The sequence below is a fragment of the Calothrix sp. FACHB-168 genome, assembly GCF_963889195.1.
Taxonomy (GTDB): Bacteria; Cyanobacteriota; Cyanobacteriia; order Cyanobacteriales; family Nostocaceae; genus Aulosira; species Aulosira anomala_A.
Genome location: NZ_CAWPNJ010000042.1, coordinates 1 through 57,671 on the forward strand (window position 1 = coordinate 1; position 57,671 = coordinate 57,671).

At 41.6% G+C, this 57,671-nt stretch carries 51 protein-coding genes and 1 pseudogene (1 of these 52 running past the window's edge); 30 read left to right on the forward strand and 22 right to left on the reverse strand.

Features of this window, described 5'->3' with window-relative positions; genetic code table 11:
* Positions 1 to 256: 256 nt before the first annotated feature.
* The 5 genes from AACW45_RS24585 to AACW45_RS24605 all read left to right on the forward strand — a co-directional run bounded on the left by AACW45_RS24585 (position 257) and on the right by AACW45_RS24605 (position 5,038).
* On the forward strand, positions 257 to 1,960 hold the full coding sequence (locus AACW45_RS24585; RefSeq protein ID WP_190635266.1) for a potassium channel family protein: 1,704 nt from the start codon (positions 257 to 259) through the stop codon (positions 1,958 to 1,960).
* Between the two features lie 276 nt (positions 1,961 to 2,236).
* Positions 2,237 to 2,365 (forward strand): hypothetical protein, encoded by a 129-nt coding sequence (locus AACW45_RS24590; RefSeq protein ID WP_277880428.1) that lies wholly within the window; start codon positions 2,237 to 2,239, stop codon positions 2,363 to 2,365.
* Positions 2,366 to 2,417: 52 nt separating this feature from the next.
* Positions 2,418 to 2,915, forward strand: a complete 498-nt coding sequence (locus AACW45_RS24595) for an LptA/OstA family protein (RefSeq protein ID WP_190635268.1) — start codon at positions 2,418 to 2,420, stop codon at positions 2,913 to 2,915.
* 26 nt (positions 2,916 to 2,941) lie between these two features.
* Positions 2,942 to 3,670 (forward strand): LPS export ABC transporter ATP-binding protein, encoded by a 729-nt coding sequence (gene lptB, locus AACW45_RS24600; protein ID WP_190635271.1) that lies wholly within the window; start codon positions 2,942 to 2,944, stop codon positions 3,668 to 3,670.
* Between the two features lie 252 nt (positions 3,671 to 3,922).
* Positions 3,923 to 5,038, forward strand: a complete 1,116-nt coding sequence (locus AACW45_RS24605) for an LptF/LptG family permease (RefSeq protein WP_190635379.1) — start codon at positions 3,923 to 3,925, stop codon at positions 5,036 to 5,038.
* Between the two features lie 117 nt (positions 5,039 to 5,155).
* Here AACW45_RS24605 and AACW45_RS24610 read toward each other — a convergent pair whose 3' ends face one another.
* A complete protein-coding gene (locus AACW45_RS24610) occupies positions 5,156 to 5,773 on the reverse strand; it encodes a CP12 domain-containing protein (RefSeq protein ID WP_190635274.1) in 618 nt (205 codons plus the stop codon).
* A 407-nt stretch (positions 5,774 to 6,180) separates the two neighbouring features.
* On the opposite strand from AACW45_RS24610, the gene AACW45_RS24615 reads away from it, so the two are divergent.
* Positions 6,181 to 7,362 carry a hypothetical protein gene (locus AACW45_RS24615; protein WP_190635276.1) on the forward strand — a complete coding sequence of 394 codons (1,182 nt, stop codon included), beginning with the start codon at positions 6,181 to 6,183 and terminating at the stop codon, positions 7,360 to 7,362.
* Between the two features lie 217 nt (positions 7,363 to 7,579).
* Here the strand turns inward: AACW45_RS24615 and AACW45_RS24620 are convergent, their stop codons facing one another.
* On the reverse strand, positions 7,580 to 8,056 hold the full coding sequence (locus AACW45_RS24620) for a Uma2 family endonuclease (protein ID WP_096642507.1): 477 nt from the start codon (positions 8,054 to 8,056) through the stop codon (positions 7,580 to 7,582).
* 46 nt (positions 8,057 to 8,102) lie between these two features.
* Between AACW45_RS24620 and AACW45_RS24625 the strand changes: the two genes are divergently transcribed.
* Positions 8,103 to 8,228, forward strand: coding sequence for a hypothetical protein (locus AACW45_RS24625; protein WP_277880429.1), 126 nt, complete (start codon positions 8,103 to 8,105; stop codon positions 8,226 to 8,228).
* Here AACW45_RS24625 and AACW45_RS24630 read toward each other — a convergent pair.
* Positions 8,180 to 8,437: pseudogene (locus AACW45_RS24630) on the reverse strand (sensor histidine kinase); the annotation flags it as partial. The gene AACW45_RS24625 and the pseudogene AACW45_RS24630 sit on opposite strands and share 49 nt — an antisense overlap.
* Before the next feature lie 292 nt (positions 8,438 to 8,729).
* The gene (locus AACW45_RS24635) at positions 8,730 to 9,818 is read right to left on the reverse strand and encodes a RuBisCO accumulation factor 1 (protein ID WP_190635278.1); all 1,089 of its coding nucleotides are present in this window, start codon (positions 9,816 to 9,818) and stop codon (positions 8,730 to 8,732) included.
* Positions 9,819 to 10,174: 356 nt separating this feature from the next.
* On the opposite strand from AACW45_RS24635, the gene AACW45_RS24640 reads away from it, so the two are divergent.
* The 4 genes from AACW45_RS24640 to AACW45_RS24655 all read left to right on the forward strand — a co-directional run bounded on the left by AACW45_RS24640 (position 10,175) and on the right by AACW45_RS24655 (position 14,490).
* Positions 10,175 to 11,119: a response regulator gene (locus tag AACW45_RS24640; RefSeq protein WP_190635281.1), complete on the forward strand. Its 945-nt coding sequence runs from the start codon at positions 10,175 to 10,177 to the stop codon at positions 11,117 to 11,119.
* Between the two features lie 247 nt (positions 11,120 to 11,366).
* Positions 11,367 to 12,059, forward strand: a complete 693-nt coding sequence (ubiE, locus tag AACW45_RS24645) for a bifunctional demethylmenaquinone methyltransferase/2-methoxy-6-polyprenyl-1,4-benzoquinol methylase UbiE (protein WP_190635283.1) — start codon at positions 11,367 to 11,369, stop codon at positions 12,057 to 12,059.
* 28 nt (positions 12,060 to 12,087) lie between these two features.
* Entirely contained in the window at positions 12,088 to 13,323 is a 1,236-nt protein-coding gene (locus AACW45_RS24650) for a DUF445 family protein (RefSeq protein ID WP_190635285.1), read from the forward strand.
* A 258-nt stretch (positions 13,324 to 13,581) separates the two neighbouring features.
* Positions 13,582 to 14,490, forward strand: a complete 909-nt coding sequence (locus tag AACW45_RS24655) for a pirin family protein (protein ID WP_190635288.1) — start codon at positions 13,582 to 13,584, stop codon at positions 14,488 to 14,490.
* 34 nt (positions 14,491 to 14,524) lie between these two features.
* On the opposite strand, the gene AACW45_RS24660 is transcribed toward AACW45_RS24655, so the two are convergent.
* The 6 genes from AACW45_RS24660 to topA form a co-directional block, all read right to left on the reverse strand.
* Positions 14,525 to 15,100 carry a Uma2 family endonuclease gene (locus tag AACW45_RS24660; protein WP_190635382.1) on the reverse strand — a complete coding sequence of 192 codons (576 nt, stop codon included), beginning with the start codon at positions 15,098 to 15,100 and terminating at the stop codon, positions 14,525 to 14,527.
* 60 nt (positions 15,101 to 15,160) lie between these two features.
* A complete protein-coding gene (locus AACW45_RS24665) occupies positions 15,161 to 17,854 on the reverse strand; it encodes an HD family phosphohydrolase (RefSeq protein ID WP_190635290.1) in 2,694 nt (897 codons plus the stop codon).
* Between the two features lie 265 nt (positions 17,855 to 18,119).
* A complete protein-coding gene (locus tag AACW45_RS24670; RefSeq protein ID WP_190635293.1) occupies positions 18,120 to 19,136 on the reverse strand; it encodes an ADP-ribosylglycohydrolase family protein in 1,017 nt (338 codons plus the stop codon).
* Between the two features lie 207 nt (positions 19,137 to 19,343).
* Positions 19,344 to 19,805: a type II 3-dehydroquinate dehydratase gene (gene aroQ / locus AACW45_RS24675; protein WP_190635295.1), complete on the reverse strand. Its 462-nt coding sequence runs from the start codon at positions 19,803 to 19,805 to the stop codon at positions 19,344 to 19,346.
* Between the two features lie 10 nt (positions 19,806 to 19,815).
* Positions 19,816 to 19,953 (reverse strand): hypothetical protein, encoded by a 138-nt coding sequence (locus tag AACW45_RS24680; protein ID WP_015140586.1) that lies wholly within the window; start codon positions 19,951 to 19,953, stop codon positions 19,816 to 19,818.
* Positions 19,954 to 20,355: 402 nt separating this feature from the next.
* Positions 20,356 to 23,034 carry a type I DNA topoisomerase gene (gene topA, locus AACW45_RS24685; protein WP_190635297.1) on the reverse strand — a complete coding sequence of 893 codons (2,679 nt, stop codon included), beginning with the start codon at positions 23,032 to 23,034 and terminating at the stop codon, positions 20,356 to 20,358.
* Positions 23,035 to 23,501: 467 nt separating this feature from the next.
* On the opposite strand from topA, the gene AACW45_RS24690 reads away from it, so the two are divergent.
* The 4 genes from AACW45_RS24690 (at position 23,502) to AACW45_RS24705 (ending at position 27,563) form a co-directional block, all read left to right on the forward strand.
* The gene (locus tag AACW45_RS24690; RefSeq protein WP_190635300.1) at positions 23,502 to 23,795 is read left to right on the forward strand and encodes a hypothetical protein; all 294 of its coding nucleotides are present in this window, start codon (positions 23,502 to 23,504) and stop codon (positions 23,793 to 23,795) included.
* Entirely contained in the window at positions 23,782 to 25,023 is a 1,242-nt protein-coding gene (locus AACW45_RS24695) for a DUF6745 domain-containing protein (protein WP_190635302.1), read from the forward strand. The genes AACW45_RS24690 and AACW45_RS24695 overlap by 14 nt, the downstream gene beginning before the upstream one ends.
* A 370-nt stretch (positions 25,024 to 25,393) precedes the next feature.
* Positions 25,394 to 25,705: an RNA recognition motif domain-containing protein gene (locus AACW45_RS24700; protein ID WP_096642494.1), complete on the forward strand. Its 312-nt coding sequence runs from the start codon at positions 25,394 to 25,396 to the stop codon at positions 25,703 to 25,705.
* A gap of 295 nt (positions 25,706 to 26,000) precedes the next feature.
* Complete coding sequence (locus AACW45_RS24705) at positions 26,001 to 27,563, forward strand: NAD(P)H-quinone oxidoreductase subunit N (protein ID WP_190635304.1); 1,563 nt, start codon at positions 26,001 to 26,003, stop codon at positions 27,561 to 27,563.
* 42 nt (positions 27,564 to 27,605) lie between these two features.
* On the opposite strand, the gene AACW45_RS24710 is transcribed toward AACW45_RS24705, so the two are convergent.
* The gene (locus AACW45_RS24710; RefSeq protein ID WP_190635307.1) at positions 27,606 to 28,895 is read right to left on the reverse strand and encodes a sensor histidine kinase; all 1,290 of its coding nucleotides are present in this window, start codon (positions 28,893 to 28,895) and stop codon (positions 27,606 to 27,608) included.
* Positions 28,896 to 29,180: 285 nt separating this feature from the next.
* On the opposite strand from AACW45_RS24710, the gene AACW45_RS24715 reads away from it, so the two are divergent.
* A complete protein-coding gene (locus AACW45_RS24715) occupies positions 29,181 to 29,627 on the forward strand; it encodes a hypothetical protein (RefSeq protein WP_190635309.1) in 447 nt (148 codons plus the stop codon).
* Positions 29,628 to 29,725: 98 nt separating this feature from the next.
* Here AACW45_RS24715 and AACW45_RS24720 read toward each other — a convergent pair whose 3' ends face one another.
* The 3 genes from AACW45_RS24720 to AACW45_RS24730 are packed head-to-tail and all read right to left on the reverse strand — an operon-like array spanning position 29,726 to position 31,340.
* Positions 29,726 to 30,934 (reverse strand): NupC/NupG family nucleoside CNT transporter, encoded by a 1,209-nt coding sequence (locus AACW45_RS24720; protein ID WP_190635384.1) that lies wholly within the window; start codon positions 30,932 to 30,934, stop codon positions 29,726 to 29,728.
* 35 nt (positions 30,935 to 30,969) lie between these two features.
* Positions 30,970 to 31,101 (reverse strand): hypothetical protein, encoded by a 132-nt coding sequence (locus AACW45_RS24725; RefSeq protein ID WP_277880431.1) that lies wholly within the window; start codon positions 31,099 to 31,101, stop codon positions 30,970 to 30,972.
* 11 nt (positions 31,102 to 31,112) lie between these two features.
* Positions 31,113 to 31,340: a hypothetical protein gene (locus AACW45_RS24730; protein ID WP_190635311.1), complete on the reverse strand. Its 228-nt coding sequence runs from the start codon at positions 31,338 to 31,340 to the stop codon at positions 31,113 to 31,115.
* A 514-nt stretch (positions 31,341 to 31,854) separates the two neighbouring features.
* On the opposite strand from AACW45_RS24730, the gene AACW45_RS24735 reads away from it, so the two are divergent.
* From AACW45_RS24735 to AACW45_RS24760, 6 genes are all read left to right on the forward strand, one after another.
* A complete protein-coding gene (locus tag AACW45_RS24735) occupies positions 31,855 to 33,159 on the forward strand; it encodes an acetyl ornithine aminotransferase family protein (RefSeq protein WP_190635313.1) in 1,305 nt (434 codons plus the stop codon).
* Between the two features lie 72 nt (positions 33,160 to 33,231).
* Complete coding sequence (locus AACW45_RS24740; protein WP_199331222.1) at positions 33,232 to 34,152, forward strand: DUF1338 domain-containing protein; 921 nt, start codon at positions 33,232 to 33,234, stop codon at positions 34,150 to 34,152.
* A gap of 296 nt (positions 34,153 to 34,448) precedes the next feature.
* A complete protein-coding gene (locus AACW45_RS24745) occupies positions 34,449 to 34,646 on the forward strand; it encodes a hypothetical protein (protein WP_190635315.1) in 198 nt (65 codons plus the stop codon).
* Positions 34,647 to 34,914: 268 nt separating this feature from the next.
* Positions 34,915 to 35,139 (forward strand): ribbon-helix-helix domain-containing protein, encoded by a 225-nt coding sequence (locus AACW45_RS24750; RefSeq protein ID WP_190635317.1) that lies wholly within the window; start codon positions 34,915 to 34,917, stop codon positions 35,137 to 35,139.
* A complete protein-coding gene (locus AACW45_RS24755; RefSeq protein ID WP_199331223.1) occupies positions 35,126 to 35,524 on the forward strand; it encodes a type II toxin-antitoxin system PemK/MazF family toxin in 399 nt (132 codons plus the stop codon). The genes AACW45_RS24750 and AACW45_RS24755 overlap by 14 nt, the downstream gene beginning before the upstream one ends.
* A gap of 740 nt (positions 35,525 to 36,264) precedes the next feature.
* Complete coding sequence (locus tag AACW45_RS24760) at positions 36,265 to 37,812, forward strand: radical SAM protein (protein ID WP_190635319.1); 1,548 nt, start codon at positions 36,265 to 36,267, stop codon at positions 37,810 to 37,812.
* Between the two features lie 100 nt (positions 37,813 to 37,912).
* Here the strand turns inward: AACW45_RS24760 and AACW45_RS24765 are convergent, their stop codons facing one another.
* Both AACW45_RS24765 and AACW45_RS24770 read right to left on the reverse strand, forming a co-directional pair.
* Positions 37,913 to 38,782 (reverse strand): hypothetical protein, encoded by an 870-nt coding sequence (locus AACW45_RS24765; RefSeq protein WP_190635320.1) that lies wholly within the window; start codon positions 38,780 to 38,782, stop codon positions 37,913 to 37,915.
* A gap of 48 nt (positions 38,783 to 38,830) precedes the next feature.
* Positions 38,831 to 39,325, reverse strand: a complete 495-nt coding sequence (locus tag AACW45_RS24770) for an Lrp/AsnC family transcriptional regulator (RefSeq protein ID WP_313933801.1) — start codon at positions 39,323 to 39,325, stop codon at positions 38,831 to 38,833.
* Positions 39,326 to 39,965: 640 nt separating this feature from the next.
* Between AACW45_RS24770 and hppD the strand changes: the two genes are divergently transcribed.
* From hppD to AACW45_RS24790, 4 genes are all read left to right on the forward strand, one after another.
* Entirely contained in the window at positions 39,966 to 41,069 is a 1,104-nt protein-coding gene (gene hppD, locus AACW45_RS24775) for a 4-hydroxyphenylpyruvate dioxygenase (RefSeq protein WP_190635322.1), read from the forward strand.
* Positions 41,070 to 41,152: 83 nt separating this feature from the next.
* Positions 41,153 to 42,334, forward strand: coding sequence for a homogentisate 1,2-dioxygenase (locus tag AACW45_RS24780; RefSeq protein ID WP_190635324.1), 1,182 nt, complete (start codon positions 41,153 to 41,155; stop codon positions 42,332 to 42,334).
* Positions 42,335 to 42,761: 427 nt separating this feature from the next.
* Positions 42,762 to 43,682 carry a hypothetical protein gene (locus AACW45_RS24785; protein ID WP_190635326.1) on the forward strand — a complete coding sequence of 307 codons (921 nt, stop codon included), beginning with the start codon at positions 42,762 to 42,764 and terminating at the stop codon, positions 43,680 to 43,682.
* A gap of 70 nt (positions 43,683 to 43,752) precedes the next feature.
* Positions 43,753 to 45,780, forward strand: a complete 2,028-nt coding sequence (locus AACW45_RS24790) for an AMP-binding protein (protein WP_190635328.1) — start codon at positions 43,753 to 43,755, stop codon at positions 45,778 to 45,780.
* 73 nt (positions 45,781 to 45,853) lie between these two features.
* Here AACW45_RS24790 and AACW45_RS24795 read toward each other — a convergent pair whose 3' ends face one another.
* Both AACW45_RS24795 and AACW45_RS24800 read right to left on the reverse strand, forming a co-directional pair.
* On the reverse strand, positions 45,854 to 47,689 hold the full coding sequence (locus tag AACW45_RS24795) for a peptidoglycan D,D-transpeptidase FtsI family protein (protein ID WP_190635330.1): 1,836 nt from the start codon (positions 47,687 to 47,689) through the stop codon (positions 45,854 to 45,856).
* A 123-nt stretch (positions 47,690 to 47,812) separates the two neighbouring features.
* Entirely contained in the window at positions 47,813 to 48,502 is a 690-nt protein-coding gene (locus AACW45_RS24800; protein ID WP_190635332.1) for a hypothetical protein, read from the reverse strand.
* An 889-nt stretch (positions 48,503 to 49,391) separates the two neighbouring features.
* Between AACW45_RS24800 and AACW45_RS24805 the strand changes: the two genes are divergently transcribed.
* The 3 genes from AACW45_RS24805 to glgB all read left to right on the forward strand — a co-directional run bounded on the left by AACW45_RS24805 (position 49,392) and on the right by glgB (position 52,998).
* Positions 49,392 to 49,604 (forward strand): hypothetical protein, encoded by a 213-nt coding sequence (locus AACW45_RS24805; protein ID WP_190635334.1) that lies wholly within the window; start codon positions 49,392 to 49,394, stop codon positions 49,602 to 49,604.
* Between the two features lie 312 nt (positions 49,605 to 49,916).
* A complete protein-coding gene (locus AACW45_RS24810; protein WP_190635392.1) occupies positions 49,917 to 50,231 on the forward strand; it encodes a hypothetical protein in 315 nt (104 codons plus the stop codon).
* Positions 50,232 to 50,709: 478 nt separating this feature from the next.
* A complete protein-coding gene (gene glgB, locus AACW45_RS24815) occupies positions 50,710 to 52,998 on the forward strand; it encodes a 1,4-alpha-glucan branching enzyme (RefSeq protein WP_190635336.1) in 2,289 nt (762 codons plus the stop codon).
* 191 nt (positions 52,999 to 53,189) lie between these two features.
* Here glgB and AACW45_RS24820 read toward each other — a convergent pair whose 3' ends face one another.
* Positions 53,190 to 53,645: a cupin domain-containing protein gene (locus tag AACW45_RS24820; protein WP_190635339.1), complete on the reverse strand. Its 456-nt coding sequence runs from the start codon at positions 53,643 to 53,645 to the stop codon at positions 53,190 to 53,192.
* Between the two features lie 29 nt (positions 53,646 to 53,674).
* Entirely contained in the window at positions 53,675 to 54,454 is a 780-nt protein-coding gene (locus AACW45_RS24825) for a cysteine hydrolase family protein (protein ID WP_190635341.1), read from the reverse strand.
* 293 nt (positions 54,455 to 54,747) lie between these two features.
* Here AACW45_RS24825 and AACW45_RS24830 point away from each other — a divergent pair, with 293 nt between their 5' ends.
* Positions 54,748 to 56,151 (forward strand): amidohydrolase, encoded by a 1,404-nt coding sequence (locus AACW45_RS24830; RefSeq protein ID WP_190635343.1) that lies wholly within the window; start codon positions 54,748 to 54,750, stop codon positions 56,149 to 56,151.
* A 283-nt stretch (positions 56,152 to 56,434) separates the two neighbouring features.
* On the opposite strand, the gene AACW45_RS24835 is transcribed toward AACW45_RS24830, so the two are convergent.
* Positions 56,435 to 57,286 carry an alpha/beta fold hydrolase gene (locus AACW45_RS24835; protein ID WP_190635346.1) on the reverse strand — a complete coding sequence of 284 codons (852 nt, stop codon included), beginning with the start codon at positions 57,284 to 57,286 and terminating at the stop codon, positions 56,435 to 56,437.
* Between the two features lie 103 nt (positions 57,287 to 57,389).
* Positions 57,390 to 57,671, reverse strand: the final stretch of a protein-coding gene (locus AACW45_RS24840; RefSeq protein ID WP_190635348.1) for an NAD(P)/FAD-dependent oxidoreductase. It continues 813 nt past the right edge of the window; only the last 282 of its 1,095 coding nucleotides appear in the window; its start codon lies beyond the right edge, outside the window; its stop codon occupies positions 57,390 to 57,392.

Genomic DNA, 57,671 nt, shown 5'->3' on the forward strand with positions numbered 1-57,671 from the left:
TGATAATCTAGAGTAGTGCGAGCATCTTGCTCGCTGACAAACGCGAGCAAGATGCTCGCACTACAATGGTATGCTCATTTCCGCCTACCTGTACTAGTTTTATGGACAACATCATTAATTTTGACTTTTAACTTTTGACTTTTGACTTTTGAATTGATTACCGTGTTGTCAGTTACAGTTCTCAGGCAAAGAAATAGGCAACAATATTAATTAATATTTCCGAATGCAGCCCCTTATTCCATAATGCTGCGATTTCATGAAACCTCGTATTATTGTTTGTGGCTTAGGACGTACAGGATATAAAGTCTTTCGACTGTTAAGACAGCAAGGTGCATTTGTTGTGGGGATTCATCACAAACCAATCCCTGGTGAATCCGCTCCAGATGTAATTATTGGCGATTTACATACAGCTGCTACCCTGACAGCAGCAGGAATTGAGCAAGCACATACATTAGTGATTGCGAGTTCCGATGATGCGCGGAATTTAGCAATTATGTTGCAAGCGCGGGTGTTAAATCCGCACATTCGCATTATTAATCGCTTTTATAATACAAGTTTGGCGGAACGTCTGGATCAGACTTTGCCAAATCACTTGAGTATGAGTGTAGTGGGTTTAGCTGCACCTGTGTTTACCTTTGCTGCATTAGGTAATCAAGCAATCGGTCAAATTAAGTTATTTCAACAAACTTGGCCGATTCAAGAAGAATATATAGATGAAAACCATCCTTGGCTGGGACATAAACTCAGCGAATTATGGGAAGAGCGATCGCGGATGCTGATTTATTATTTACCTGTTAAAGGTAAAATGAATTTGGTATCTGCCTTACTGTCAGAACAAAAATTAAAAGTAGGCGATCGCATTATTGTTGGTATCCAACCCCGCGTGCGTTCTACTCGCAAATCATGGGTAAGAAAATTGCTAAAAGTTTGTACTAGCTTGAAGCAATTTCAAAAACACGCCCAATCAGTATTAGTGATGGCGGCGGTGCTATTAGTAGTTATTTTACTCGCCTCACTTACCTATGTTTCTGCTAGTTTAAATATCTCCTTTGTTGATGCTTTATACTTTGCTGTTGGTATGATTACCGGAGCCGGTGGCAATGATAAAGTAATCGAATTTGCTCCCAACAGTATCAAACTTTTCACCGTCGTCATGATGCTAGTTGGTGCAGGGGTGATTGGTATCTGGTACGCCATGCTTACCGATTTTGTCCTGGGAAATCGCTTCAAACAATTTTGGGATGCAGCCCGAATACCCCAGCGTCATCATTATATAGTTTGCGGTTTAAGCGGCATTGGCGTGAGAATTGTCCAAGAACTCCATGCTAGCGGACATGAGGTGGTAGTAATTGAGACAGATAGTAACAATAGATTTGTCAACACTGCTCGCGGACTGGGTATACCTGTAATTCAAGGTGACGCGAGTTTCCGCGCCATTCTCGAAGCGAGTAATATTAATAATGCTGCCGCAGTACTAGCTGTGACTAGTAACGATGCGATTAACTTAGAAATTGCCCTGAAAGCCAAGGGATTATCGCCTAGCATTCCCGTAATTGTCCATTATGCCGATCCTGATTTTGCAGGTATGGCACAACAAGTATTTGATTTCGACGCCGTACTCAGCCCCGCAGAATTAGCCGCCCCAGCTTTCGCCGCCGCCGCCCTAGGCGGACGCATCCTGGGTAATGGCATCACCGCAGATAGTCTTTGGGTAGCCTTTGCAACCATGATTACCCAAGTACATCCTTTTTGCGGCGAAATCGTCAAAGATGTTGCTATGTCAGCAGACTTTGTCCCCTTGTATGTGGAAACCACACACAAAACCCTGCATGGTTGGGAATTATTAGATACTCAACTGAGTCCAGGAGATATATTATATTTGACCATGCCAGCAAATCGGTTATATCAATTATGGCGCGACGAGCGATCGCAAGTCATGGTGACAGGGACTAGGGATTAGGGCATGGGGCATGGGGCATGGGGCATGGGCGTGTTTTCAAAGTCGCCGTCACCCTAAAAGAATGCAGCTAACTCTACCAAGTCCCTCTGCACAGACCACGAGAGGTGAGGCTTTTGAGCTTATATAATTTGTGAATATAGCCTCAGCCTCAAGCCTGAAAGCTTGAGGGGTTTGCAAACATGCCCTAGCTCCTAGCTCTGATTTTCAAGTTAGCCCCTCATTGGAAAATATCCACAACCAAATATAAAAATCTATCTTACCAATGCCCAATGCCCAATGCCCAATGCCCATTTTCCGGCTAGTCCCCAATCCGAACTTACGCGAAACCTTAAAGTCAGAGTCAGCGTCTATCAACTGAGTATTTATCTGAAATTAGTCCCGATGGGATTTTTTCCCTTTGGATGAAGTTGTTGAGATAATTATAAATACAAGTTGAAATTCTAAATTGTAAATTGTTATGCTGCCCTTCTATCAATTACCTAGAGCACCAATCCGTCGCTTGGCTTTAAGCTTAGTTTTACCCGCTACACTTTTGGGTGCAATGGTGATTCCTCCCCAAATGCAAACCGTGACTGCACAAACGGCTGAGGGAAATCGCCCTTTAACAATTCGTTCTGATGTTCAAGAATATGATGCCAAAAGCCAAGTGGTAACTGCTCGCGGGAATGTGCAAATGTTATATCCGGCGCGACAAATTCAAGCCACAGCCACACAAGCGCAATATTTCAGCAAGGAACGCCGGATTGATTTCAGTGGTAATGTCTATATTTTACAACAGGGTGGCAATAGTATTCGGGCGGAGAGAGTAACTTATCTGATTGATGAAGGACGATTTGTGGCTTTGCCTCAATCTAACCGTCAAGTCGAGTCTATTTATATGGTACAGGACTCGGAAGTAGGGGGACAATCTGCTAGACCTGCTCCCAAAACACCAGATCTCAAACGTTCTAATTAGGATTTACAGACAAAGGGCATCTAAATGTGAAAATTATTTTGGAGAATATCCACAAATCTTACGGTAAACGACAGATTGTCAATCGCGTTAACCTTTCTGTAGCTCAAGGAGAAGTTGTTGGTTTATTAGGGCCGAATGGCGCAGGTAAAACGACAACTTTTTATATTGCCACAGGTTTAGAAAAACCGAATCAGGGCAAAGTATGGCTAGATAATGTCGATATTACGGCAATGCCAATGCATAAGCGAGCTAGGTTAGGCATTGGCTATCTGGCGCAGGAAGCAAGCGTATTTCGCCAGCTTTCAGTCCGCGATAACATATTGTTAGTACTAGAGCAAACCAATGTACCACATTGGGAATGGTCAGGGCGAATCAACAATTTACTGCGGGAGTTTCGTTTGGAAAAGGTAGCTAACAGTAAAGGAGTTCAACTGTCTGGTGGCGAACGTCGCCGTACAGAATTAGCTAGAGCTTTAGCCTCTGGTAGGGAAGGGCCAAAATTTTTGCTGTTGGATGAACCATTTGCTGGCGTCGATCCGATCGCAGTTTCGGAAATTCAACAAATTGTAGCGCGACTTCGCGATCGCGGTATGGGTATCTTAATAACAGATCACAATGTGCGTGAAACTTTGGCAATTACCGATCGCGCTTATATCATGCGTGAAGGGCAAATTCTTGCTTTTGGTAATGCCAACGAACTTTATAATAACCCACTCGTGCGCCAATATTATTTAGGCGATAATTTCCAAGTTTGAAACTGTATTAATTAAATGAATTAAAAATTAATTAATTAGGCATATTCCTGGAAATTGTTGAGTTTTTATGCTTACGTTTAATCCAGAAGGTTAATTTTTTTTCAGCGCCTGGGATTTTGGTTTCACGCCTTGTATTTAATATAAATCTTTGGCTGTGTCTGGGTTCTAAATATTTAATGTATAAACTGGCGTATGATTTCAAAAAAGCTCACATCTTTTTACACCATCAATTCGCTGATGCCTTTTACGATCATGGATCGCTATCTCACCAGCGAATTGCTACCACCGTTTTTATTTGGGGTGGGAGCTTTTTCATCAATTGGGGTAACAATTGATGCTGTATTTGATTTAGTCAGAAAAATCGTAGAATCTGGGCTACCCATAGATATTGCATTGCAAGTTTTTGTTTTAAAACTTCCAACTTTCATTGTTTTAGCCTTTCCCATGTCCACTTTATTAGCTACCTTGATGACTTACAGTCGTCTTTCTAGCGAAAGTGAACTGATCGCCCTTAGAGGTTGTGGGGTAAGTGTTTATCGCATGGTAATGACTGCTGTGATGTTAAGTTTAGTCGTTACCGGGTTAACATTTGTATTCAACGAACACATAGCACCAGCAGCAAGTTATCAAGCAAATACAACTTTAAACAACGCCTTAAAGTCAGACAAGCCAATTTTAAAACAACAAAATATTTTCTACCCAGAATATCGAGATATTAAAGCAAAAGATGGAACGACCAATAGAATATTGACACGCCTGTTTTACGCTGACCAATTTGATGGTAAGCGTATGACAGGTTTGACAATTATCGATCGCTCTGAACAAAACCTCAATCAAATTGTTGTAGCAGAATCAGGGCAATGGAACGCATCACAAAACGTTTGGGATTTTTATAACGGTACTATCTATTTAGTTGCTCCCGATCGCTCTTATCGCAATATTCTGCGATTTGAACACCAACAACTACGCCTTCCCCGTACAGCACTCAGTTTGGCAGAAAAAAGCCGCGACTACGGCGAGATGAACATTTCCGAAGCCATAGAACAACTAGCTGTAGAACGACTAGGAGGCGATCGCCAAAAAATCCGTAAACTCGAAGTCCGAATTCAACAAAAAATCGCCTTACCCTTTGTCTGTGTAGTTTTTGGCTTAGTTGGCGCAGCAATGGGAACCATACCCCAGCGTACTGGACGCGGTACCAGCTTTGGTATCAGCGTCATTGTCATTTTCTCTTACTACTTCCTCAGCTTTATCACTGGAGCCTTAGCCCAAGCCAATATTCTCTCACCCTTTATGGGCGCTTGGCTACCCAACTTTCTCGGTTTGGGTACAGGGCTATTTTTATTATTCCGAGTTGCGCAGAGGTAAATTGGGCATTGGGCATTGGGCATTGGGCATTGGGCATTGGGCATTGGGCATTGGGCATTGGGCAGAGACGCGATTAATCGCGTCTCTACAATCAATATGCTCCCTAGCCTCTAGCTCCTAACTATATTGCCGACATTCCGGGGCTGCTGGGTTGTCTTTACAGTATTTTTGAAAGGAAAGCTTGGCTGATTCCATACTTTCGGCTTTTTGATGGGCTGCTTCTGCTTGGAGTTCTTCTACTTCATCCCAAGCGGAGGCGCAGGCTTTGGAATAGGCTCCTTGTTTGGTACAAATAGCACGAGCTGATGCGATCGCTTTTTGAATTCTTTCTTCTAGCACTAGGCTTGTAGGAGCTTCAACAAAGTCACTTTTTGTCAAAATATCGGTAATAGAAACAATCCCTAACAGCTTACCTTTAATCACAGGTGCCCTACGAATACCAGTATTAGCAAATAACCGCGCTACATATTCCACACCCAACTCAGGATTAACGACAATGCAAGGCTTGCTCATGATTTCGTAAATCCGTATTTGCTTGGGGTCTTTACCGTAAGCTGTTACTTTATAGACAATATCTGTTTCTGTGACTATGCCATAGGCATCATGCTCGTGACGACGATCCACAACCAAAGCACGCAATCCTTTCTCCTTCATTAGTCCCACCGCTTCAGCAACTGTTGCTGAACCACGGATGGTGACTACATTTTTGGTCATGATATCTTCAGCTTTCATCATTGCCGGAGTCTCCTGGTAAATAGTACTATGCAATGCGAGAACAAGGCTGGCAATGCCTTTATCGTCATATCGAACAGAGCAACGCACATTTGAGTAACTAGAAAATAGCTACAACCATAAACTTAGACCAGGTTTTAATTTCTGATCATATCTAAAGTAACCATCGCGGATAAACAGCTATCTCATTCCATCAGGAAAACCTTATTGAATAAACTAAATCGGGAAAAGTAAATTTTTTACAAATAATTATTTATCGCCCATGACTCATGAAGATTGAGCAGTTAGGATGAAATCAAACAGAAAATTTATTTGCTATCTTTTCTCACAATTCACGCTTAAGCAATATCTATTATCGGAAATTACCTAAATTATTACCGCCTCTCAGTAAATTCTCCATAGCTAAACTTATGTCAAATCAACATTATCCCCCTGCATACTTACGTTACCTGAAAGCCAGACTCTTGAATTTAGGAAGGCCGAGTTTTTGGGTAACAGCAATTTTGTTATCTGTATTTGGGTTGGTTGGTTGGGAATATCTCTCCGATCCAGAGATATTGACACAAAAGCCAAATCCTGCTGTTGATGTCTCCAAGGTAGGTGAATCTTCACTTTCAACTGAAGATAGAGCTGCGATCGCTGATGTTGATAATTTTCCCGCCTTGACTCAAGACTTAGGACGAGTCACTGTAGTAGCACCATTAATTCTCCCGGAAGAGAATCGCAACAATCAAAACAACCAAAACTTATTTGATGATGTTATTGGTAAAAAACCTGCTGTTAGCAATGTTTCTCAATCTGATGCTAACAGGGAAATTTTTGATACCAAATCAACTTTGACAGAAAATAACCCCTTTGTTGTCCAAGCAGATAATTTATTGCGCTCTGGTTATAGTCATAGTCCATTATCAGGCGCTAAATCTTTCACTAATTCTGCAAAAGAAATTGACACAAATACATCAGCTAATAGCTCAGGATTAGCATTAGCAAACCAAGCTAAAATTAATCGCGATTCTGTAAATATCAGCCCATTAGCAGATGCTATTAATAAATCACAGTATCAAAATAATTCTAATTTTCCAGTTTCTCAAACTGTAAATATTATGGGGAGTAATTTAGAAGCTGGTGTAAAATTAACAAATCAAAATTCAACTAACCAGACAAATATTATGGGTAATGCGGCATACAATGCAGTAAATAACGAAGCCCAGTTACCATCACCTAATAGCTTACCTATTCAAACTTTACCCAATAACAATAACTTAAATCCGGGAACAATTTATAATCAACCAACTGCAACCAACCTCAGCCAAAATTCTTATGCCAACTTTAATAATAGTCAGCGATTAATCAATGGAACGCCAACAACTACAGCAGTAACACCAGCTGTTACCTCTGCTGCAAGCAACAATATTTCGCCCTATTCTCCGCCAAGTTCTATACCAGGTGTTGTCAATACTGCAAATCCCATAATGTATGGTAACTATGGCGTACAACAACCTACTCAATTACCCCAGTCGCGAATTTCTCTACCTCGCCCAACACCAGGGCCTTATGGTGGCGTTCAGATTAATGGTTACACCTATCCTTAGTGATAATATGGTATAAATCGGCTGTTACGCATTTAGGTTGTCAAAAGTCCAAAGTCCAAAGTCCAAAGTCAAAGGCTGACTTGGACTTTTGACGATATTCGATCTAGAGGTATAAAAGCTGATGTAGTTACTGTGCGATCGCAAATCATTAAGTAATGAGAATATAATTTCTTCTTATCAAGGTAATTTTTACCCATGATGATGACTTTTGAATTAATTAGCGTTTAATTTGCTTAGGAAACGTTGGGACTAATAAAGATTGTTCTAATTCACCTTGTTCATTATAGAATTTCATTTCACCTTGTTCATTACATATCCATACTTCTATAGCTTTAGCTTCTAAATATAATTTTTGTTTAAATTCCATTTCTTCCAAACTGTTACCACTTGATTTAACTTCTATACAAATTTCTGGTGCAATTGAGGCTGACACTTCATCTTCAATTTGAGTAAATCGTTCCTCAGAACACCAAACAACGTCAGCAACTTTCACCCCATCTGATGTGTCTATAGCACATTCTGGCATCACTTCTCCTGTATCTACTAAAGATTCTAATAAACGTTGGATTCTCCCTTGGTAAAAAGAATGTTTGATTTTTACGGGACTCATAACAATTTGACCCCATTTATTTAATTCGATTTTGAAGGGTAAATCCTGTAAATTTTTATTGACACAAACTTCTTCCCATTTCATAATTAATATCTGCTGCGAGCAAAAGCAAGATTGATTTAATTTTAACGTGAGTTCGACAGCGATCGCGCTTTCATCCACAACCAAAAAAGAGCGATCGCCATTAAATCTATCCGTGATGAATTACTATTCTGCTGCTTTAGCTTTCACTAGCGCTTTTTTAGCTGTCTCTTGATGAATTGGTAATTCAACGACAAATTCCGTACCCGTACCAACTTCAGATTGACAGTAGATTTTGCCATGATGTTTATCTGTGACAATCTGATAGCTAATAGAAAGTCCTAACCCGGTACCTTTACCAACAACTTTGGTGGTAAAAAATGGATCGAACAGGCGAGATTTTACTTTTTCATCTATACCAAGTCCGTTGTCAATTATGCGAATAGATCATCAGGAAAATTAAATCTGTTGGATTTACCCAATTAAGAACTTCATTGTCATAATTTCTGTTAATTACGCGATTTTAATGCCAAAAATATAATTTTTATCATTATTTTGATATTTTAATATCTTAATATCTTGCTGTAATACCTAAACTGCACTTTAATTGATGCGCCGCAAAAAATTACCCCACTAATAAAATCGGGGGTAACTGTTGCTATCTCTATGACTCAATACAGTTATAGAGATATAGTGAAACTAGCAAATTAAAGCATTATTCCGGTAAATTAATTCTTTATTCGTCAATTTGCCAAGAATCTTTGGTAAATTCTTCATCCAGGATTTTCTTAGGACGCAAGATGATAATTACTTTGCCTAGTAAGGGGATTTCAGCAGCAGTGTCAAACCATTGAATATCAAGTTCGCCAGAGTTATCGACAATAAAGTAGCTAGAAGCATCCCATTGACGTTGGGCGCGATCTACAATTACCAAAAATTTTTCTAATTTAGTCTGTTGGGTTTGGTTGGGTAGGCGATCGCTATTCGCGACAATTACTACTGGATCTTCTGCACTTAAAAGCACTTGCCAACCTGGTAATGGTACCCAAGCTTGCTCCCCTGTAAATTTAACCATACGGAATGGTTCAATTTCGCTGACGAAAGGCACAGCTTTTAAAGCATCTGGTGTTAATGGTAACTCCCCAGCTACGGGAACAATCCGGGGTAATTCGTCTTCCGATTCCAGGCGGTAAAAGGGTAAGAGTGGTGCTGGGCGTTTTGGCGCGACTGAAAAATCTGTCAGTAATTGTTCTATTTGTTTCCTGGCTGTTTGCGTATGGGCGAAGCGTAACCCTTTAGCAATTAAGCGCGATCGCTCTTGTAAATCTGAGTTTTGCTTGGCGAGTTTCCATGCATGATATGCTACAGCATCTCCCGGATGGTCAGAAAATCCTTCCGGCAAAGTCCGGAACCGGGAATACTCTTTAATCGCTTTGGCGATTTCTCGCGCCTCATCCATGTCTAGTTTGTGCTGAAAAGTCAAATCCGCCGCCGCCGCTCGTTCTTCGTGGGTGAGCAAGCGTAACTCATATAAAATATCACTGCCGCGTGTAGCGTAATGCGATCGCGTCGCCTCTGACGCGCCACCTGTTTCTAAAGAACTGTAAACTTGAGAACCAACAACCACCTGATTTTGTTGAATCGGCTCAAATCCAGTAGCTTCAAAAATATCTTGAGGATTATAACCAGTTTTTTGTAAATGAGCGATCGCTTGACCCCATTCCACCCAGTTACCTTGCTTTTGCCGTAACTTCCGCAGCAACTCTTGGGCGATATCTGAATCAGCGTTGTCAGAATTTTGGAGGTTGGGTGGTAGGTCAGTCATACGTCAAAAATTAATACCTAATAGGCAAGTTTTATTTTATCGGAAAACAGCCAGTAAACCCCGATGACGGTTGACTGTTGACTGTTGACTGTTGACGGTTGACTGTTGACTGTTGACTGTTGTACGGGCGGGTTCACAAATATCCTCACCGATCAACGATAATTCTCAATCAACCCGCCCCTACTGACGGTTGCCCAATGCCCAATGCCCAATGCCCAATGCCCAATGCCCAATGCCCTGTTCCCCATTATTAATCTACATCCGCAAATTTGCGCAAGGCTGGTTATTTATTTATCGAATAAACTTGGTATGGAATATAACAAGATAGTAAATATTTAAAGGCATTTAAGGTATTTATGGATAATGCAGGTCTGGAATTTAATACAGAACGTCGTCAATTAAGAACTTTAGAAAGACCGAAAAAACTGAAAATTCTGGTGGTTGATGATGAACCAGATAATCTAGATTTGCTCTATCGTACCTTTCGCCGCGATTTTCAAGTTCTGAAAGCGGATAGCGGTATGAATGCCTTGCAAATGTTGGCTGCTGAAGGCGAAGTAGCGGTGATCATCTCCGATCAACGAATGCCGGAAATGAAAGGTACGGAATTTCTCAGCAAGACAGTACCTCAGTTTCCCGATACAGTCAGAATCATCTTGACTGGCTTTACAGATATTGAAGATTTGGTCGAAGCAATTAACGCTGGGCAAGTTTACAAGTATATTACTAAACCTTGGGACCCTGGAGAACTCAAGGCTGTAGTCCAAAGGGCGGCGGAAACCTACGATTTACTCAAGCAACGTACAGAAGAGCTACGCTGTGCTAATGCCCAAATGGCGCTGCTGACGGTGTTGGTAGAGGTAACCCAAGCAGCTAATAGTTTAGAAGAAACTCTCAAACCAATTGCTACAGCTTTTAGTAAAAGTTTTGGCGCTGATGCTTGTATTCTGCAACTAGTGGAGGGTAATAATCTCAGTGCGATTCAGGGAGATTACGGTAACGGTAGTACTGTAGAAAACTGGTTAGCCGTAGATTCTCTGGTGAGCGAGGCGATCGCTACAGGAAAAGTACAATTATGCTTAAATGTACTGAAAGATCCGAAATTATCTGGTGTAGACCATTACCAAAAATCTGGTATTCAAGCACACTTAGTTATACCCATTAGTTACCGTAACAAAGTGATGGGCTTGTTGTCTCTCCAGTGGAAACAACCACATACTTTGCGCGATGATGAACTCAAGCTAATTCATTTATCAGGCCAATTAGTTGCGATCGCTCTTACTAGCAATCACTGCGCTTAATCAAAAATTAGTAGGGGCGAGTTACGCTTAGACCAATTTGAAAAAAGAATGCGACGGATAGTAGGGGCATGGCATTGCCATGCCCTCTAGAATATCTTGATGTGCCGCCAAGATTATTTAAATTGGTATGACAGGGGAACGGTAAATGCTACGCTACGGAAGGCGGCGCTTCATGCGTCTGTGGGCGTTTGCCAGTCGGAAAACCGGATAAACGCACTGGCTCCTGTTGATTGTTGATTTTTGACTCATGACTCACGAAATTCGCGCTATTTTTGATCGTATTGCTCCTGTTTACGACCAGTTGAATGATTGGTTGAGTTTGGGACAGCACCGAATTTGGAAAGAAATGGCAATCAAATGGAGTCACCCTCAGCCTGGCGATACTTTCCTCGATTTGTGCTGTGGGAGTGGGGATATTACCTTAGGTTTAGCTAGGCGTGTAGGCGCGACAGGACATGTATATGGCGTAGATTTCTCCGCTAACCTCCTGAAAATGGCTCAAGAACGTTCCCAGGGAAACTATCCTTATCAATCAACGATTACTTGGGTTGAAGCCGATGTTCTGGATTTACCCTTTGACAGCAACCAATTTAATGGGGCGACAATGGGGTATGGTTTAAGAAATGTTAAGGATATTCCCCGCAGTCTCCAAGAATTGTACCGAGTTCTCAAACCGAGTGCGAAAGCTGCGATTTTAGATTTCCATCGCCCAGAAAATCAGCAATTGCGATCGTTTCAACAGTGGTATTTAGATAATGTTGTGGTACCAATTGCAACCCAGTTGGGCGTCAAAGAAGAATATGCCTACATCAGCCCCAGCTTAGACCGCTTCCCGATGGGCAAAGAGCAGGTAGAATTAGCTTATGAAGTTGGTTTTGCTTCCGCCACACACTACCCCATCGCGAACGGTATGATGGGAGTGCTGGTAGTCAGTAAATAAAATCCAAAATTGGTAATTCCAAAACTCTGTGGATTGGTCTCATCTATTGCTTTATCTATCACCCCCGGTGGTAGGTGGTATTATTGGCTATTTCACAAATGATATAGCCATCAAAATGCTATTTCGTCCTTACCGAGCATTTTATATCGGTAAGCAAAGAGTGCCCTTTACCCCTGGTTTGATTCCCCGCAATCAGGAACGTTTGGCGCTGAAAATTTCTAATACCATCATGGGGTCACTTTTAACCCCAGTAGAATTGCAAAATCTGGCACGCCGTCTGTTGCAAACAGAACGGGTACAAGGGGCAATTTTATGGTTGTTAAAACTAGCTCTCGACCAAGTTAATTCTGAGGAAAAAAATTACAAAAGCGCCAAAATTGTTGGTAATATTCTCCGTGATTTATTGGGAGAATCTTTACCACGACTCCTCAAGGTTTTAGCAAGGCGGGAAGACTTTTTAGAAGTACAGCTAAATCAAATTTTTGACCAAGTACTGTTAGAATTTCAACTGAGTGAAGAACAGTCTACAAGGTTGGCGGATTGGCTATTAGAAGTAGTTTTACCGCCAGATGTCCTCAGACAAACTATCATTGACTTTTTAACCGATCGCACAATTCAAACTATTGATGAAAGCTTTCGCGAAAAGACTAGCGGTACTTATTGGGTAGTGGCGAATTTATTCGGTTTACGCAATACTCTGGCTAGATTGAGAGCTTTTTGCTTGGATGAAAAAGAAGCAACCAATGAGCGCTTAGAGGAATTAATTAAAGAATTGCGAATGCGCGATCGCATCAAAAAATTATTGCAAAATTTATCATTGCAAAATTTACCTGTAGGTACAGTCAGACAACTGCGCAAAACCACCAGAGAAAGCGTCCGCCATTATCTGCAAACAAGTGGTAGCGATTTGTTACAAGGATTATCTGATTCGGTGGACTGGGAAAATATTGCTTCTGTGTTACTCAATCGTCTGAGTACTTCGCCTGTAGTTAGCAGTTCTTTAGAAGTTGTCAGTCAAGAATTAGCTTTAGTTTTAGAGCGATATTTAGAGAAAGATTTAGAAGCAATTGTTTCTCAGATAATTCCGATTTTGTCTATAGATCAGGTAATTGTAGATAGAGTCAAATCAACTTCTCCTGCTGATTTAGAAGCAGCAATTGAAGGAATTGTCAAAAATGAATTACAAGCAATTGTGACTTTAGGTGGTGTTTTAGGCGTGATTGTCGGTTTAGGTCAAACTGTGTTTTTATTCTTTAATCAATAATTATATACGCTAATTTTGTAACTGAGTCAGCATTTGCAAATAGGCTAAATATCAAAAAATTCTAGCCTTGAGAAATACAGGACTTATGCAGGTGCCAAAATTAAATAACCATTTGTAGTTAGGGCTATGCCCACCCTACGAATACGGATATTTTTCACCAAATCGGATTCCTATATTTAACGTTGCTCAAATGTTGGCTAAATCCAACATAAATCCAAGTAAGATGCTTTAGGGAAAAGATTTGTACTTTTTGGCAGGTTGCTTGTCAATTTTGCTACATTTGGTCTAGCATTTATTATTCTCGATGGAGAAACCATCATGAGCGATCGCAGCATTCACAGCATTACCCAGGCTCATACCAATCGCCTGGGAGCGGGTTTGATTACCCACGATGTTAGCGAAGTCCAGCTTGGTAAGGATATTGACCCTTTCATCATCGTCTCGCTCTACGATATGACCGGCCCTACCTTTCCGCCACATCCACATGCAGGTTTTTCGGTAGCAACCTATATCCTACCGGAAAGTGCGATTGGTTTTATTAATCAGGACTCGATTGGCCATCGCAATCGGATCGCACCAGGATCGCTGCATTGGACAACTGCGGGATCTGGGGTGTTGCATGAAGAACAGCCTGAAAGCTTGGGCGCGATCGCACGGGGGTTTCAAATCTGGATCGATCTCCCTCAAAAAGACCGCCTGATGACACCAGATGCGCGGCATATTACAGCAGAGAATGTGCCAACACTGAGCAAAGATGGTACAACGATTCGCGCTGTCTTGGGTGCGTCCAACGGACTGACATCGCCATTAACTGTCCCAACACCAGTGCGATTGATCGATGTCACCCTTGCGCCTGATAGCACCTTTAGCCAGACTCTTGATAAAAATGAAAATGCTTTTATCATTATGCTTGCTGGCGAAGCGGATATAAACGGAGCAATTGCACGTACTAACGATATCATCCGTACCAAAGCGGGAGGCACAACTCTACGTATCATTGCTGGAGCAGAGGGTGGGCGCTTCATATTGTTTGCAGGCGAGCCGCTACGCCAATCGCGCGTCCAGCGCGGCCCGTTTATTGCCAGCAATCCATCAGAACTAAACGGGTTTATGACTGCTTATGCATCTGGTCGCTTTGGGCGGCTCACACCCTTTGCCGAACAGTAATACCAGTGTTCCCATCGTTGTCATATTCAGATTGCTAGCTCAAAATGTTGGCTAAATACAGCACAAATCCAGGTAAGACATCTTCACCTGATAAACTGGTAGGCGCTCGCAAAATCTCCACTTCCTGTCCAGGGCGGTAAATTTCTACACATTGATTCTGCGGATCTATCAGCCAACCTAAACGCACGCCGTTGTCAATATATTCCTGCATTTTCCGCCGCAGTGTCTCTAGGCTATCGGTAGCTGACCGTAATTCTGCCACAAAATCCGGAGCCATTGGTAAAAATTTAGCTGGATCGGGGTTCAGGGCTATTAATCGCTCCCGACTCACCCAAGAAGCGTCAGGGGAACGATTTGCACCATTGGGGAGTTTGAAACCTGTGGAAGAGTCAAAAGTTAGCCCTGTACCATCAGCATCAGCCCAAAACTCTAACCGGGCTGTTAATTTTGAATTACGATTTCCGCTTTCCCATCCTGTTGGTGGGATAATAATTAATTCTCCCTCAGCTGTACGTTCAATACGCAAATCTCGATTATTTTGACAGATTTGCAAGAACTGCTCATCAGTTAGCTCGATGGTAGGGCGTAAGTTGAAAATTAGGTCATTCATCATTATTTTGCACTTAGGTTATCAAAAGTCCAGAGTCTAGATTGCCCAATCTACCTTTTTCTATGACTTACCTGACTTAAATTTAGGATAAGCGATGCGTTTGTGATGGAATTGTTGCCAAACTTCTACAAATATTTCTGCAATTTGGCTAACTTCTTCTTTTGTCAGTCCCGAATCTACTAGTTGATTGTCTTGCCATCTTGCCCGCAAGATATTATTTAACATATTTAAGGCTTGTTCTGGAGATGCATCTTTGAGCGATCGCAATGCGGCTTCACAAGAATCTGCTAACATGACAATTGCTGTCTCCCGCGATTGGGGAATGGGGCCGTCGTAGCGAAAATCATCGTCGTTTACTTTTATACTTGGGTCTTCCTTAGCCATTTGCTGGGCTTGGTGATGGAAATAAGCAATCAGCATTGTTCCCTGGTGTTCGGGGATAAATGCTTGAATTGCCGTAGGTAAAAGATGTTGCTGCGCCATTGCTAACCCTTCGCTGACATGCTTTTTGATAATCTCTGCACTCTTCCAGGGGTCTTTAATTTCTGTTTCATGCTTATTCGGCCCGCCCATTTGGTTCTCAATAAAACCAAGGGGGTCGTGCATTTTACCGACATCGTGGTAAAGCGTACCAGCTCTGACTAGTTCCACATCGCATTTCAGGTGTTTAGCCGCAGTTTCCGCTAAGGTAGCGACAAATAGGGTATGTTGAAAGGTTCCCGGTGCTTCTGTGGCTAGTTTCTTTAATAAGGGACGATTGGGATTGGCTAATTCGGCTAATCGAATCGGGGTAACTAAATCAAAGATTTTTTCTAAATAAGGACTCAAGCCTAAAGCTACAATACTCCACCCCAAGCCCCATAAAGCAAATAAGCCGGAACTTTGCAGGATGAAATACCAAGAAAGTTGATTGTGCAACAACAGTCTTAAAATTAAGTAAATACCGCCTTGGGTGGAAGCGATCGCTAAACTTAATAAAGCTAATTCTTCACGCGATCGCAGTTTTTTAGCCATTAAGCTACCAACAATTCCCCCAGCTGCACCAGCTACCAGGGCAATTTTACTAATTTCCAGGCTCACTGGTAGCACTAGTAAGGTTAACCCGACAACTGTGACGCCTAAAGCCGGGCCATAAAAGCTGCCTATTAGTAAGCCTACTGCACTCCAGGTAGTATTTGACATCCCAAAACCGATCAGCTTCGGAGTAGCGATCGCGATCGTTCCCGGTATACTCAGGGTTAGCAGCAAGACTAAAATGCGATCGCGTTGGCGTAATTTACTCCCCAGTCGTCGCTCTATACCGACAAAAATACCAATTCCTGTGGTAACAATCCCTGTTAATTTAATCAACTCAGCCCAGTTAGTCTGGCGCTCAATTAATTGATAATGTTCTAAAATTTGGATATGCCGCAGGCTGATTGTATCTCCTTTCTTGACAATCGTATCATCCTGTTTCACCTCAACCATGATGTCTTTAATCGCATTAGCTGCTTTTTGTGCTTGTTCTCGGGTTTTATCTTCATCTTTCTTCAAATTTGGTTCCAGCACAGTTAACAACAATTTGCTAACCAAAGGTTGAGCGGCTGATGGTTCTAATGTGTCAACTTGTAAATTCACCGTATTCTTTAAAGCATTCTCTGGTAATCCATAGGGGATACCTTGAGCGATAATGCGTTGAGAAATATCGCGGATTAATTTTCTGGTTTTTGCCCAATCTTGATCTGATAACTCTAAAAAAATATGTTCTTTATATATCGCTAATGAACTACCAACTGCTAACATGGCTAATTTAGCTTTAGCTAATTGGTATTGTTTCCTGATTTGGGAGATTTGAGCAATCAGTGCAGCATATTTTTGTTCGGAATTTGTGACGCGGTAAATTTCTAATTCTGTCACTGCTTGAAATGAGTCCGCATTAGGAGAAATTTTTACTGGCTTTTTCTCCAGTTGCGGGGATGGGGCTAATCTCAATTTGCTGGAACTAGGTGTAGCGGTAGATAATTTCCCTGGTAAGTTTAATGGCTTACTCGGTTCTGGTGTAGTCAAAGAGCTACTATTTTGGTTGAGTGGTAATAATCCCAATGTCTGTTTTTGAGATTTTTCTAAGGTGAGTAAGATATTTTTCCACTCTGACTCATTGCAGGCGCGGAGATAACTTTGGCTAGCAACAGATAAATCTATACTTTCCATGAACGGAAAAGATCCCGCCGTCGCCCGAATTTCATCACCCCGATCTAGAATTTGTTGCAAATTTTGCTCGATTTTGGCATTAATTTGGCTATCAACCATTAAAACAGGCCAGAATTTTTTGCGCGCCGCTTGGCGTTGAGCTTCTGTTTCTACCGGATCTACAATCTTGGCTGTATATGGGGCTTTAATTGTCTCTGGTGCAGTATTTCCTTTTTTTAAGTTAGGTTGATTATATAATTTATGCCCAATTACACCTGTGAGCGAGACAACTGCGATCGCTAAAATCATTGTCGAACGATTTTCATGTACCCAGCTAAACCCAACTGTATTTAATTGATTGGGAGATGTCGCTGATTTGGCGATTATTTTACGTGTTATTGCGGATTTTCGGCGATTTTTACCAGGTATTGATACATAAATCTGGATATTCTTCACCAAAGTTTTTTGCCAGTCGTCTAAGCAGTTTTGGCTGTTTTGCAGCACTTGTTTTTGACGATGCTTGTACTGTTGTCGCCAAAGATTTAATTGCTTGTTCAAAGAGTTAAAAAATCGCTGATATTTCATTCCCTCTGCCTATAGTTGCTTACTTTGATAAGCTCAAAACAAGACAAACCTAAGGGAAGCCCAAGCAGGAGCAACCCAAGTCGCTCAGAACTTCGGAGGTGGGGTTTGCTTGTAGCTGGTGAGCCACAGTACCTACCTACAGAGTCAGGTTAAGAGTTTCTTTGGAAATTGTAGTATAAAGAACTACTAAATTTTGTATCTGTCAATTGCGAAAGCAAATGGCATGTTGGTGTCGCGTCTACAATATTGCTCAGTATATATAGCATTAACGCGACCGAATGACACGCGGAGCGGCAAAAACCCAGAGAGGAGATAATGGCTGACTCTGTAAATTAGGGTTATCATCAATGTTTTGGGAAATTGGTGACCATAAAGGTAATGGTAGTTCTTCCTCAGTTGAGAAATCTCCCTGTATGCCTAACTGCTCTGAATGCAAGGCATGATTATACAACCCTGACCAAACAGCCACAAGTGCATCAGCTAATTTCACTATTTCAGCAAAATTGCTTAGTCTCCATGTTGCTAAATCAGCTTGCGAGTATAAGATCTGCCAACCTAAAGGAATACCCGCAATGCTATTATAAGCCCCTGATAAAGCACCAGTAATTGCACTTATATTATGTAAGTGTAAACGCCAATTGTCTTGTTGCCAAATATTACTTTGTTGATGAGCCAATAAAACAGCTAAACGGTAGTCTTCTAAGGTACTGAGAAAGCAGTAAAACGCCATAGCAATACCTTGAGTCAGTTTTTCTTGTTTACTTAACTCAGCTTGAACCTGTTGTAAACTTGCTCCTTGTTCTAACAAAGTATGAACTTTGCTTAATTGCTGTGGTAAAGATGTTGAAGTTTCCCCAATAAAGGCAATAATTTCGGGAATAAGGCTAGGGGGATGAAGCTTTTCTGTGAGGATTTGCGCGATCGCATATCCTACAGCTAAGGTTCCATCGCGAATGATTGGGTTATCTTCCCAGATTTGTAACACATGCAGCAAGTTTTGGCGCAATTTTTGCGGGTTTTCATGAAAAAAAAGTGCTACTGGTAAGGTAGCCAGTATCACTTTCATAGAAGGGTAATTATTAGTAGATGCTGGTTGTTGTAGATATTGCCAATCATCTAAATCTAATTTGCCTAGTTTAATTAAACTTTTAGTACCTATAACTGCTATCTCATCTAGATCGTAGCTGTGGGAGGATGTTCGATCCTGACTCGATGCTAATTTTTGCCCAATTAAAGCCCCAAGTAAAGTCCCGCGAAATCGACTAACAACAGAGTAGCGCATACATCAAAGATAATTCTTCTGAAGCTAGTCTCTCACGCAAAAATCTCTCAGCCAAGCATAAAAATTTCTTTTAAGAGTCAATAGTCAATGGTCAATAGTCAATGGTCAACAGTCAACAGTCAATAGTCAATAGTCAATAGTCAATAGTCAATAGTCAACCGTCAACTGTCAACCGTCAACTGTCAACTGTCAACCGTCATTCATACTTTAATCTTTCCGCAAATGATGCACTAAAGCTTGTAAACCTAATATGTAACTTTGGACACCAAAGCCACTAATTTGCCCAATTGCTATCGGTGCTATATAAGAATGATGTCGAAATTCTTCCCGACGGTATATGTTACTTAAATGTACTTCTACTGTAGGTAAATTAACACCCGCGATCGCATCTCGCAAAGCCACACTAGTATGCGTGTAAGCCCCAGCGTTAATTAAAATCCCCTGATATGTTTCTGGGGCTTCATGAATAGTATCAACCAAAACGCCTTCATGATTTGACTGCACAGGAAAAACACTCACCTGTAGTTTTTGTCCTTCTGCGGCTAGCAGGTGGTTAATTTCCGCCAGTGTCAATGAACCGTATATTCCCGGTTCTCGCTTTCCTAGCAAATTTAAGTTTGGCCCGTGCAGCACTAAAATACTCAAAGGCTGCAACGTCAAATCCGGCACTTTTTATCTCTTAACGACGACGCGAACGCTCATTTACAGGAATCGGTATAAGTTCTGGTTCCGGCTCTGCTTCTGGCCCGAGTAGGGCTTCAATCAGCTTTCGCGCCAATTCTTTCAGCTTTTCCAGTACCTTTTCTATATAGTCCATTGAAATGACTGCTCCTGAGATACTACCTCAATTTTGATTCACAGCTACGCAGAAACTGGCGTACTTAGGCACCTCTGGTTTGTGATTGGCGCGATCGCAATCTTTAATGTCGGGAGTGACCCACTCTATCAAATGTTGTCTTGTGATCTGCCTTACTTCTTAGAGTATCACATTCTGATAATCATACGGCTATGAAACCATCGCTTTGCTTGATGTCCTTTATTAGTCAAAATTTGACAATTTCTGAACTGTTGACTGTTGACTATTGACTATTGACTGTTGACTATTGACCATTGACTATTGACTCTTAAGAAAGTTGTTTCATCCTGGGTAAATTATTTCCTAATCAGGACTTTTATCCTGATTAGGTTAGGTATGGAGGAAAACCAATGTCACGGACTACTAATCTTCCGCACTACTTTTTTTACTAGCAGTCTTGGTAGCAGTCTTAGAAGTTGACTTAGAAGTTGTCTTAGAAGTTGTCTTAGATTTAGAAGTTGTAGATTTAGTTGATTTGCGCGTTGATTTTGCTGATGCTGCTTTACCTGCTAATAATTGTAAAGCTTTCTCCAATGTCATGCTTTCCACAGATTCACCTTCGGGAATGCTGACATTTGTTTTACCGTTCTTAATGTAAGGGCCATAGGGGCCATCATAGATATTCACTGGGGTTTCATCTTCGGGATGGTTACCCAATTCGCGCACAGCTGCTTTCGATTTGCTGGTAGTGGAACTGCGGCCTTTTTTCGGTTCCGCTAACAACTCTAACGCCCTTTCTAAAGAAACTGTTAAGACATTATCAGCAGCTTTCAGAGAACGGTAATCTTTGCCTTCTTTGCCTTGGTCGTGGACAATGTAAGGGCCGAAGCGTCCTAAACTCGCTTGAATTCTCCCGCCAGTTTCCGGATGAACGCCTAATGTCCGGGGTAAAGCTAAAAGCCCAACAGCGATGTCTAGGGTGACGGTTTCTGGGGTCACACCTTTGGGTAAGGAAGCTTGTTTAGGTTTGGGATTTTCATCGGTCTTGTCGCCTAATTGGACGTAAGGGCCGTAAGCGCCAATTTTCACATAAATTGGTTCGCCTGTGTCGGGATGGCGACCGAGTTGGTCAGGCCCGACGGTTTTTTGTCGCAGCAGCACTTCTACCTGTTTGGGGTCAAGGTCTGCTGGGGTGAGGTCTTTGGGAATGGAAGCCGTAACCACTCCTTCACCGTTCTCAACTTCGATATAAGGGCCATATTTACCAATGCGGACTTTAGCTGGTAAATTTTCTAGTTCTACCGTCCTGGCGTTCTTTTCATCAATTTGCGGTTCTCGCTCCTTGACTAGAGTTTCTAAACCTTTGTCTCCCAAATAAAATTCTTTGAGGTAAGGTAGCCATTTCGCTTCCCCGGTGGCGATGTCATCGAGGGTTTGCTCCATTTTCGAGGTAAAGCTGGGATCGACAACATCCGGGAAGTGTTTCTCTAACAGGTCAGTTACCGCAAAGGCTGTAAAAGTGGGAATCAGCGCATTATTAACTAATTGGGCATATCCTTTATCAATAATTGTGCCAATAATACTGGCGTAGGTACTCGGACGACCAATTCCTTCACTTTCTAAGGTTTTAACGAGAGTAGCTTCGCTGTACCTAGCTGGGGGTTGGGTTTCGTGTCCAATTGCTTCGAGTTCTTGACAATTGGGGCGATCGCCTATTTTTAAACTAGGTAAAATTACTTCCTGATCTTCTAACGCCGCTTCGGGATCGTCGGAACCTTCAACATAGGCGCGTAAATAGCCGGGAAAGTCAATCCGCTTTCCAGAAGCGCGGAAACCAGCGTCTTCAACTTGTAACTGGACGGTGATTTGAGTTTGGCGAGAGTCAGCCATTTGACAGGCGACGGTACGCTTCCAAATTAAATCGTAGACAGCCAATTCCCGACCGCCTAAACCGGTTTCTTGGGGTGTGCGGAAGGTGCTACCTGCTGGACGAATGGCTTCGTGGGCTTCTTGTGCGCCTTTGGATTTGGTGGTGTATTGGCGCGGTTGGGGGCTGAGATATTCCTTACCGTAGCGTTGTTCTACACAACTGCGTGCAGCTGCGATCGCTTGCTCAGATAAATGTACCGAATCTGTCCGCATGTAGGTGATGTAGCCTTGCTCGTACAAATTTTGAGCAATCCGCATCGTATCTCGTGCTGAGAGACGCAATTTCCGGTTAGATTCCTGTTGTAATGTCGAGGTGGTGAACGGTGGCGCGGGTTTGCGGGTCACAGGACGTTCTTCGACCTCGCTGACATTCCAGGTTTTATCTGCGAGTCGTTCTTTGAGTGCAGCTGCATCGGCTTCACTCAGCAACACCACATTGCGCCCTGCCGCAATTTGTCCGGTAGTTGGGTCAAAATCGCTGCCATTAGCAACTTTCTTGCCGCCTAAGTTCACCAACTGGGCAGTAAATGGCGATTTTTGTTGCTCTAGGTATGCCTTTAAATCCCAGTAAGTACCCTCATGGAAAGCGCGGCGTTGACGTTCCTTGGTGACCAACAGCCTCACCGCTACAGATTGTACCCGCCCAGCCGATAATCCCCAGGCGATTTTTTTCCACAGCAAGGGAGACAGGGTATAACCTACCAAGCGATCCAAAATTCGGCGGGTTTCTTGGGCGCGAACCAACTGCTCATCGATATTTCGGCAGTTTTTCAACGCTTTTTTAATCGCGTCTTGGGTAATTTCATGAAACACCATCCGCTTAGTCGGTACTTTGGGCTTGAGCAACTGGTATAAATGCCAACTGATGCTCTCACCTTCCCGGTCTTCGTCAGTTGCTAGAATTAACTCATCAGCCTCTTTCAGCGCCTCTTTGAGTTGGGTAACAACTTTCTTTTTGTCTTTCGGGACAACATACACCGGTTCAAAGTCGGCGTCTACATTTACCCCCAACTGCGCCCATTTTTCTGCTTTGACAGAGGTGGGAATTTCGCTAGCTGACTGGGGTAAGTCACGTACATGACCCATAGACGCTTCCACCCGAAAGCCTGATGGTAGGTAGTTGCGAATGGTACGAGCTTTGGTCGGAGATTCGACGATGACGAGAGTTGACATGGAAATTTAAAAAAAAAGAATAGCCGTTCAGCTAAACAGAAAAATTTAAATGATTTCGGCGAGATGTGACAATAAAACGTCGCGCTTTTGCATGTGAGTTTATCCTCACACAAAATGCCCATGAGGGTAAAAATCCGCTACAGTTTGGGCACAGTCCTTTCCAGATAATAAGGTAGGAAAACGCTGGCTGTGAATTTCCAGCTATTTCCATCTTTAACTTATCAAGAGCAAAATTGGCGACTACAGTTTTCAAAATACCCCCAAAGTGTAATATAGCGATCGCTCTTGTTTTCGGCGCAAATCAGGGATCGCAGGTGATGAAGGTGAGTTGATTTCATGATTCCTGCTTCCTTTGTGTCCCCTTACCTTATCTCTCATTCCCTATTCTGCAAAAGGTTGTGCCAAAATTAAATCAAAATTGAGAGCAAAAGCGAAGTGGGTTTTGTACCTATCTTGGAGCCGAGACTATGCAACCAATTCGTCAAGGTGATGTCATTTTACAACCTGTGCCACAAGTTGAGGGAGAAAAGATACCTCATTTAACTTTGGCAGAAGGTGAGGTAACTGGGCATAAGCACCGGATTATCGAAGGCGATGCTAAATTGTTCTTGAAAAATGATACTCTTTATCTACGTGTTTATTCTCTGACTGCTTTACTAAGTCATGAGGAACACAAGGCGATCGCAGTTCCTCAAGGTCATTGGATGGTGAAAATCCAAAGAGAATACGAGCCTTCTTCCTGGCGCTATGTTGCAGATTGACAAGTTAACCCCCGAACAAGAAGCTTTAATTCCAGTTTATCGGGAGAAGTGGCGAAATATTGCACTTTCAAATGAACGAATCGATCGTGAAAAAGCTGCACAAGCAGTAAAAGCAGCCTACATAGCAATTGGTAAGAATGCTCCTAACATTATTTTTTATGAAAGTCCTTATTTAGCTCTAAAAAATACTATCTTTGATAAGCTTGATTACTTAAAACAGGAATTAAATAACAAAGTTGTTAGCCAATTAAATAATTCACCAATTAGTAAACTAAAAAAGCTGCAACGGGATTTACTAGAAAAGCCTCTAGAGCAATTGGGAAGACAAACTTTGTTTTTCAAAAATCTGAGTTATTCAATATATCCTCAAGTTTTTCAGGATATCAACATCGATGAAGAACTATTCGATGAACTAGTGTATGGTAAATTGAATAACAATTTTTCAGATATTTTAGGTTTTAGGCTAAGTTTTGTACTAGAAAACTACAGCAGAATATATCTGAATGAAAAACTACAAAGTGAAGATTGGCAACAAATAAACCTGCAACTCGGAACTCGGCTATCATCTTCTCTCCAAGCCAGTTTATCCTCTTACATCAATAATTTTTTGGGGCTATGTTTTCAGCCAGAAGAAGAGTGTAAAATTAACAGCTTTCGGGATTTTATTATTACTTGTGTATGGTGTTCGGAAATTTTTCCAGACTTGTTAATATATCAATCTTTAATTAAAGAGTGCGGATGGATTTTTACTTTTGATAAAGCTGTAATTATCTGCGATCGCCCGCTTTATATTCGCTTAGATAATCAAAATCGCCTCCACGCAGAAGGAGAACCTGCAATCGAGTACGCTGATGGATTTAGCCTCTACTCCTATCACGGTGTCACCTTACCTGAAAAATACGGTAAACTCCACCCGCAACAATGGCGATCGCAATGGTTATTAACAGAAGATAATGCCGAACTGCGGCGAGTGTTAATTCAAGGTATTGGTTATGCTCGAATTTGCCAAGAATTACAAGCCATTGAATTAGATACCTGGAGAGAATATACCCTACTAAAAATTGACGCTGATGTGGATGCAGAGCCAATTTACTTATTAAAAATGACTTGTCCCAGCACCGGATTTATCCACGCTTTGCGCGTTCCACCGGATATGACATCAGCCCATCAAGCTATTTGCTGGGTAAATTGGGGGATTGCGCCAGAGGAATTTGCAATCCAAACCTAAGAGCAATACGGTTCAGTTAAGGATAAATGTAGGTTGGGCTTACCGTGTGTAAACCCAACAAAGCGCCGAAAATGTTGGGTTTCGTCCCTCAACCCAACCTACGCCTTTGATTCCTTCTTTCCTGTTCCCTCCCTACGGAAATAATTTCACCGAATCAAAGCGGATTGCTATATTAGTCGAAATTATAAAAAATTTTGTATTTTAGCACACATGATGACAAATGGATAAGATATATTGCCAAATCGCAGAAAAGTTGTGTTAGCATAAAATCGGAGAAGTTCAATTCGGCGGTCAAAATCTTGTTTTTATTTATAATTGCAAGTTGCTCTCCGGATAAGCATCTCTGCATCAATGGATTCGGGAGAGTTTCATGTCTATTTACGTAGGTAACCTATCCTACAGCGTCACACAAGACGACCTCAGCAAAGTATTTTCGGAGTACGGTACTGTTACGCGAGTTCAATTACCCACAGATCGGGAAACTGGACGCGCACGGGGCTTTGGTTTCGTGGAAATGGAATCATCAGCCGCCGAAGATGCAGCTATTCAAGCTCTAGATGGTGCTGAATGGATGGGGCGTGTAATGAAAGTTAATAAAGCTAGACCACGGGAGGACAAAGGTAGTCGCTCTGGCGGTGGCAATTGGGGAAGAAATGCTAGCGGATACTCAAGACAATATTAAGACTTGAGGCGATGCATCAAGGCAGCAAGATAAAAAGCCTTTAGCTAAAAAAATTATCCCATATTTAGCAGCTTCGGTAGCATACTGGACTGCTTATTTAATAAAAAGCAGTTCAAAATATCGCTGAACTGCTTATTTTTGCGTGAAATATTGAATAATGGATTGGCAGTAGAGAAAATGAATATAATTTACTCTATGGAATCGGACAAAAAGGTTTATGGAACTTTGGTTCAGAACAATAGATAGAATGAACAAAGTTAGCCTTGATGTCTAATCGCCAAAACCTATACAACTCATGGATTTTGCTAATCTTGCATCCCAGCTAAATGCGGGAACGATTTTACCAGAGGGTATTGTCATTCTCACCCTCTTGGGGGTTTTGATTGTTGATTTGATTTTGGGGCGTACATCTTCACGCTGGATTGGGTATCTAGCGATCGCAGGTTTACTCGCTGCGATTGTCGCCCTGAGCTTGCAATGGGATGCTACTAATCCCATTGCTTTTAGCGGTGGCTTTAATAGTGACGACCTCAGCATTGTCTTTCGCGGTATTATTGCCTTATCTGCCGCCGTCACTATTTTGATGTCCATTCGCTACGTGGAGCAGAGTGGCACCGCTTTAGCAGAATTCATCGCGATTTTGTTAACCGCTACCCTGGGGGGAATGTTTTTATCCGGGGCTAGTGAGTTGGTGATGATTTTCATCTCCTTAGAAACCCTGAGTATTTCCTCTTATTTGTTAACAGGTTATACCAAGCGTGACCCACGCTCAAATGAAGCAGCACTAAAATATCTGTTGATTGGGGCTTCCAGTACAGCAGTATTTTTATATGGCGTGTCCTTGCTTTATGGTTTATCTGGCGGACAAACTCAACTAAGTGCGATCGCCGATGGCATTGCCAAAGCACACATTGGGCAGTCATTGGGTATAGTCATTTCTCTGGTTTTTGTAATTGCCGGTATTGGCTTCAAAATTTCTGCTGCTCCCTTCCACCAATGGACTCCAGACGTTTACGAAGGCGCTCCTACCCCAGTGATTGCCTTTTTATCTGTAGGTTCCAAAGCAGCAGGTTTTGCCCTAGCTATCCGCTTACTCACCTCAGTCTTCCCCCTAGTCGCTGACGAATGGAGATTCGTCTTTACTGCCCTTGCAGTTCTTAGTATGGTGCTGGGTAACGTAGTTGCTCTCGCCCAAACCAGCATGAAACGAATGCTAGCCTATTCATCTATCGCCCAAGCTGGGTTTGTGATGATTGGGATGATTGCTGGTACTGAAGCCGGATATGCCAGTATGATTTTTTACTTACTGGTCTATCTGTTCATGAACCTGTGTGGCTTTACCTGCATTATTTTGTTCTCCCTGAGAACCGGAACAGACCAAATTGCCGAATACTCTGGCTTATATCAAAAAGATCCACTCCTAACATTAGGCTTGAGTATCTCCCTGTTATCTTTAGGTGGTATTCCTCCATTAGCAGGATTTTTCGGCAAAATTTACTTGTTCTGGGCAGGTTGGCAAGCTGGCCTTTACTGGTTAGTTCTGTTAGGCTTAGTTACCAGCGTTGTCTCCATCTACTACTACATTCGTGTAGTTAAGATGATGGTAGTCAAAGAACCCCAAGAAATGTCAGAAGTAGTGCAAAATTATCCCCCAGTGCAATGGAATTTACCTGGATTTAGACCTTTGCAAGTGGGTTTGATAGTAACTTTAATCGCCACTACTATTTCTGGGATTTTGTCAAATCCTTTATTTACTTTAGCTAACAATTCAGTTTCTCATACTGCAATATTGCAAGGAACTACTGCTGTTAGCACTCAGGCAAGTGCCGTTAACATCGAGCAGCCAGAGAAAATGTAAATTGAACGTCGGTAATGGGTAATTGCTCACAACAATTATCCATTACTTGTTTCGAGAATTGATTGGTAGAGTAATCACAAATTCTGCACCTTCACCAAAAACAGAATTTACCGCAATTTTTCCCCCATGTTTATCAACAATAATTTGTTGAGTAATAGATAAACCCAAACCTGTACCTTTGCCTACAGGTTTAGTTGTAAATAGATGGTCGAATATTTGTGATTTAATTTTATCGGGAATACCCAAACCATTATCTTGAATAGTAATTAAAATATTATTTTTATCGCCAATTAATTGAGTTTTGATTTTAATATAATTAGGATTTTTGGCAATTTCTTGATAGCTGCGTCCTAAATTAGACTCTTCTAAAGCATCAATTGCATTACCTAAAATATTCATAAATACTTGGTTTAATTGCCCAGGAAAGCATTCTATATTTGGTAGATTATCGTAATCGCGGATAATTTCAATAGCCGGACGCCGATTAGAAGCTTTTAATCTATGTTTGAGAATTAAAATAGTGCTGTCAATGCCATCGTGGATATTAAAAGCAATTTTCATAGCACTATCAGCACGAGCAAAGGTACGTAGAGACATACTAATATCGCAAATACGCTCTACTCCCTCATCCATAGAATCGAGAATATGGGGAAAATCTTTGAAAATATATTCTAAATCTATTTTGGCTGCGTGTTTGGCTATTTCTGTTGCTGAGGCTTGATTTTTATAGAGATGAATGTGATCGATTAAATCTTGCATATATTTTTGTGCAAAGGTGAGATTACCTTGCACAAAGCTAGTCGGATTATTAATTTCATGCGCAATTCCGGCGACTAATTCGCCCAAAGTGGACATTTTTTCACTTTGTACCAAACGCTGTTGAGATTGTTTTAACTGTTCCACAGTCACAGTTAATTCTGCTGCTCTTTGTTCTAGCTTTTGGTTGAGATAAGATAATTTCAAATGAAGATTGATCCGCGCTAATACATCGGCTGGCTGAAATGGTTTGGTAATGTAGTCTACTGCACCAAGATTTAAACCCTTGACTTTATCTACCACATCTGATATCGCAGTCATAAAAATCACGGGAATATTTTGAGTAACTGGGTTTGCTTTTAAGCGTCGGCAAGTTTCAAAGCCATCAATTCCCGGCATCATCACATCTAATAAAATTAAGTCAGGCAAAATTTCTTGCACTTGTGCCAAAGCTATCTCGCCATTTTCTGCTAGTGAGGCTTGTAAACCGCAAGCTTGTAAATAATCAAACAGTAATTTGGCATTGTTTGGGTTATCGTCAACAATCAGGATCAGGCTTTGTTTATCAGTAACCATATTTACAGGTGTCAAATGTACTGTTTCAGTAACTGGAGAATGGCTAGTACGTCTATATAACTTTAAATTCACATTGATACACGATCGCTCCGGAGGCGATCGCTTTTTGAACAGTGTTTAATATCCATTAGCACAAATACTATAAGTATGTGTTGCTGAAACTATTTCACAATCAAGCTATTAGCTTGATAGAATCATGGAATGATTGCGGCTCAAGCTAAAAACCAAAGTTAAAAAGACAATAGTTAAGCTATAAACACAAAAGATAGTGTTGGATATGAATAAGTGCGAAATCGTCAATTCATTTATACCTTGTTTGCCATTAGCTTAGTGGGAATTCTCGGCTTTTCTTACATATCAGAGCAGCCCATCGGGAAGTGTTATAAACGCGGATTTATCGCTTCAACTAACCAAAAACACTATATTTCTCCCGAAAAAATCGTGATTCAGCCTTGGCGGGGTCAACATCATGTTTATGGGATTTTTCAGATTCCCAACGGCTATATTCATGATTATTTGCTGCAATTGCGGTTACCAACAAACACCATTTACTGTGGAACTGTGTACTTTAGTATACATTCTAACCTCAATGGAATTACTGCCCAACCAGGTAATTATTTAGTCAAGGGATATGTCAATACTAGATTAGCGTTGTGGCTCATGGTACAAGGTCAACTCGATCATCTACAACAACCGAGTAATTGGAGCCTGGGGTACGTTAGGAAAGAATGAGGCAGGGAAATGACAATTGTAGAGACGCGATTAATCGCGTCTCTGATTAATCGCGTCTCTGATTAATCAGATTAATCGCGTCTCTGATTAATGACAATTTATACCAACATCCCCGCAATACAAGCGGTGATAAAACCTGCCAATAAGCCGCCAATCATGGATTTTACACCCATTCGTGCTAAGTCGTGTTGGCGATCGGGTGCTAGACCGGCAAGTCCGCCTATGGTAATTCCAATAGAGCCGATATTCGCAAAGTTACATAAGGCGTAAGTAGCAATGATTATCGCTCTTTGAGAAATTTTGCCGCTAGCAATTAATGTTTTTAAATCTAAAAAAGCAATAAACTCATTAAGAATGGTCTTTGTACCTAATAATGCGCCTACTTGCAGACAATCCGCCCAAGGTACACCCATCAACCAAGCTACAGGAGCCATAATAAAAGATAAAATCCACTGCAATGATAACTGGGGTAAATTAACAAAACCTCCTAACCAAGCTAAAAAAGCATTGAAGGCTGCTAGTAAACCCAAAAAGGCAATGATCATCACGCCAACATTCACTGCTAGCTTGACGCCATCAATTGCACCTGTGGTGATAGCATCAATTACATTAATATAATTTGTTTCCACATCTAGCTTGGCATGACTAGCAGTTTCTGATACTTCTGTTTCTGGGTATAGCAGTTTTGACACGACTAAAGATGTGGGTGCAGTCATAAAGAAAGCTGCTATTAAGTGTTCTGCAGGAATGCCAAATGATAAATAAGCGCCTAATACTCCCCCAGCAATGGTAGCAAAACCGCCTGTCATTACAGCATGAAGTTCCGATTGAGTCATTTTAGCTACATATGGCTTAACTATTAATGCTGATTCAGTTGGCCCTAAAAAGATATTTCCCGCACAGGATAAGGACTCGGAACCTGATGTTTTCATTGTTTTAATCATTATCCAGGCAAGTCCATTGACTATGCGCTGTAAAATTCCGTAGTAATATAAAACACTGATAAAAGCAGAGAAAAAGATAATTGTGGGTAATACTTGAAAGGCAAATAAATGATCCTTGAAATTGTCGCCAAAGACAAATTTTGCGCCCACATCAGAGAATGCTAAAAAATTACTGACAACATCTCCTAAAGTTTTAAATACAGTTAAACCACCAGGAGTTTTGAGAATTAATAGAGCGAATGTAAATTCCAAACCCAACCCCCAGGCTATTGTTCGCCAACGAATAGCACTGCGATTCACAGATAAAGCGTAAGATATGCCTAGAAAAACTAAGATACCAAAAGCAGAGATAGCACGTTCCATAATAAATCCCCAGAATTTACTGCTTTGAGGCTTGGTCACAAAGCATACACAAAAAGAGGATTATGGGCTAGGGCTTGTTGATTGTTGATTGTTGACTGTTGACTGTTGATTGTTGACTGTTGGGGACTTACAAAAAATAAATTACCCAAATTCCGTAGTGCGAGCATCTTGCTCGCTTTTAAATACCAGCGAGCGAGACGCTCGCACTACAAATTGATTGGGTATTTAAAAAATTGGATGTCCCTTGACGGTTGACGGTTGACGGTTGACGGTTGACTGTTGATTGTTGACTGTTGACTGTTGACTGTTGACTGTTGACTGGGAAAAAGATTTTTTCTTGACAAAAAAAAGACCCCCGGTAATTAGCCGAGGGATTCTGCAAGTCGGTATTGTCGCACAAAGACATTCGCGAATTTCAAGATACCAACATGACAATTAAAATATCTGCCAAAATGCCAAATCTATATGTTTAGAGGATTGTAGAGATTAAGGTTCGGATCGGTTATCAAATTTAAGCTTTTTTACTGCTGTGTGATGTCCCAAATTACCGCAGTTGATTGTGTGGCGAAAACGGAAGATAAATTTTGTCATGAAACGTTGAAAATCTTGATTGTCTCAGGGTTACCTCTGCTTCATGGGTGAGGTAAATCATACCGCAAATATGCAACACGGAAAATTTTGATTATGCTAAATTTAGTGGACATAATATTCCGGTTGTGCAAAATAACCAGACAAGAAACATTTGTCAGGATAGTTGTTGATGCCAAGCTCAACTGTTAATTAAAAAGTTGATGTTTAGGCTTGTATTTTGTGTTTGGCGATTCAAGTATAAATCTTTGACAAAGAGAATCAATTGATACTGCAAGCGCGAAAGTATCAGTTTTTAATCAAAAATTATCTTAAAAAAATCTAAAAAAACTATGTTAAGTATCTCTGTGAATTTGGGTTTACCGCGCATACCTAACTTGGTGACTGCTTTACCAGGGCCGTGCGCTCAAGCAATTATAGAACGCGATCGCAATGTTACTTCTCCTTCTTACACTAGAGATTATCCCTTAGTCGTTGCTAGGGGTGAAGGTTGTATGGTGGAAGACGTTGACGGTAATGTTTTCTTAGATATGACAGCAGGTATCGCTGTTACTAACACCGGACACGCCCACCCAGAAGTTGTAGCCGCAATTCAAGCCCAATCAGCCCAATTGTTACATATGTCGGGGACTGATTTTTATTACGAACCGATGGTAGAATTGGCGGAAAAATTAGCGGTGCGCGCCCCATTTCCCCAAGGTGCTAGGGTATTTTTTACTAACTCAGGGGCGGAGTCTAATGAAGGGGCAATTAAACTAGCTCGATATTACACTAAGCGATCGCACATCGTCGCTTTTTTAGGTGCATTTCACGGGCGTACCTATGGCGCAATGTCTTTGACTGGTTCTAAAGCCGTGCAAAGAGCTAATTTTGGCCCTTTTGTACCGGGAGTAAGTCATATTCCCTACGGTACTCACGCTAGCTTAGATTATCTAGAAAAACAACTATTCCCGACTCTATTACCACCGGAGGAAATCGCCGCCATTGTTGTAGAACCAATTCAAGGGGAAGGCGGTTATATTGTTCCTGAGTCAGGCTTTTTAGAAAGAATTCGCAATATATGCGATCGCTATAATATCTTAATGGTAGTTGATGAAGTGCAATCGGGCATGGGGCGCACCGGTAAGTTATTTGCCATTGAGCATTGGGGCGTCATGCCAGATATTATTACCACAGCTAAAGGTATCGCTAGCGGTTTACCCTTAGGTGCAATCCTTTCTCGTCCAGAATTAATGACTTGGCCTCCTGGTGCCCACGCTACCACATTTGGGGGTAATCCTGTAGCTTGCGTTGCTGGTATTGCTACCCTGCGACTGTTAGAAGATGGTTTAATAAGCAACGCTTTAGAGATGGGAGAGTTATTACAAGCTGGGTTAACACAGTTACATGAAAAATTTCCCCGCGTCTCCCTACCGCGAGGTAAAGGCTTAATGGTAGCGGTAGATTTATTAGATGAAGAAGGTAACCTTGAGCGGAAAATGCGCGATCGTATAATTCAAGAAGCCTTCCTACGCGGTTTATTATTACTTGGTTGTGGTAAAGCCGCAATTCGTTTTTGTCCACCATTAATAATTGATAGCAACCAAATTCAAATCGCCCTTGATATTCTCACAGATATCTTAGGGCATAGGGCATAGGGCATGGGGCATTGGGAAGGGAAGGAAGACAAATGACAATTGTACAGACGCGATTCATCGCGTCTCTGACAAATGATAAATGACAAACTTGCTATTCATCTTTACTCGTTACTGTGGCAAGAATATAGCGCCAGAGTAAATTATGCTCGCACCTATCAGCAAATGATTACGGCGGCTGGTGGGACTGTAGCTAACGATCACATTGCTTTGCGGTCTTTACGTATGTCTATTGATACCCCAAAAGGTTTAGTTAACTTGGGGATTAACTATCTGGAACAATTAGCTACAGCTTTGGGTTACGTAGCCGCAGGGGAATATACATTTCCCGAAACTCATTTATATGCCCGTCATTATACTCATCCTCATGAAGCAGAATTTGATTTACCTAAGTTATTTATCAGCGAGTTAATTGTTGAGAAATTACCGGAGAGAATTATTCAACTTATCAACAAAACAGTATCTTCATTTCAGGAAGAACTGATATTTTCTCTAACTGATTCTCTACTAGAAAATAGCAACGTAGAAACAATTGCTCAACAATTACACAAAATATTTACTCGCCCTTGGCTACCTCCGCAACGTTTGGTGGTGGAAGAAGTTAACGAAGTAACTCAATATGGTGCTTGGGTATTGTTACATGGTTATGCTGTTAACCATTTTACAGGCTATGTGAATCGGCAAAATACACCAAAATACCCAGATATTGATGCTACTGTTAGCGGTTTAGTTAATTTGGGTGTACCGATGAAAGCGGAGATAGAAGGTAATATTGCTTGCGGTTTGCGGCAAACTGCTACTCAAGCTGTTAAGGAAATGGTAACGGTGTTAGATGATAACAGTGGTGCGGAAATTCAGATTCCCTGGACTTACGCTTATTATGAAATTGCCCAGCGTTATCCTGTAGAAATAGAACCGGGTAAATCTAGACTGTTTGATGCTTTTTTGGGTAAGAATGCCCAGCAATTATTTGAAATGACACGGGTTGACGGTTGACGGTTGACGGTTGATGGTTGACTGTCCGTATTATTAGTTATGCAATTTAGACGCGCATTAGCTTAGGGTAGGGGGCTGGGGGTTGTCTGTTTGTGAAAGAGCGATCGCGTTTAGTATTGTGTTAAAAATGATACTGATTTAAATATTGTTTGCGGTACATCAATATAATCTAGAGGGCATGGCGGTGCCAGTGCCCCTACCATGTTTGGCATTCTTTTTTAAAATTGGTATGGCAATTAAGGGCAATTTGCTATAAATAGCAAGTTCTCGCAGTCGTTTTGATTGGCTTCAATGTTGTGTTGATTGCAATCAATGTTGCTTTGATTCGCGTCAATGTTGTGTTGATTGCAATCAATGTTGCGTTGATTGTCGTCAATGTTGTGTTGATTGCAATCAATGTTGTGTTGATTGTCGTCAATGTTGTGTTGATTGCAATCAATGTTGTGTTGATTGGCTTCAATGTTGTGTTGATTGCAATCCATATCGAGGTGTGATGTGTCAGACAAGGGACTCCGCACCCATTGGATTAAGGTGCGATCGCATTATTGCTGCACATTAACGCCGTCAAACTACAAGCCTGGGGCTAAACAAACATAGACGCGGAGCGGCTTCCCGCAGGGTAGCCTGTCTACACAGGCTAAATTATATGCATTTTCATATTAAATTGGTATTAATTCACCGCTTTGCGTTTAAGCATTTTTGGGCTTCGAGATTCAACTACTATATTAGTATGAATTATTTTTACTACTAATTGGTAGGAATATGAATGTCGAAAAACTATCCATCTCCTTACCACGGTCTTTAGTGGAGTTTATTGAAAATTATAAGCTGAATAAAGGATGTAAATCTCGTTCTCAAGTGATTGAAGAAGCATTAGAATTACTCCGAAACCGGGAATTAGAGGAAGCTTACCGACAAGCATCTGCTGAAGTTGATAACGATTGGGATATCACAGTAGCAGATGGGTTAGCAGATGAAACGTGGTGAGGCAGCGCGTTGCGGGGGTTCCCCCCGTTGTAGCGACTGCCGAATCCGTAAGGGTGATATTTATTACGCTGACCTTAGTCCTACAATAGGTTCAGAAATGGGTAAACGCCGCCCAGTGCTAATAGTAAGTAATGATATCAGTAATAATGCTGCTACTACTGTGACAATTTTACCTCTAACTTCTAATGTTAGCCGGGTTTATCCCTTTGAGGTTTTGCTGAATCCAGATATTAGTGGCTTAACAAAGCCTTCTAAAGTACAAGCACAGCAAATAAGAACAATTTCCAAGCAGCGCATTATTAGCGAAGTTGTAGCTAGTTTAAACGAAGATGTGATGATACTAATTGATGCGGCTTTGAAATTGCATTTAGGCTTGGGTAACTAGCATAACCTCAACGGCTATATTCATTAGACCTCTTGCACGAATGCAAAACTTGCCCTCATCCCCCAACCCCTTCTCCCAATATTGGGAGAAGGGGAGCAACTTTCAAAGTCCCTCTCCCATGCATGGGAGAGGGATTTAGGGTGAGGGCTTTTGATTTATGCAAGAAGTTTATTGAAAGCGGTGGGAAACTTCATCCGTGGGTAGATAGGGATAGCCGAAAAACTCCATCTCCTTGTGGGTGGAGTTTTTCATTTTAAATTTATTTATAAATACTCCCTAAGAAGGAAGCTAAAATTTAAAAATTAATTTTATCCACACTCTAATACCAATTTCAATAATCTTTGCGACACATCAAAATATTCTAGAGGGCATGGCAGTGCCAGTGCCCCTACAATCTGTCGCATTCTTTTTTCCCATTGGTATAACCTAGCTTTTTTGCTGCCATTTCTTGTAACTGAATTGTTTAGACTTCGCTCACAAAAAAATTTTTATAATTTTATATTTGCTTATGTTAAGTTATGCATCAAAATCTTAAATTTACTATGTTAACAGCTAAATAATCAGCTATTTTTTGTGTTGAAAAATACAAAATTCCACCCACAAGGTTATGGAGTTTCCCGCCGCTTTCAAAGTTTGAGCGATCGCCTGGATATTGAATTCGCAAACTGTTTCGCCCAAGAGTGCCAATTATGACACAGCAAAATAACTCTGCGTTTATCTCTCATTCTGCAACCTCGACTATGGCATACAAAAAGCGTCCCACTATTGGATTGATTGAACCGCCAGCTACGGGATTATACGATGCAGACGGTAAAAATTGGACTTCTTTATATAGACATCGTTCTTTAATTAGCAAGCAAGTTTTAATTGCTGACTTGCAAGCAGGTGGATTTGATGCACGTTTAGTCAATCTCAGAGATGACAATTATAGTCAAGAATTTGGCGAGATTGACTGGAAAGGAATGACTTTGCGGAAAACCTACGTCGGAGGTAAAATTTCTACTCTTGACCCAGAAGCTTACGATGCTTGGGGTATTACAGTCAATTTCTCCCAAGATCGTCAAGTCAGTTGTATGGTGATTGAGCATTTAGCAAAAGGCGATCGCCCCATTGTCGTGGGTGGTTCGGATGCGCTAGCGGAACCGCAGCATTACTTTAAAGCTGGCGCAACCGCAGTAGTTCAAGATAAATCTGGGGGCGCAAATTGGGCGATTTTCGATTATGTACTGGGAAAAACTCCACGGGAAGAACTCTCAGGGGTGATTCTCGCAGATGGTAAACAGTATGCGCGAAAAACGAAAGCCAAAAGTCCCGATGAGTGGGCGCTACCTTCATTGGAAGTGGCGCAAGAATGTTTAGGAACGCTTCCCAATGTGCAGGGATTTGTACCCGTTGGTTCTTTGGTTGCAGATATTGGATGCGATCGCACCTGCGATTTTTGCATGACACCTACCTATGGTACTGGTTTTCGCAGAATGTCGCCAGAAACATCCCTAAAATGGTTAGAAATTCAGAAACAGGTGGGAGCGCGTTCAATTAATATCGGTTCCGATCAATTCCTCGCCCGCGTACTGTTTCCCGGAGGAAGAGAGGAAATCCTCGCAATTACCAATGGTGCGCGGGAAATGGGAATCACTCTCATGTGGCCGAATGGTTTGGAACTGCGGAAAACTACTCTTGGCGCTGGGCGTAATTATGATAGCACTGACCTCAGACCGGATGAAGAACTGATTGAAGCTTTATTTGGCTGGGATGGTAAAGTGGGTTGTCCTTTGGCTTATATTCCGGCTGAACGTCCGGTTTTTGGACGAGAAGCGTACAAAAAGCTGGTACCTTGGCAAGAGCATTGTGAATTGATGAAAGCTGTAGTCAGAACTGGTGTACCTGTGGTGACTTATGGCATTATTATTGGGCTACCTGATGATGACCATGAGGACTTGCTACGTCTGGAGGAAGCAATTACAGAACTGGTGGATGAATTGGTAAAGATTAATCCCAAGTTGGAATTTCAAACTTCTTGTTACAGTATTATTCCCTTACCTGGAACTCCCCAATCGTTTAATTTACGGAAAACCGGAATGCTTCAGTTTGAAGATACTTGTCTTTGGGGAGTATGGACGACTACTTCTAATACTCGTCATCTTACTTACGAGCAGGTTTCTGATTGGCAAATTCGTCTGTCTAATATTCGCAAAGCGCCGGCGGAATTTACTAACTATAACGGGGAATATTCAGCGATGGTGAGTACGGCTTCCTCGAATGACTCTAAAATTGTGTTGGCAGGTTGAATTTTTAACGCATAGGCGCTTCGCCTTCCCGCAGGGTAGGGGCGCTAAGGTAAACGCGGAGGTACGCGGAGGATGAGTTAGGGGTTGATGAAGGGTTTTGTTAAGGTAAGAGTCTGAGTGTTTTGAGATCGTCTATTGGTTCTTGAAATGAACAGGAACCGAAGGAACGAAAGAATTGGGTTCTGGCTGACTTTATTTCTGCAATATTTAGTTGGTAATTTTTCCAGGAAAGGCGATCGCTTGTAAAGTGAAAGTTGTCTGGAGATGTTTCTTGTAGTATTTCTACGGCGATTTGTGGTGTGATTTTTTGCTGATAAATTAGTGTGGATAAAACTATGACGTTCAAGAAGCCTTGCATCAGGGCGATTGGGCTGTTTGGTTCGCTGGTTACAGGATATTTACTGAGTAATGGATGATGCAGTCCGGCGGTGGCTTTAAAGGTAATTTGCGCTTGTGCAAAGGCGAATATAATTTGGTAAAGTTGCGCAAAGTTAGGGAAAGCATCAACTGTGACGCCGCCAGTACGGATTTTAGCGGCTGCGCGAGGATGTTGCAATAAGGGTAAATAGCTTTGTAAGTCGCTGTTAAAGGGAATTTCAAAGAATGATTCTACATCAGGAGGAATTAAGGGAAGGATATTTTTGATTTCTGTTGCTGGAAGGGGGGGAAATTCTAAAGAGGCGATCGCAATTTTCGGATTATTGAGTGAGTTTAGTTGAGCGATCGCTTTTTGCACATCTCCAGTCATAATTATGCTGAGTAACCATTGCGCTGGATAATCGGGTAAAAGCTGTTCAAATTCCTGCAAACGAGAAATTGGTAATATAAACCGACCTAACATCCAACTGTAAGGTGTTGTCTGATATTGAGCATAATTCGCCATTGCTGGCTGTAATTCCAATTTTGCAGGCGGAAATAACCCAGCATAATCTACAACCGATGACAGCAGCGCCTTTACTGATGAAACCATTACATTTCACCTCCTACCAATGACTATTGACAAATGACAAATGACTATCTAATCCAATGGTAATGAGGTTGAAGCTTTAATTTCATTCAGCACAATATTTGTCTGGATTCTATCTATACCAGGAATGCGGGTAATTTTTTCTGAGAGTAACTTAGCTAAGTGCTGATGGTTAGGAACAACCATTTTTAAGAGATAGTCAAACTCGCCGCTCAGATGGTGACATTCTAAAACTTCTGGTAATTCTTTGATGCGATCGCAAAAAATACCCACGCATTCCGGTTGATGATTAGTTAATGTAACCTGCGCAAAACACAGTAAGTCTAAACCTAGCGCTTCGCGGTTCACCAAAGTCACATAACGATCGATTGCGCCTTTTTCTTCTAGCTTGCGCAATCTCTTTTGTAACCCCGGTATTGAGAGATTCACGTGACGCGCTAATTCCGCGAAGGTAATGCGGCTATTTTCTTGTAAGAGACATAACAGTTGTCTGTCTATTTCATCCAATTGTTGCAGGTGTTCTAAGGTTTTAATTGTTGGCTTCACTTTTACAGTCTCCAATCCTACTGATAACGCGCATTCCTGAGTGTGTTTTTCTAGACAGCACTCAATCAATACTCATAACTTTTCCTGATGATAGCCACAAAGCTAATTTCCTCCTAGATGTAGAAGGAAATCCCTGTTATTGTTGGTATTTTTAGAATATCCCTAGATAGGGTAGTTAAAACTACATTCTAAAATTATCTTAAAAGTTAATATTTTACACTTGTAGATGCTTGTTAGTAAAATTTATAATCTAAACTAGGAGAGTATAGTTTATAATCTCAACTCAAAAATTGACAGTAAACGATAGATTATTGCATAAGGCATTAGGTAAATCTGCCGATAGGGAGACGTTTTCTATAAAAGTCAGAATTAATGAGGGTTTAGCTCTCATCTATTTTGCTTTGCATTCTTATTTCACCAAATTCAACATTTGGTAATGTTTCATATTAATAGGACTTACGCAAAATCATGAAAAAACGAACCACGAAGTACGCAAAGAACACGAAGTAAAGAGGTTTGGGAGAGTTATCGCGTAAGTCCTGATTAATTCTACAAAAAGCCCAAATTAATATTTTAAAACTCTTCTTTTTCTGTCCCTTACCTTTTGCCATCTACCTGATATTAAATGAGGGAATAGATAATGAACGATTTCTGCCCAATTAAACGCATCGACCATTTAGAATTTTATGTTGGTAACGCCAAGCAAGCAGCGCTATTTTACGCTCAGTGTTTTGGATTTACAAACACAGCTTATCGCGGATTAGAAACCAAGTACCGCGAAACAGCATCTTATGTGATGCAACAGGGAAATATTAACTTTGTTTTAAGCTCAGGGTTAAGTCCAGATCATCCTATTGCTAAAAGTGTGTTGAAACATGGTGATGCTGTGGGGATTATCGCCTTAGAAGTACCGGATATTGTCAGCGCTTATCAGCAAACAACTAGCCGAGGTGCAATTGGCGCGATCGCACCTACAGAAGAAGAAGATACCTATGGAATATTCCGTTATTCCGCCATTCGCGGTTATGGTGACACCCTAATTAAATTTATCGATCGCAGCGATTACGCAGGGGTATTTGCACCTAGTTTTGAGGCACAAAATAAAGCCCATCTCAAAAGTCCAGGTTTGGGACTTAAAGCGATAGATCATATAGTTGGTAACGTTGAATTAGGCGCAATGGAACGTTGGGTAGAATTCTTTGCCGAAACAATGGGTTTTAATCTTTTAGTAGAGTTTGATGATAAAACCATTACTACCGAATATTCTGCTTTAATGTCCAAAGTCATGCAGGATGGTACGGGAAAAATCAAATTACCAATTAACGAACCTGCTAATGGTAAACGCAAGTCGCAAATAGAAGAATATTTAGAATATAACTACGGGCCGGGAGTGCAACATATAGCCTTAGCCACTGACAATATTATTGCCACAGTTAGCGGCATGAAACAAACAGGCGTTGAGTTTTTAGTTCCCCCACCAACTTATTACGATAACTTAGAAGAACGGGTAGGAAAAATTGACGAACCCATAGAACAGTTGGCAGAATTAGGTATCTTAGTAGACCGAGATGAAGATGGCTATTTACTGCAAATTTTTACCCAACCTGTACAAGATAGACCGACATTATTTTTTGAAGTCATAGAAAGACACGGCGCACGGGGTTTTGGCGAAGGAAACTTCAAAGCTTTATTTGAAGCCATTGAACGCGAACAAGCCAAGCGAGGAAATCTTGTGAGCGTGTAGAAATAATTCGTAATACTTCGACAAGCTCAGTACAAGTTCGTAATTCGTAATGAATGACGAATTAAAAATTGGAGCATAGCGATATGACTTACTACTATAAATTGGGTAATATACCACATAAAAGACATACCCAATTTCGTCAAGCTAACGGTTCTTTATATCACGAAGAATTAATTAGTATTCACGGCTTTGCTGGCGTGCAATCTTTACTGTATCACCTGCATCCTCCGACGCAAATTGAAAAGATTTTACTGGATGAAACGGTAGAAATTCCCTTTGCAGAAACAGGTGCTTTACTACATCGCCACTTACGAACAGCGACAGTAGAAACTGGTGGAGATGCGATCGCCTCTCGTATTCCCCTGATGGCGAATACAGATGTCTGCATTTTCGTAGCTCGTCCTACCGCAGCCATGCAATACTGGTATCGCTTTGCTCATGGTGATGAAGTCATTTTTATTCATGCAGGTAGCGGTATCCTTGAAAGCCAATACGGTCTTCTGCGTTATCAAGTAGGAGATTACCTAGTAATTCCCACAGGTGTATTGTGGCGAATTATTCCCGATGTGGGAATTGAGCAACGAATGCTGGTAATTGAAGCCCAGGGACATATTGAACCCCCAGCCCGTTACCTCAATCGTTACGGACAATTTTTAGAACATTCGCCCTACTGCGAACGAGATATACGCCCACCAGACGAGCTAATTACCCACGATGAAGTTGGGGAATTTGAAGTCCGAGTTAAAGCACGCGATCGCATTACCAGTTATTTATATCGCCATCATCCCTTAGATGTGGTTGGCTGGGATGGACATCTGTGGCCTTTTGCTTTCAACATCGAAGACTTTGAGCCAATTACAGGGCGACTACATCAACCACCGCCAGTACATCAAACCTTTGAAGCCCCCGGATTTGTAGTGTGTTCTTTTGTACCGCGTTTATTCGATTATCATCCCCAAGCAATTCCTGCGCCTTACAACCATTCCAACGTTGACTCTGATGAAGTTATCTATTACGTAGAAGGTAACTTTATGTCACGCAAAGGAATTGAGCGAGCTTCGATTACCGTTCATCCTAGCGGTATTCCCCACGGCCCCCATCCAGGAACCTATGAAGGCTCAATTGGCAAAGAACGGACAAATGAATTAGCAGTGATGGTTGATACTTTCCGTCCGTTGAAACTAACGAAATATGCTTTGGGTTTAGAAGATAAAAACTATGCTTACAGTTGGCTATCACATCAGGGACTAGGGGCTAGAGACTAGGGGGATGTGGAGAATTATATTTTCATGCTTGATTGTGGGATTTTCTCATGAAGAACTACTGATCTGTCGCATTAATTTTGATGGTTGAAAAAACGAACCGCTAAGACGCGAAGTGCGCTAAGGAAGAGAAAAGAAGAAGAAATTTACCCCACATAATTAATGAGACAAAGCAATAGCTACTTTCTAGCTCCATCGAAACACACCACCCACTACAAATTAAAGAAACATTAATCTTCCCTAGCCCCTAGTACTTTGGCAAGTCATCTTTGCTGGGTAAATCATTTTTTACTTCTATTCTTTACCTCTTTCTTAGTGCCCTTCGTGCCTTCTCTGCGAGACGCTTCGCGAACGCGGTTCGTTTCTTCACACATCAAAGTTAGATTGCCAGACTACTAGCCCCTAACCCCTAGCTTAACGAGGTATATTTATGAATCAAGTTATTACCAAACCAAATAATTTAACGATTTCCTCACGAATTGAAGAACGCTTACAACGAGGCGAATTAACTCAAGCTCAAGTTGAAAGTTTTCGCGATTTCTTGAATGAGGTAGAACGGGAATTTTTACAGCATCGCATCATTACTAATAATACTTATACTCGCTGGTTTAGTAATGGTACGGCAACAGATGCAGAATTAAAGCATTTTCTCAAACAATTCTCGGTATTTTCCAATCAATTTTTAATTGCAGCTTTACTCAAAGCAATTAATTCACCTACCTTGCAACAATCACGGGCTAGTCGCGAGATTTTATTAAATGAATTGGGCGTAATTTATCGCCAATCAGGCAAAAATTTAGGTCAACAAACTGCCCAAACTGAAGAACAAAAAGACCGAGAAGGTGACCCCGAATTAATAAGTACAGAAGGTACAGTAGACGGTGGAATTTGTCGTTTCCGGGCGGCTCATTTTGAATGGTTGCTGAATGTAGCTGAGGATTTAGGATTACATTACGAAGAATTAGGTAAACGCAAACACGGACGCCCTTCAACTTTACATTTTTGTGACGAATTACAACGCCTCTATGGTAGCGATGACCCGCAAATAGCCGAAGGTGCTAGCTTTGCTGTCGAAAATTGGGCTGCGGCAGGTTTTTGGCAAGAATTAGAAGACGGATTGACAAAAATTAAACAAACACGACATCCCCAATTACATTTAGCATTCTTCACTTGGCATAACCGCGTCGAAGGACAACACGCCGGACATACCTTAGAAGAACTAGAGGAAGTCTACTTTAAACCCCACTTTGATCAAGGTAAATTTATACAAGGGGGAAGAGAAATTTTAGATGCGATCGCTATTTTTTGGTACGGTCTCAACGAAGACAAATTAACCCAAATTTCCACCTAAAACTCTTAATTCTCTCTGCGCCTCTGCGCCTCTGCGTGAGACAAATCATCATTATATGAGGTAAAAAGCGATGACAAAGCAGTTATCGCTCGAACAAATAACCGCTTGCGGCATATCCCAAGAAACCGCCGCCATCATGCTACCACAAATCAATCAGTGGTTATCCTCCCTACCTGCCGCAAAATGCTGGCAGCAACTCACCCACCAGATCCTCAAACCCAATCAACCCTTTCACTTTCACGAACTGCTGTATCAAACCACCTTTGCTGATTGGCAAACCGGACAACCTCCCGCTTGGTTTCCCAGCAATGAACAAATCCAATCAACCAATATCGCCGCGTTGATGAAACAGCTCAACGTGAATTCTTACCCAGAATTACATGCTTGGTCAACCCAGCATCGTGACGAATTCTGGGAGATAACGATCCAACGATTAGGTATTCGTTTCCAAAAACCGTACAGCAAAATTGTTGATTTATCTCAGGGTGTAGAATCACCGCAATGGCTAGTAGATGGGCGTTTGAATATTGCTGAGAGTTGTTTTTTAGCCGATGAAAACGCCACCGCCATTATTTTTCAGCAAGAAGGCGGTTCGTTATCTACTCTCACTTATGGCGAACTCCACCGTTTAACTAACCGCGTCGCTAATGGATTGGTACAAGCTGGCTTTGTCACTGGAGATGCGATCGCGATCGCTCTACCGATGACTGTAGAATCAGTGGCAATATATTTAGGTATTGTCAAAGCTGGCTGTGTAGTGGTTTCCATCGCTGATAGTTTTGCACCTGCGGAAATTGCTATGCGGTTGCACCTTGCACAGGCGAAAGCTATCTTTACTCAAGATTATGTTTGGCGTTGCGGTAAACAACTCCCCCTATATAGTAAAGTAGTTGATGCCAATGCACCGAGAGCGATCGTCCTGGGTTCATCTGTAGAATTACGTACTGGCGATGTAACTTGGACAGAATTTCTCAGTCAAAACGAACAATTTGATGCTGTAATTTCCCACCCAGCAGCCCATACAAATATCCTGTTTTCCTCTGGTACTACCGGAATACCCAAAGCAATCCCCTGGACGCAAACCACCCCGATAAAATGCGCTGTAGATGGACATTTACATCAAGATATTCACCCTGGTGATGTGGTAGCTTGGCCTACCAATTTAGGCTGGATGATGGGGCCTTGGCTTATTTACGCCAGTTTAATTAATCAAGCAACCATCGCCCTTTACTATGACACGCCCACAGAACGGGGATTTGGGGAATTTATTCAAAATGCCCGTGTGAATATTCTGGGTGTAGTGCCAAGTTTAGTCAGCACTTGGAAAACCACCGCCTGTATGCAAGAACTAGATTGGAGCAGCATCAAAGCTTACAGTTCCACAGGTGAATGTTCTAATCCTCAAGATATGCTGTTTTTGATGTCTCAAGCTGGCTATAAACCAATAATAGAATACTGCGGCGGTACAGAAATTGGCGGCGCATATCTTACGAATACAGTGGTACAGCCTTCCGCGCCTTCAACTTTTACTACACCAGCTTTAGGTTTAGACTTGGCGATTTTTAATGAAGCTGGTCATCCCAGTGACAAAGGCGAAGTATTTATCATTGCTCCTTCTGTCGGGTTATCTACGGAGATAATTAATAAAGACCACCATCAAGTTTACTTCGCCCATACTCCCCATTCATCCTTACGCCGTCATGGCGACCAAATCGAGCGCTTAAGCAACGGCTACTACCGGACTCATGGTCGTGTGGATGACACGATGAATTTAGGCGGTATCAAAGTTAGCTCGATGGAGATTGAGCAAATTTTGAATAATGTAGAGGGAATTTGCGAAGCTATTGCGATCGCTTATTCACCCCCTGAAGGCGGGCCGAGTCAGTTAATCGTTTATGCTGTGCTAGAAAGTCACATCCAGCTAAACAAAGAATTACTGAAAAATTCCTTACAAACCGCAATTCGTCAGCAACTCAATCCTTTATTTAAAATTCAACACCTCGTAATTATTGATACATTGCCACGCACCGCATCGAATAAAGTTATGCGTCGCATACTGCGCGAAGATTATCACGAGGCAAAGCATAAACACGATTAATCGCGTACAGTTGTTATTTCCCCATGCCCAATGCCCACTCGCCCTGAGCGAAGTCGAAGGGATGCCCAATGCCCTAATTTTGCGGATTATTATCGCTTGATGAACTCGGTGGTATTTGTTCAATAGGAATTAACGCTTCCATCACGGCTTTAACAATTGGTGCAGCGACAGTAGAACCGTAGGCATTTTCTCCTTTTGGCTCATCCACTAATGCCAAAACAACATAGCGGGGAGATTCTACAGGTAAAATCCCGACAAAGCTAGTAATTCTAGCACCAGCTAAATAACCGCCGGAAGCACTAGCTTTTTGTGCTGTACCAGTTTTCCCACCAATTCGGTAGTTGGGGATTTGTGCTACCTTACCAGTACCTTCAGCAACCACAGATTCCATCATTTCAACTACTCGTTGGGTTGTGGCTGGTGAGAAAATTTGGCGCGGCATCGGACGATTCGGTACATAATGCATCTGTCCTTTACTGTCAACTAACCCACGGATGACATGGGGAGTGACTAATTTACCGCCATTGGCTAAAGCTCCGTGCATCTGCACTAATTGCAAGGGTGTTAAAGAAAAACCTTGCCCAAAAGAGGTAGTGGCAGGTTCAATGGGTGAGGAAATGAATTCTTCTTGACTTTTTAAGCGACTGCCGACTTCAAAAGGTAAATCGGTATCCGAGGTTTGTCCTAACCCTAAACGTTCCAGCCAATTGTAATAGACATTGGGCTGCAATCGTTGGATGATTTGCACCATGCCAATATTGCTGGAATGTTGGAGAATTTGGGCAATGTTGATTTGCCCGTAACTTTTGTTTTGCGCATTTTTGATAATGCGATCGGCTACTGCAATGGAACCAGGATCGTTAAATACATCATCTGGTCTAATTACACCATTTTCCAGAGCGATCGCTACATTTAAAGGCTTAAATGTCGAGCCTGGTTCGTAAAGATCGGCTACAGTCCAATTTTTAAACAGTTCAATTTTCGCTTTAGAATACTGATTTGGATCGTAAGTTGGTTGGGAAACCAAAGCAAGTATTGAGCCATCCATTGCATCCATCACAATGACTCCACCTCGTTTTGCACCAAACTTTTCCATCTGTTGCTTGAGTGCAGAACGAGCAGCCCGTTGCAGGCGGCTATCAAGAGTTAATTGTAATTGCAAGTCATCAAAATGCAAAAACCCTTCCGGTGCATTATTAGGCATCAATGCGCCATTACCAGCCCGACTTAATCGCACCGTTTGTACAGGACGTTCTAATAACTTCTCTTGACTATATTCCACCCCTGCCTGACCGCGACGGTCAAGATTGACGTAACCTACCACATCAGCTGCTAATTCTTCTTGTGGGTAAAAACGCGAATATTTTTGTGTAAATTCAAACCCATTTAGCCTTAAGGCGATAAAGCGATCGGCGATTTCTTCTGGTAATGCTGCGGCTAATGTAATGCCACTTTTTTTACTGTCAAATATTTTAACTAATTCATCAGCATCTTTATTTATTACTGGAGCTATTATTTTAGCGATTTCTTTATTAGATTTATCAAACAGCTTGGGATGGGCAAATACAGTATATACAGGACGGTCAATTGCCAATACATTATTACTGCGATCGATTACCGGACGACGGGGCATAAAAGGCCTGAGATTTACCATTTGCTGGTTTCTCGCCCTTTCCGTTAGCTTTGCTCCCTGCAAGATTTGTAATTGATACAAATTAATCGCCAACCCCAAACCGGCAGCAATTAGTACACCCCATGTGATGAACAGTCGAGTTCTGCTATTGCCTAGCTTTTCTTGATTACTAGTCGTCGAGTTTTCTTGTAAACTCTGCTTAGAAAACTGCCTCCGACTTGTAAAATCTGAATGGCGAAAATTTTTAAATCTATTTCTAGTTGGTGACTTACGCATTGGGTTTGTCCATTGTCAATAGTCAATAGTCCAGAGTCAATAGTCCAGAGTCAATAGTCCAGAGTCTAAAGTCAATTTAATCTTGACCATTGACCATTGACCATTGACCATTGACTCTTAACCTTAATACCCCAGGGGTGAAGAAATTGGCTGTTGTGTCTCTTGGTTGGGTGTTGTCTGATCTGGTAGGGAATTAGGACTATGAGATGCTGGGGGCAAAAAAATCGTGCGGGATGGAGTTGGTAGGGCTAATCCGGCTGTTGGTTGTTCTGCTTCTTCAGCCATTTTGTTGGTGAGTGCAGCATTAGTTGTAGTCAACTGTCGTTCGTGACGTTGTAAATTTTGTAATTGACGGTATCCCCGACTCCAAACATCCTGAGAATAAACTGTCCAGCCATAAACTACTAGGGTGGCTGCGACTAATAAAAATGCAACAACTGAAGAATAACGATGAACTGTATAAAAACGTAATAACCATACAGGTAAATTTCCGCGATCGCTATTCACGGGAAATTTCAAAAAGCCTAATTTCTGGCTTTTCTGACCAGAATTAGCTTTTTCGGGAAAATTAGAGGATTTACCCGATCGCTCTTTTGGCTGGATAACAGACCCATTTTTTGCCGAAACAGATAACTTTGGCGATGAACGCCGTTGTCTGCTAGTCGTGACTGGTAAAGATTCAACAGCAGGTGTAGAGGCTGGTGTGGCTGAATTTCGATTTGGCGATCGCCTTTTCCCTAAAGATAGGGTAGGTTCTCGTCGAAACCAATTATTACTCGATACAGAAACAGCTGATTTGCGAGCCGCAGGCATAATTTTTTGGAGATATGGAAAAACTAGATTGTATATTGCTTGTCTGGTGTTTGTTTAGGTGGAAATCGCTCCCGAATGCGATCGGCGCAAATAATACCCTAAACTCATTTTCAATATTCTGCTAGGTAGCTGCCCCAATGTTTGCATCCCTTAAATCTGGCGATGCTTGCTGATTGCAAACTGCAATTGGACAACTTGACCTTCTTTGGGCATTGTCTCTAAAGTATGGCAATGCTCTCAAGAAAGCGACAAGTGTCCGCGAAAACATCACGATTTTTGGTATGATAGCTCGCTTTGCGCTAAAGTTACAGGTTTTAACTAGGTGTTAAGCTTTGACTAGCTTGAAAACAGGGACTAGGAGCTAGGGACTAGAGGCTAGGGAAGAGAGATTTTTATGTTTGTTTGTGAGATTTTCCCGTGATTGACTGTCTTGGCTATCTGCTTTCACCCATATCTAGATAATTCTTTTGCCAAAGTTTTAATGGCAAATATTCGCTGTTATTGATAGCGGTGCAAGATATTGTCAGTCATGGGTTTTACCAGCAAATCATCAAATATAGCAATCCTAAATGATTCACAAGTGCCTATCTACCTTATCCTCCTTGTCCTCCTTGTCCCTTTTGTTCCCAGATAAAATAGGATTGCCATATATCCTCACAAGGAGTTAGAGGAGTTATGCGAACACTTCTGTTTAGCGAGCAAGGCAGATTCTTCATTGGTCAAGGATAAGATAAATCCCGCGATCTGCCTAACCATGCTACTTAAGAAAAAATCTTTTCCATTAATTTGAATATATATCTCTCAAAGTATTTTAAAAAAAAGCAATAAATAAGGTATCTTATTCATCAGGCGAAAATTTGTTATTGCCACAATTGGTGAAAGAGGAGTTATGAAAACAAAAATCTTCGGTTTGGCTCTCGCTTTAAGTCTGGCTACATTTCTCGGTGCTTGTGAAGGCGGTGGCGAACCTGGTGGTACTGGTAGCAGTCCAGCTAGCAGCCCAGCTGCTACAGGCGAACCCAGTGACTCTGGCGCTACTAAAACCCCTGCTTCTCCGGCTGCTTCTCCGGCTGCTAGCCCTGCGGCTACAAAGTCACCCTAGTAGTATATTTAGGTTTAGTAACTAAATTCCTCACCATTATCCTGAGAGTAGGTTGGTGGGGATATAAGGTTACCCAAGTTCTGGTGTTGCTCAATGCAAATTGAGGGTGCTTAAGTACCTGTTTAATCCAATCAGCAAGAAAGAGGACACTGGTGAAGAAGCTAAGACTGCTACCATGTGTCCTTTTGCTGCGATCGCATCACAATATCTCATCAAAAAAATTTATTTTTGAGCTTTCTTGGCTTTAGTCGGCAGTTAGTAGCCTTAAGCTTAGTTTATGGCAATCTGGACTCAGAACTTAAAAGGATACCGATGAAGCGGACAAGATTTTTGGTTTTGAGCATCAGCATCAGCATTGTATTGTGGTTGAGCAGCCATTTAACAACAGTGGTGAGGGCGTTACCACCACCAGAGGATATTCCCGAAGAAATCCTCCGTACAGAAATAATACTTGCAGCGCGATCGCCTATTGATGGTAAGCCCCTAACTGCTGCAGAATATGCACAATTGCAAGAAAATTTACAATTCAGCCCACCACCCAAACTAGATCCCCGAATCCGGGATCAGATTTTCTTATTACGCATCCGGAAAGCTTTGCTGCAATTTTTCCCATTTTTGGGAATTTGAGCGATTAGTCAATAGTCAGTTGTCAGTAGGGGCGGGTTTATGTGCATTGGTGTAAACTTAACGTGAAACCCTCATCATGACTTGATTTTGCCTCAAATTGCCTACCATCAAGATCCGCGTTACCCCACCCCAGTTTTGTCTAAAGCCAAAACTTCCCCTCCCCGTTTACGGGGAGGGGTAAAAGGGGAGGGGTAAAAAGCTTGTGGGGTAAGCGTTTGAACTTAAGTTGACGCAGGTGGTTGATGTGCGATCGTCAGGATATTTGCGGATATCTGTGAACCAGCCCGTACAGTTGTCATTAGGGACTGGTTGATGAGAGAGCGATCGTTTTGACTTTTGACTTACGCGCTAGCAGTATTAGTGAATCATTTCTGATGTACGATAACGGTGAAGACAAAATTGCAAATAAATGTAAAGAATATATATAAAGTTAGAAAACTCTTTTACTCAATCACTTTATTTAACGTAGGTAGCTTTCATGTCCATGACCACGATCGCCCCTGAACAGGTTAACCGTATCGTTTGGAATCAACATCAAGATCCTTTTGAAGTACTGGGTTCGCATCTTATAGAACAAAATGGCAAAAATGTCTGGGCTGTGCGAGCTTACCTACCAAATGCAACGGCAGTATCGGTAGTAGTTCCCGAAGAACGCAAAGAATACCCGATGCAAACAGTGCATCATCCCCACTTTTTTGAATGCACGATTGAAACAGCAGAACTACCAAACTACCAGCTAAAAATTAAAGAAGGGGATCACGAGCGCGTCACCTACGATCCTTACGCCTTCCGTTCTCCCCGGCTCACAGATTTTGATTTGCATTTGTTTGGTGAAGGTAACCACCACCGAATTTATGAAAAACTAGGAGCGCACCTGACAGAAGTAGACGGTGTTAAAGGCGTCTACTTTGCTGTTTGGGCACCTAATGCTCGTAACGTTTCTTTATTGGGCGATTTTAATAGCTGGGATGGGCGCAAACACCAAATGCGCAAAGGCCCTACTGGCGTTTGGGAATTGTTTATTCCGGAATTAGGCGCAGGTGAGCATTATAAATATGAAATCAAAAATTTTGAAGGTCACATTTACGAAAAATCCGATCCCTACGGTTTTCAACAGGAACCGCGCCCAAAAACTGCATCGATTGTTACCGATTTAAATACCTATAAATGGAGTGATGAAGATTGGTTAGAAAAGCGGCGTCATAGCGATCCTCTCACTCAGCCTGTTTCCGTCTACGAAGTCCATATCGGCTCTTGGCTACATGCTTCTAGTGCTGAACCAGCCAAATTACCCAATGGGGAAACTGAACCTGTAGTTATAGTTTCCGAACTTAAACCGGGTGCGCGCTTCCTAACTTACCGAGAATTAGCAGAAAAATTAATACCCTACGTTAAAGAATTGGGTTACACTCACGTAGAACTGTTACCCATTGCCGAACACCCCTTTGATGGCTCTTGGGGTTATCAAGTAACCGGATATTATGCTCCTACCTCCCGGTTTGGTACTCCGGAAGATTTTATGTATTTTGTTGATCAATGTCACTTAAATGGCATTGGTGTAATTGTCGATTGGGTTCCCGGACATTTTCCCAAAGATGGACATGGTTTAGCCTTCTTTGATGGTAGTCATTTATACGAACATGCCGACCCCCGCAAAGGCGAACATAAAGAATGGGGAACTCTGGTATTTAATTATGCCCGTCATGAAGTCCGTAATTTCTTGGCGGCAAATGCTCTGTTTTGGTTTGATAAGTACCATATAGACGGCATTCGCGTCGATGCTGTCGCTTCCATGCTCTACCTCGACTATTGCCGTAAACCAGGAGAATGGCTACCTAACCAGTACGGTGGTAGAGAAAATCTAGAAGCCGCAGAATTTCTGCGTCAAGTAAATTATCTGATTTTCAGCTATTTCCCCGGTGCGCTTTCCATTGCGGAAGAATCTACTTCTTGGCCGATGGTATCTTGGCCTACCTACACGGGTGGTTTGGGTTTCAACTTAAAGTGGAATATGGGTTGGATGCACGACATGCTGGATTACTTCAGTATGGACCCTTGGTTCCGTCAGTTCCATCAAAACAACATCACCTTTAGTATGTGGTATAACCACAGCGAAAACTTCATGCTGGCACTTTCCCACGATGAAGTGGTGCATGGTAAGAGTAATATGATTGGCAAAATGCCAGGGGATACATGGCAGAAGTTAGCTAATATACGTTGTTTGTTTAGCTATATGTTTGCTCACCCTGGTAAGAAAACCATGTTTATGAGCATGGAGTTTGGGCAGTGGAGTGAGTGGAATGTCTGGGCTGATTTAGAATGGCATTTACTACAATATGAAGCCCATCAACAGTTAAAACAGTTTTTCCACGAACTCAACCATCTTTATCGCGGCGAACCCGCTTTATATACCCAAGATTTTGCTGAACCTGGGTTTGAGTGGATTGACTGTAGCGACAACCGCCATAGTGTAGTTTCCTTTATTCGTCGGGAAAAAGATTCTGATAATTTTGTAGTTGTGGTTTGCAACTTCACACCTCAGCCTCATTCCCATTACCGCATAGGTGTACCCGAAAAGGGTTTTTATACCGAGTTGTTTAATAGCGATGCACGTCAGTATGGCGGTAGCAACATGGGTAATTTAGGCGGTAAATGGACTGATGACTGGTCGTTGCACAATCGTCCTTATTCTCTAGATTTATGTTTACCACCTTTGGGGGTTTTAATTCTCAAGTTGGATCAGGAGAAGACAGCAAAGGCACTCTGATCTTAATTTAAGAGGGTGGGCATAGTCCCACCCTTTAATTTAGGCGATCGCGCAGTTTTTCGTTTTAGAATCGGGAGTGGCGTTATATAGCTGTTGACTGTTGACTGTTGACGGTTGACTGTTGAGTTTTGACGGTTGACGGTTGACGGTTGACGGTTGACGGTTGACTGATAAAATTCTCTGTCATGTATTTAACATGGCATCAAAGCATCTAATCTTCCTAAAACTGTCATATCTTCTGCATCTAACTCCATTGGCGTACCGCTACGAATTAATTCCGAAAAATCTTCATTTGGTACCATAATTGTTAATGTATACAAGCGAGTTGTACCTGTATTTTTAATCAAATGGGTGCCTGTAGGCGGTACTAATAAACTATCTCCAGTTTTAATAGGTACTTTTTTACCATCACAAATAGCGATACCTTCACCTTTTAAGATAAAAAACATTTCCACCGCCCATTGATGGCGATTCGGTGGAGTTTGCCCGCCTACCTCAAAAATTTCTACGCAGCAAGTTAAGGAAGTGTTAGCATTAGCTGTATCAAAAATAATCGCTAATCGATTAGAATCATTGGGATTAATGCGGTAAACTTGATAATCTTTGGGAGATTTAATCACAGGAATTACGCAACGAGTAGCGTGCATTAATTTATCTCCTCTGAAGTTAATAAAACTCAAGAATTCGGATTTTGCAATGCTGTTAAAATCTCTGGGGAACCAGTCACAAAACCAAAGCATTGTTTAACGTTGTACAACGTCGCCAACCAACAATAATCGGGGGAAGTTGTCGCGGTACAATCTTTAACTAAAATGCAGTCATATCCTAAAAAGTTGGCATCACATAAAGTCGCCATCACACATTGATCGGCATTGACACCAGCAAAAAATAATGTGGTTTTGCCCAGATTACGCAAGATACTATCTAAGGGTGTATCCCAAAAGCCGCTCATGCGATATTTATCTATACAAATATCTTGCGGTAATTGTTGCAGTTCGTCTACTACGGCTGCTGCCCAACTACCAGCCATGAGTACTTTCGCACCATTGCTAGGTAGAGGATCGCCTAAACCAACGCCATCGCCTGTGGGGTTGTAAACGTGATGCAAGCCTGCACTAATATTGAGTAAATCGGGACGATTACCCCAATTTAGCCAAATTATCGGCACATCAGCCCCGCGCAGGTGTGGTAATAAATTTTGTAAAGGTGCGATTGGCTTGCGGGCTGGGGTAACATCTACACCAATATGTGCTAACCAGCCATCGGGATGGCAAAAGTCATTTTGCATATCAATGACAATGATGGCAGCTTTTGTCCAATCAAGTCGCAGGGTTTTGGTTTCTGTGGATAAGGTAGCAGTTTGTGGGGTTTTTGGCGGACGAGTAATATCTGCGATCGCCTGATTTACTGTCCAAGCATTTGGTGCAATTCCTAATGACCGCAAAGGCTGATTCATAAACTTGCAAAACCCAACACCATTGTTTAATTTGTACCCTGAAATGCTCAAAGACGGGTGATTACTTAATTAAGGTTAAAATTATTGACATCGATAGGGGCGATCGCTGGGCATAAATACTAAATTACTGCCATGACAATTAGGCTGTACCTCACCATTGTAGACAGTATCTTGAGTTACTACACTTACGCAAAAGTTACAAAACTTGACTTTGCAGATTCTTAAAGATTTTGTAATTTTTCTACTCAAATGCTACTCATTGAGAAGGGAAAAACTAGTTACTGTAAGCGCTTATGAAGTTTACTATCCAGAATGTTTTGATTCCGACCGATCATGCTTATGCATTTGTTGATGTCCAGATTGTGGATGGTAAAATTACTGCGATCGCCCCAACGCTAGATGTTGTCGGTACAGCAATTGATGGTACAAATAAGCTATTACTTCCTGGCTTTGTTAATGCTCACACCCATTCTTCGGAAATGTGGCAACGGGGAGCGATTCCACCTTTACCTTTAGAATTATGGTTGGCGGAACTCTACGATTTTTCTCCTCTAGATTTAGACAAGGTTTATATTAGTGCATTAGGAACAGCAGTAGAAACTCTCCTTTCTGGCGGTACAAGTGTTGTCGATCATTTGGTGCTAATTCCTGGACAAGAGTTTGAAACAATTGCTACTGCTATTCGCGCTTACAAAGAAGTGGGAATTCGCGCTTTTGTCGCCCCTTTAATTCAAGATGAATCCTTGACAGCTGGGATACCATCTGGAGAATCACAACAAACTCACGAGCCTTATTTTCGCTCAACTCAAGACACCCTAGACATTATAGAAGAGGTAGTTAAGCAGTTTCATAAACCAGATGAGGGTGTAAATATTTTAGTTGCGCCTACAGGTATTCAATTGTGTAGTGATGCGTTATTTACTGGATGTATTGAATTAAGCGATCGCTATAATCTTTGTCGTCACTCTCATTTACTGGAAACTAAAGCACAGGAAAAACTCGCCCAAGAGAAATATGGTTGTTCGGCAGTGGAACATCTGCACCGAATTGGCTATTTAAGCGATCGCACTTCTTTGGCTCATTGTGTTTGGTTAAGCGATAATGATATTGCGATCCTCGCCGAAACTAAATCAACAGTTGTTCACAACCCCTTAAGTAATCTGCGTTTAGGAAGTGGAATAGCACCGCTTTTAAAATATCGTCAAGCAGGAGTAAATGTAACTTTTGGTTGTGATGGTGCTTCGAGTAATGATTCTCAAGATTTGCTAGAAGCTATTAAAATCGGCTCGATTTTACACAACGTTACAGATTTAGATTATCAGCATTGGATTACACCCAGACAAGCAGTAATTATGGCTGCTTTGGGAGGTGCAAAGGGATTAAATTTAGGCAATAAACTCGGTACTTTAACAGTAGGTAAACAAGCCGATTTAGTACTTTACGATTTAACTAATTTATCTTTATTACCCCGTACAGATCCCATCGGTTTATTAGTATTAGGTAGACCTTGTAATGTAGTCAATAGTGTTTGGGTAAATGGCAATCAAATTGTCGCAGATGGCAAAGTTATGAATGTTAACGTTGATGAATTGCGCAAAGAAATATATAGCAACAGTCAATGGCACAGTCAACGCCCATCTTCCAGCGTTAAAAGACTTGCACCCCATTATCGCAAAGTAATGGGTTTGCCAGATTAATAGTAATTCGTAATTCGTAATTCGTAATTCGTAATTGAGGAATTTCTCCAGAAATAAATAATCCCATATTGTGGGGTGGGCGTCTCGCCCGCCCTGGTTTCAAGGTAAGCTGCGACGCATCTAATTTGTATATAAGACGCGGGCAAGATGCCCGCACTACAATTATTTTGCGTTTTTGACTTATATAATTTAGCTGCACAGCAGCTTATTAGTCTACTTTAGTAGACTTTAGCTATTAGCCAGAGAATTTATTCTCTGGAGGATAGAGTGAGTAATAACTTTATCAATGAGAATCGGCTACACGCACAAAGGGTAAAAGGTCTTGTAAAATTGTCTCGTGATAATGTTCTTGCGGGTAATGTCCCACATTATTTAATTTGACTAATTCAGCTTTGGGGACAGAATTAACAAAAGTTTCAGCTATATCTATAGGTAACCAAGGGTCAATCATGCCCCATTGAATTAAAATTGGTTTGTCCCATGCTTTAAAGCCAGATGCAATTTCTGACATTGCTGAATCTAGTTGGATATTCCGAATAGTTGCTAGCAAACCACGCCCAGGTGCAGAACTTTTTAAATATGGACGGCGATAAACATCTAAATCTTTATCTTCTATGCGATAACGGCTACCACCTTCTAAAGTTCTATCAACTAAAAGGGGGTCTTGAGTCATCATTTCTCCTGCTAATGGTAAACCCATTTGTTTAATTTTCCAAGGCAATTTAGCAGCAGGTGAAATAGGCGCATTTAAAATAGCTAAATTTGCAATTTTATCTGGGTTGCGCAGGGCATATTGTAAGCCTACAGAACCTAAAAATCCTTGGACAACTAAAGAAAACTTTTCTATTTCTAAAGCTTGAATAAATTCTGTTAAAGCTGTAATAAATGCATCGGGACTGTAGGCGAAATCTCGCTTTTCTGGAGTAGCGGAAAAACCATAACCAATCCAATCAGGGGCGATCGCTCTTGTTCCCTGACTGGCTAAACCTGGTAAAATATTACGCCAACTGTAACTTTGAGAGACTATACCATGTAGCAATACTACAGGTAATAAATCAGTTCTCCCCACTGGTTCAGCTTCTCGGTAAAACCACTCTAGAGAATTTACGGTTATTTTATGTTCTGTTATTGACACGAAAATTTCCTAAAAAGTCATTAGTCATTAGTCATTAGTCATTAGTCATTGGTCATTTGTATTTTGACCAATGCCCCATGCCCCATGCCCCATGCCCTATGCCCTATTCCCCATTCCCCATGCCCATCATCTCACGAATTGCATAAGCTGTTGCGGGTGCGAGTAAAACGCCGTTGCGATAATGTCCGGTAGCTAGGAGGACATTATTAAACCCTGGTAATTTACCAATCACAGGGGCGGGGCGTCCTTCGGGGCGGGGGCGTAAACCCGACCAAGTGCGAGTAATATGGGCTTGAGCTAATTCGGGACAAAATGCGATCGCCTGTTGTCTCACCGATGCTAATAATTCTTGATTGGGCGGTATTTCATCGCTATCGCTAGGAAA

Coding starts and splice junctions, on each gene's coding strand:
- AACW45_RS24585 (WP_190635266.1), top strand. CDS start 257: ATGAAACCTCGTATTATTGTTTGTGGCTTAGGACGTACAGGATATAAA.
- AACW45_RS24590 (WP_277880428.1), top strand. CDS start 2,237: ATGCCCAATGCCCATTTTCCGGCTAGTCCCCAATCCGAACTTACGCGA.
- AACW45_RS24595 (WP_190635268.1), top strand. CDS start 2,418: ATGCTGCCCTTCTATCAATTACCTAGAGCACCAATCCGTCGCTTGGCT.
- AACW45_RS24605 (WP_190635379.1), top strand. CDS start 3,923: ATGGATCGCTATCTCACCAGCGAATTGCTACCACCGTTTTTATTTGGG.
- AACW45_RS24610 (WP_190635274.1), bottom strand. CDS start 5,773: ATGATGAAAGCTGAAGATATCATGACCAAAAATGTAGTCACCATCCGT.
- AACW45_RS24615 (WP_190635276.1), top strand. CDS start 6,181: ATGTCAAATCAACATTATCCCCCTGCATACTTACGTTACCTGAAAGCC.
- AACW45_RS24620 (WP_096642507.1), bottom strand. CDS start 8,056: ATGAAATGGGAAGAAGTTTGTGTCAATAAAAATTTACAGGATTTACCC.
- AACW45_RS24635 (WP_190635278.1), bottom strand. CDS start 9,818: ATGACTGACCTACCACCCAACCTCCAAAATTCTGACAACGCTGATTCA.
- AACW45_RS24640 (WP_190635281.1), top strand. CDS start 10,175: ATGGATAATGCAGGTCTGGAATTTAATACAGAACGTCGTCAATTAAGA.
- ubiE (WP_190635283.1), top strand. CDS start 11,367: ATGACTCACGAAATTCGCGCTATTTTTGATCGTATTGCTCCTGTTTAC.
- AACW45_RS24660 (WP_190635382.1), bottom strand. CDS start 15,100: ATGAATGACCTAATTTTCAACTTACGCCCTACCATCGAGCTAACTGAT.
- AACW45_RS24665 (WP_190635290.1), bottom strand. CDS start 17,854: ATGAAATATCAGCGATTTTTTAACTCTTTGAACAAGCAATTAAATCTT.
- AACW45_RS24670 (WP_190635293.1), bottom strand. CDS start 19,136: ATGCGCTACTCTGTTGTTAGTCGATTTCGCGGGACTTTACTTGGGGCT.
- AACW45_RS24680 (WP_015140586.1), bottom strand. CDS start 19,953: ATGGACTATATAGAAAAGGTACTGGAAAAGCTGAAAGAATTGGCGCGA.
- topA (WP_190635297.1), bottom strand. CDS start 23,034: ATGTCAACTCTCGTCATCGTCGAATCTCCGACCAAAGCTCGTACCATT.
- AACW45_RS24690 (WP_190635300.1), top strand. CDS start 23,502: ATGCAACCAATTCGTCAAGGTGATGTCATTTTACAACCTGTGCCACAA.
- AACW45_RS24695 (WP_190635302.1), top strand. CDS start 23,782: ATGTTGCAGATTGACAAGTTAACCCCCGAACAAGAAGCTTTAATTCCA.
- AACW45_RS24700 (WP_096642494.1), top strand. CDS start 25,394: ATGTCTATTTACGTAGGTAACCTATCCTACAGCGTCACACAAGACGAC.
- AACW45_RS24705 (WP_190635304.1), top strand. CDS start 26,001: ATGGATTTTGCTAATCTTGCATCCCAGCTAAATGCGGGAACGATTTTA.
- AACW45_RS24710 (WP_190635307.1), bottom strand. CDS start 28,895: ATGGTTACTGATAAACAAAGCCTGATCCTGATTGTTGACGATAACCCA.
- AACW45_RS24720 (WP_190635384.1), bottom strand. CDS start 30,934: ATGGAACGTGCTATCTCTGCTTTTGGTATCTTAGTTTTTCTAGGCATA.
- AACW45_RS24725 (WP_277880431.1), bottom strand. CDS start 31,101: ATGCTCGCACTACGGAATTTGGGTAATTTATTTTTTGTAAGTCCCCAA.
- AACW45_RS24730 (WP_190635311.1), bottom strand. CDS start 31,340: ATGTCTTTGTGCGACAATACCGACTTGCAGAATCCCTCGGCTAATTAC.
- AACW45_RS24735 (WP_190635313.1), top strand. CDS start 31,855: ATGTTAAGTATCTCTGTGAATTTGGGTTTACCGCGCATACCTAACTTG.
- AACW45_RS24740 (WP_199331222.1), top strand. CDS start 33,232: ATGATAAATGACAAACTTGCTATTCATCTTTACTCGTTACTGTGGCAA.
- AACW45_RS24750 (WP_190635317.1), top strand. CDS start 34,915: ATGAATGTCGAAAAACTATCCATCTCCTTACCACGGTCTTTAGTGGAG.
- AACW45_RS24755 (WP_199331223.1), top strand. CDS start 35,126: ATGAAACGTGGTGAGGCAGCGCGTTGCGGGGGTTCCCCCCGTTGTAGC.
- AACW45_RS24760 (WP_190635319.1), top strand. CDS start 36,265: ATGGCATACAAAAAGCGTCCCACTATTGGATTGATTGAACCGCCAGCT.
- AACW45_RS24765 (WP_190635320.1), bottom strand. CDS start 38,782: ATGGTTTCATCAGTAAAGGCGCTGCTGTCATCGGTTGTAGATTATGCT.
- hppD (WP_190635322.1), top strand. CDS start 39,966: ATGAACGATTTCTGCCCAATTAAACGCATCGACCATTTAGAATTTTAT.
- AACW45_RS24780 (WP_190635324.1), top strand. CDS start 41,153: ATGACTTACTACTATAAATTGGGTAATATACCACATAAAAGACATACC.
- AACW45_RS24785 (WP_190635326.1), top strand. CDS start 42,762: ATGAATCAAGTTATTACCAAACCAAATAATTTAACGATTTCCTCACGA.
- AACW45_RS24790 (WP_190635328.1), top strand. CDS start 43,753: ATGACAAAGCAGTTATCGCTCGAACAAATAACCGCTTGCGGCATATCC.
- AACW45_RS24795 (WP_190635330.1), bottom strand. CDS start 47,689: ATGCGTAAGTCACCAACTAGAAATAGATTTAAAAATTTTCGCCATTCA.
- AACW45_RS24800 (WP_190635332.1), bottom strand. CDS start 48,502: ATGCCTGCGGCTCGCAAATCAGCTGTTTCTGTATCGAGTAATAATTGG.
- AACW45_RS24805 (WP_190635334.1), top strand. CDS start 49,392: ATGAAAACAAAAATCTTCGGTTTGGCTCTCGCTTTAAGTCTGGCTACA.
- AACW45_RS24810 (WP_190635392.1), top strand. CDS start 49,917: ATGAAGCGGACAAGATTTTTGGTTTTGAGCATCAGCATCAGCATTGTA.
- glgB (WP_190635336.1), top strand. CDS start 50,710: ATGTCCATGACCACGATCGCCCCTGAACAGGTTAACCGTATCGTTTGG.
- AACW45_RS24820 (WP_190635339.1), bottom strand. CDS start 53,645: ATGCACGCTACTCGTTGCGTAATTCCTGTGATTAAATCTCCCAAAGAT.
- AACW45_RS24825 (WP_190635341.1), bottom strand. CDS start 54,454: ATGAATCAGCCTTTGCGGTCATTAGGAATTGCACCAAATGCTTGGACA.
- AACW45_RS24830 (WP_190635343.1), top strand. CDS start 54,748: ATGAAGTTTACTATCCAGAATGTTTTGATTCCGACCGATCATGCTTAT.